Source organism: Cobetia sp. UIB-001 (assembly GCF_044789135.1).
GTDB lineage: Bacteria > Pseudomonadota > Gammaproteobacteria > Pseudomonadales > Halomonadaceae > Cobetia > Cobetia amphilecti.
On record NZ_CP058244.1, the window covers coordinates 3,971,871 to 4,029,541 of the forward strand.

The 57,671-nt window shown below is 58.9% G+C and carries 48 protein-coding genes, 4 tRNA genes and 6 rRNA genes (1 of these 58 only partly in view); 1 reads left to right on the plus strand and 57 read right to left on the minus strand.

The window, feature by feature from the left end; translation table 11 throughout:
* Positions 1–537 carry the 5' portion of a single-stranded DNA-binding protein gene (gene ssb / locus HA399_RS16425; RefSeq protein WP_131432841.1) on the minus strand. It extends 120 nt beyond the left edge of the window, so the window shows 537 of its 657 coding nt (coding positions 1–537); its start codon is at positions 535–537; the stop codon falls past the left edge of the window.
* 87 nt (positions 538–624) lie between these two features.
* Positions 625–2,040: an MFS transporter gene (locus HA399_RS16430; protein ID WP_404325532.1), complete on the minus strand. Its 1,416-nt coding sequence runs from the start codon at positions 2,038–2,040 to the stop codon at positions 625–627.
* A gap of 207 nt (positions 2,041–2,247) precedes the next feature.
* On the opposite strand from HA399_RS16430, the gene uvrA reads away from it, so the two are divergent.
* Positions 2,248–5,127 carry an excinuclease ABC subunit UvrA gene (uvrA, locus tag HA399_RS16435; RefSeq protein WP_404325533.1) on the plus strand — a complete coding sequence of 960 codons (2,880 nt, stop codon included), beginning with the start codon at positions 2,248–2,250 and terminating at the stop codon, positions 5,125–5,127.
* A 184-nt stretch (positions 5,128–5,311) separates the two neighbouring features.
* Here the strand turns inward: uvrA and rplQ are convergent, their stop codons facing one another.
* The 55 genes from rplQ to HA399_RS16710 form a co-directional block, all read right to left on the minus strand.
* Positions 5,312–5,698, minus strand: a complete 387-nt coding sequence (gene rplQ / locus HA399_RS16440; RefSeq protein ID WP_043334820.1) for a 50S ribosomal protein L17 — start codon at positions 5,696–5,698, stop codon at positions 5,312–5,314.
* 46 nt (positions 5,699–5,744) lie between these two features.
* Positions 5,745–6,743, minus strand: coding sequence for a DNA-directed RNA polymerase subunit alpha (locus HA399_RS16445; protein ID WP_043334822.1), 999 nt, complete (start codon positions 6,741–6,743; stop codon positions 5,745–5,747).
* A 74-nt stretch (positions 6,744–6,817) separates the two neighbouring features.
* Positions 6,818–7,438 (minus strand): 30S ribosomal protein S4, encoded by a 621-nt coding sequence (rpsD, locus tag HA399_RS16450; RefSeq protein WP_043334824.1) that lies wholly within the window; start codon positions 7,436–7,438, stop codon positions 6,818–6,820.
* A gap of 12 nt (positions 7,439–7,450) precedes the next feature.
* A complete protein-coding gene (gene rpsK, locus HA399_RS16455) occupies positions 7,451–7,834 on the minus strand; it encodes a 30S ribosomal protein S11 (protein WP_043334827.1) in 384 nt (127 codons plus the stop codon).
* A gap of 30 nt (positions 7,835–7,864) precedes the next feature.
* The gene (gene rpsM, locus HA399_RS16460; protein ID WP_024950672.1) at positions 7,865–8,221 is read right to left on the minus strand and encodes a 30S ribosomal protein S13; all 357 of its coding nucleotides are present in this window, start codon (positions 8,219–8,221) and stop codon (positions 7,865–7,867) included.
* A 131-nt stretch (positions 8,222–8,352) separates the two neighbouring features.
* Positions 8,353–8,466: a 50S ribosomal protein L36 gene (gene rpmJ / locus HA399_RS16465; RefSeq protein WP_077373351.1), complete on the minus strand. Its 114-nt coding sequence runs from the start codon at positions 8,464–8,466 to the stop codon at positions 8,353–8,355.
* 34 nt (positions 8,467–8,500) lie between these two features.
* Positions 8,501–9,835, minus strand: coding sequence for a preprotein translocase subunit SecY (gene secY, locus HA399_RS16470; protein WP_043334831.1), 1,335 nt, complete (start codon positions 9,833–9,835; stop codon positions 8,501–8,503).
* Positions 9,836–10,270, minus strand: coding sequence for a 50S ribosomal protein L15 (gene rplO / locus HA399_RS16475; protein WP_043334834.1), 435 nt, complete (start codon positions 10,268–10,270; stop codon positions 9,836–9,838).
* Between the two features lie 3 nt (positions 10,271–10,273).
* Positions 10,274–10,456: a 50S ribosomal protein L30 gene (gene rpmD, locus HA399_RS16480; RefSeq protein ID WP_024950669.1), complete on the minus strand. Its 183-nt coding sequence runs from the start codon at positions 10,454–10,456 to the stop codon at positions 10,274–10,276.
* A 6-nt stretch (positions 10,457–10,462) separates the two neighbouring features.
* Positions 10,463–10,963, minus strand: a complete 501-nt coding sequence (gene rpsE / locus HA399_RS16485; protein ID WP_054556902.1) for a 30S ribosomal protein S5 — start codon at positions 10,961–10,963, stop codon at positions 10,463–10,465.
* A gap of 11 nt (positions 10,964–10,974) precedes the next feature.
* The gene (gene rplR, locus HA399_RS16490) at positions 10,975–11,325 is read right to left on the minus strand and encodes a 50S ribosomal protein L18 (protein WP_024950667.1); all 351 of its coding nucleotides are present in this window, start codon (positions 11,323–11,325) and stop codon (positions 10,975–10,977) included.
* A gap of 9 nt (positions 11,326–11,334) precedes the next feature.
* Positions 11,335–11,865, minus strand: coding sequence for a 50S ribosomal protein L6 (gene rplF / locus HA399_RS16495; protein WP_043334838.1), 531 nt, complete (start codon positions 11,863–11,865; stop codon positions 11,335–11,337).
* Positions 11,866–11,874: 9 nt separating this feature from the next.
* Complete coding sequence (gene rpsH, locus HA399_RS16500) at positions 11,875–12,267, minus strand: 30S ribosomal protein S8 (protein ID WP_043334840.1); 393 nt, start codon at positions 12,265–12,267, stop codon at positions 11,875–11,877.
* Between the two features lie 32 nt (positions 12,268–12,299).
* Positions 12,300–12,605: a 30S ribosomal protein S14 gene (gene rpsN / locus HA399_RS16505; RefSeq protein WP_043334842.1), complete on the minus strand. Its 306-nt coding sequence runs from the start codon at positions 12,603–12,605 to the stop codon at positions 12,300–12,302.
* Positions 12,606–12,614: 9 nt separating this feature from the next.
* The gene (gene rplE, locus HA399_RS16510) at positions 12,615–13,154 is read right to left on the minus strand and encodes a 50S ribosomal protein L5 (RefSeq protein ID WP_043334844.1); all 540 of its coding nucleotides are present in this window, start codon (positions 13,152–13,154) and stop codon (positions 12,615–12,617) included.
* A 17-nt stretch (positions 13,155–13,171) separates the two neighbouring features.
* On the minus strand, positions 13,172–13,489 hold the full coding sequence (gene rplX, locus HA399_RS16515) for a 50S ribosomal protein L24 (RefSeq protein ID WP_043334846.1): 318 nt from the start codon (positions 13,487–13,489) through the stop codon (positions 13,172–13,174).
* Between the two features lie 15 nt (positions 13,490–13,504).
* Positions 13,505–13,876: a 50S ribosomal protein L14 gene (rplN, locus tag HA399_RS16520; protein ID WP_043334850.1), complete on the minus strand. Its 372-nt coding sequence runs from the start codon at positions 13,874–13,876 to the stop codon at positions 13,505–13,507.
* A gap of 50 nt (positions 13,877–13,926) precedes the next feature.
* The gene (gene rpsQ, locus HA399_RS16525) at positions 13,927–14,187 is read right to left on the minus strand and encodes a 30S ribosomal protein S17 (RefSeq protein WP_043334852.1); all 261 of its coding nucleotides are present in this window, start codon (positions 14,185–14,187) and stop codon (positions 13,927–13,929) included.
* Position 14,188: 1 nt separating this feature from the next.
* On the minus strand, positions 14,189–14,380 hold the full coding sequence (gene rpmC, locus HA399_RS16530) for a 50S ribosomal protein L29 (RefSeq protein ID WP_024950659.1): 192 nt from the start codon (positions 14,378–14,380) through the stop codon (positions 14,189–14,191).
* On the minus strand, positions 14,380–14,793 hold the full coding sequence (rplP, locus tag HA399_RS16535) for a 50S ribosomal protein L16 (RefSeq protein WP_043334854.1): 414 nt from the start codon (positions 14,791–14,793) through the stop codon (positions 14,380–14,382). Before rplP ends, rpmC begins: the two co-directional genes overlap by 1 nt.
* An 11-nt stretch (positions 14,794–14,804) precedes the next feature.
* Positions 14,805–15,497 (minus strand): 30S ribosomal protein S3, encoded by a 693-nt coding sequence (gene rpsC / locus HA399_RS16540; protein WP_043334856.1) that lies wholly within the window; start codon positions 15,495–15,497, stop codon positions 14,805–14,807.
* Between the two features lie 10 nt (positions 15,498–15,507).
* Positions 15,508–15,840 (minus strand): 50S ribosomal protein L22, encoded by a 333-nt coding sequence (rplV, locus tag HA399_RS16545; RefSeq protein ID WP_043334859.1) that lies wholly within the window; start codon positions 15,838–15,840, stop codon positions 15,508–15,510.
* A 19-nt stretch (positions 15,841–15,859) separates the two neighbouring features.
* Positions 15,860–16,135 (minus strand): 30S ribosomal protein S19, encoded by a 276-nt coding sequence (gene rpsS / locus HA399_RS16550; RefSeq protein ID WP_024950655.1) that lies wholly within the window; start codon positions 16,133–16,135, stop codon positions 15,860–15,862.
* Between the two features lie 22 nt (positions 16,136–16,157).
* On the minus strand, positions 16,158–16,985 hold the full coding sequence (gene rplB / locus HA399_RS16555) for a 50S ribosomal protein L2 (protein WP_043334862.1): 828 nt from the start codon (positions 16,983–16,985) through the stop codon (positions 16,158–16,160).
* 16 nt (positions 16,986–17,001) lie between these two features.
* Positions 17,002–17,298 carry a 50S ribosomal protein L23 gene (rplW, locus tag HA399_RS16560; protein ID WP_043334865.1) on the minus strand — a complete coding sequence of 99 codons (297 nt, stop codon included), beginning with the start codon at positions 17,296–17,298 and terminating at the stop codon, positions 17,002–17,004.
* Positions 17,295–17,900, minus strand: a complete 606-nt coding sequence (gene rplD / locus HA399_RS16565) for a 50S ribosomal protein L4 (RefSeq protein ID WP_054556901.1) — start codon at positions 17,898–17,900, stop codon at positions 17,295–17,297. Before rplD ends, rplW begins: the two co-directional genes overlap by 4 nt.
* Before the next feature lie 13 nt (positions 17,901–17,913).
* Positions 17,914–18,552 carry a 50S ribosomal protein L3 gene (gene rplC, locus HA399_RS16570; RefSeq protein WP_024950651.1) on the minus strand — a complete coding sequence of 213 codons (639 nt, stop codon included), beginning with the start codon at positions 18,550–18,552 and terminating at the stop codon, positions 17,914–17,916.
* A 146-nt stretch (positions 18,553–18,698) separates the two neighbouring features.
* Positions 18,699–19,010, minus strand: coding sequence for a 30S ribosomal protein S10 (gene rpsJ, locus HA399_RS16575; protein WP_024950650.1), 312 nt, complete (start codon positions 19,008–19,010; stop codon positions 18,699–18,701).
* Positions 19,011–19,157: 147 nt separating this feature from the next.
* Positions 19,158–20,351, minus strand: coding sequence for an elongation factor Tu (gene tuf, locus HA399_RS16580; RefSeq protein WP_043334873.1), 1,194 nt, complete (start codon positions 20,349–20,351; stop codon positions 19,158–19,160).
* Positions 20,352–20,380: 29 nt separating this feature from the next.
* Positions 20,381–22,498 carry an elongation factor G gene (gene fusA / locus HA399_RS16585; protein ID WP_043334876.1) on the minus strand — a complete coding sequence of 706 codons (2,118 nt, stop codon included), beginning with the start codon at positions 22,496–22,498 and terminating at the stop codon, positions 20,381–20,383.
* Positions 22,499–22,516: 18 nt separating this feature from the next.
* Positions 22,517–22,987, minus strand: a complete 471-nt coding sequence (rpsG, locus tag HA399_RS16590; RefSeq protein ID WP_043334878.1) for a 30S ribosomal protein S7 — start codon at positions 22,985–22,987, stop codon at positions 22,517–22,519.
* A gap of 101 nt (positions 22,988–23,088) precedes the next feature.
* Entirely contained in the window at positions 23,089–23,463 is a 375-nt protein-coding gene (gene rpsL / locus HA399_RS16595; protein ID WP_043334880.1) for a 30S ribosomal protein S12, read from the minus strand.
* 137 nt (positions 23,464–23,600) lie between these two features.
* On the minus strand, positions 23,601–27,842 hold the full coding sequence (gene rpoC / locus HA399_RS16600; protein WP_043334882.1) for a DNA-directed RNA polymerase subunit beta': 4,242 nt from the start codon (positions 27,840–27,842) through the stop codon (positions 23,601–23,603).
* Between the two features lie 88 nt (positions 27,843–27,930).
* Positions 27,931–32,007, minus strand: coding sequence for a DNA-directed RNA polymerase subunit beta (gene rpoB, locus HA399_RS16605; protein ID WP_043334884.1), 4,077 nt, complete (start codon positions 32,005–32,007; stop codon positions 27,931–27,933).
* 206 nt (positions 32,008–32,213) lie between these two features.
* Positions 32,214–32,582, minus strand: a complete 369-nt coding sequence (gene rplL, locus HA399_RS16610) for a 50S ribosomal protein L7/L12 (RefSeq protein ID WP_166020047.1) — start codon at positions 32,580–32,582, stop codon at positions 32,214–32,216.
* 92 nt (positions 32,583–32,674) lie between these two features.
* Positions 32,675–33,181, minus strand: a complete 507-nt coding sequence (gene rplJ / locus HA399_RS16615) for a 50S ribosomal protein L10 (protein ID WP_043334888.1) — start codon at positions 33,179–33,181, stop codon at positions 32,675–32,677.
* Between the two features lie 261 nt (positions 33,182–33,442).
* Positions 33,443–34,135, minus strand: coding sequence for a 50S ribosomal protein L1 (gene rplA, locus HA399_RS16620; RefSeq protein ID WP_054556897.1), 693 nt, complete (start codon positions 34,133–34,135; stop codon positions 33,443–33,445).
* A gap of 2 nt (positions 34,136–34,137) precedes the next feature.
* Positions 34,138–34,569, minus strand: a complete 432-nt coding sequence (rplK, locus tag HA399_RS16625) for a 50S ribosomal protein L11 (protein WP_043334893.1) — start codon at positions 34,567–34,569, stop codon at positions 34,138–34,140.
* Positions 34,570–34,689: 120 nt separating this feature from the next.
* A complete protein-coding gene (gene nusG / locus HA399_RS16630; RefSeq protein WP_043334895.1) occupies positions 34,690–35,223 on the minus strand; it encodes a transcription termination/antitermination protein NusG in 534 nt (177 codons plus the stop codon).
* A 10-nt stretch (positions 35,224–35,233) separates the two neighbouring features.
* Positions 35,234–35,602, minus strand: a complete 369-nt coding sequence (secE, locus tag HA399_RS16635) for a preprotein translocase subunit SecE (protein WP_043334897.1) — start codon at positions 35,600–35,602, stop codon at positions 35,234–35,236.
* 77 nt (positions 35,603–35,679) lie between these two features.
* A tRNA-Trp gene (locus tag HA399_RS16640) sits at positions 35,680–35,755 on the minus strand.
* A gap of 163 nt (positions 35,756–35,918) precedes the next feature.
* Positions 35,919–35,993, minus strand: a tRNA-Thr gene (locus HA399_RS16645).
* A 35-nt stretch (positions 35,994–36,028) separates the two neighbouring features.
* A tRNA-Gly gene (locus HA399_RS16650) sits at positions 36,029–36,102 on the minus strand.
* Positions 36,103–36,148: 46 nt separating this feature from the next.
* Positions 36,149–36,232 (minus strand) — tRNA-Tyr (locus HA399_RS16655).
* Between the two features lie 109 nt (positions 36,233–36,341).
* Positions 36,342–37,181: a type III pantothenate kinase gene (locus HA399_RS16660; RefSeq protein WP_054556896.1), complete on the minus strand. Its 840-nt coding sequence runs from the start codon at positions 37,179–37,181 to the stop codon at positions 36,342–36,344.
* Complete coding sequence (locus HA399_RS16665) at positions 37,178–38,158, minus strand: biotin--[acetyl-CoA-carboxylase] ligase (protein WP_043334904.1); 981 nt, start codon at positions 38,156–38,158, stop codon at positions 37,178–37,180. The genes HA399_RS16660 and HA399_RS16665 overlap by 4 nt, the downstream gene beginning before the upstream one ends.
* Positions 38,159–38,249: 91 nt before the next feature.
* On the minus strand, positions 38,250–41,183 hold the full coding sequence (locus HA399_RS16670) for a DUF2339 domain-containing protein (RefSeq protein WP_404325538.1): 2,934 nt from the start codon (positions 41,181–41,183) through the stop codon (positions 38,250–38,252).
* A gap of 180 nt (positions 41,184–41,363) precedes the next feature.
* Positions 41,364–41,479 (minus strand): 5S ribosomal RNA (gene rrf, locus HA399_RS16675).
* Positions 41,480–41,615: 136 nt separating this feature from the next.
* Positions 41,616–44,501 (minus strand): 23S ribosomal RNA (locus HA399_RS16680).
* Between the two features lie 244 nt (positions 44,502–44,745).
* Positions 44,746–46,286, minus strand: a 16S ribosomal RNA gene (locus HA399_RS16685).
* A gap of 974 nt (positions 46,287–47,260) precedes the next feature.
* A 5S ribosomal RNA gene (gene rrf, locus HA399_RS16690) occupies positions 47,261–47,376 on the minus strand.
* A 137-nt stretch (positions 47,377–47,513) separates the two neighbouring features.
* Positions 47,514–50,399, minus strand: a 23S ribosomal RNA gene (locus tag HA399_RS16695).
* Positions 50,400–50,643: 244 nt separating this feature from the next.
* A 16S ribosomal RNA gene (locus HA399_RS16700) occupies positions 50,644–52,184 on the minus strand.
* Together the 16S, 23S and 5S rRNA genes form the textbook arrangement of a ribosomal RNA operon.
* A 495-nt stretch (positions 52,185–52,679) precedes the next feature.
* Complete coding sequence (locus HA399_RS16705) at positions 52,680–55,622, minus strand: FAD-binding and (Fe-S)-binding domain-containing protein (protein WP_404325540.1); 2,943 nt, start codon at positions 55,620–55,622, stop codon at positions 52,680–52,682.
* Positions 55,623–55,684: 62 nt separating this feature from the next.
* The gene (locus HA399_RS16710; RefSeq protein WP_404325542.1) at positions 55,685–57,391 is read right to left on the minus strand and encodes an L-lactate permease; all 1,707 of its coding nucleotides are present in this window, start codon (positions 57,389–57,391) and stop codon (positions 55,685–55,687) included.
* Positions 57,392–57,671: the final 280 nt, after the last annotated feature.

The following is a 57,671-nucleotide window of genomic DNA, read 5'->3' on the forward strand; positions in this document are numbered from 1 at the left end:
AGGGGCCGGCTGCTGACCACCGAACTGACCGCCTTGCTGAGGGGCCGGCTGCTGACCACCGAACTGGCCACCTTGCTGCGGGGCCGGCTGCTGACCACCGAACTGGCCACCCTGCTGGGGGGCTGCGGCCGGTTGCTGGCCGCCCTGCTGAGGCGCCTGCTGCGGGCGACCACCAGCGAAGTTGCCGCCGCCACCTTCACCACGCGTATCCAGCATCTGCATGTCGTTGGCCACGATTTCGGTGCTGTAACGGTCATTGCCGTTCTGATCCTGCCACTTGCGCGTCTGCAGGCGACCTTCGATATACAGGCGTGAGCCTTTCTTGACGTATTGCTGGGCCACTTCAGCCAGCTTGTTGAACATCACCACACGGTGCCATTCGGTACGTTCCTGACGCTGACCGCTCTGGCGATCATTCCAGGTGTCCGTCGTCGCGAGGTTCAGGTTGCACACCGCACTACCGGACGGGGTGAAGCGAACTTCCGGGTCTTGACCGAGATTACCGATCAGAATGACCTTGTTTACGCCACGAGCCATGAAGATTACTCCTGCAAATAGACCGGCGCGCCATGGGCACCGGAGAAGGTATCGAGTGCATCGGCAATGTGTTGCCGATGTCAGGGTTCAGCTGGCAGGCACTTCCGCGCCTGCCGGAGTTTCGTCATCACGCTGGCGAGTGAAGCGGGCCAGCGCCTTGTCATCCAGTGTATCGCGTGTGACCTTGAGATAAGCGACCCGTTCCTCACGCACCACGAGCGCCTCTTCCACGCCGGCGATCGCCAGCAGGCGTGTCTGCAGCTCGACGGCCGACAATTGCGCGGCCTCGGGTGACAGGCCGATCACTTCACTGCCCAGATGTCGCGGCGGTTGCATGCCCCACACCACGGCCAGCCACAGAATGGCGACCAGCCCCATGGCGAAGAACACGCCGCTCAGACCGAAATGCCCGGTCAACCAGCCGCCCCCGACACCGCCCACGAAGGCGCCCAGGAACTGACTGGTGGAATAGACCCCCATCGCCGTGCCCTTGGCACCGGCCGGGGCCAGTTTGGAGATCATCGACGGCAAGGTCGCCTCAAGCAGATTGAAGGCGACGAAGAACAGCCACAGCAGGCCGAGGAACATCGCAAGCCCCGCATGCTCGATGCCATCGACTCCCAGCAGCAGCAAGCTTGTCGCGATGGTCGCGACGGCCCCCAGGAAGACGGGCTTCATGCGCCGATACTTCTCGGCCACGATGACCAGCGGCAGCATGGCGACAAAGGCCAGCCCCATCAATGGCAGGTAGATCCAGCCATGATGCGCCGGGGCGATGCCGAAATTGACCAGCTGCTGGGGAATGGCCACGAAGCAGGCGGTCAGGATCATGTGCAGCGCAAAGATCGACACATCCATGCGCAACAATGCGGAATTCGCGAGGATACCCTTGAGCTGGCGCCTATCAAGCCCCACATCCTGATGTTGACGCTTGGGCGCAGCTGGCACCAGCTTCCAGAGCACGAACAGGCTCGCGACGGCCATCACGGCGGTCAACCAGAAGACTCCCGACAAGCCGAAGGCATCTGCGGCCAGTGGCCCTGCGACCATCGCCAGTGCAAAGGCGACCCCGATCGACATGCCGATGGAGGCCATCGCCATGGTGCGAACCTCCTCCCGGGTCTGATCGGCCAGCAGTGCCATGATCGCTCCCGCCACGGCGCCGCTGCCCTGCAGACAGCGCCCGAGGATGATCATCTCGATGCTGTCGGCCGTCGCCGCGACCAGCGAGCCCAGAATGAACAACCCGAGCCCGAAGCCGATCACGGCCTTGCGCCCCAGTCGGTCTGACAGCCAGCCGAACGGAATCTGCAGCAATGCCTGGGTCAGCCCGTAGCCACCCAGCGCCACACCGACCAGTGTCGGCGTCGCTCCGGCGAGGTCACGGGTATAGAGCGCCAGCACCGGCAACACCATGAACAGCCCCAGCATGCGAGTCGCATAGAGGCTGGCAAGGCCGACGATGGCGCGGCGTTCCGGCGCGAGCAGTCGAGAGGTTTTCATGGGCGGCGGCGGGCTCCGGAGCATGACAGTCAAGAAGAGGGAGGCCGACCACGTGGGTCGCCGAGATGTGACGTCCAACGGTGGTCGCCCACCAATGGACTGCATATTCTAAGGCCCGCTTGGCGGCTTTGAAAGCATGCAGCCTTTGCCGGGTGTTTCACCCGCGCCTTATAATCGTTGCTTTTATCGACGCAGCCCGAGGTGGCAATGGACAGGATTCAGGTGAGGGGTGCGCGCACCCACAACCTCAAGAACATCGATGTCGAACTGCCGCGTGACAAGCTGATCGTGGTGACCGGACTTTCCGGTTCCGGCAAGTCATCACTTGCCTTTGACACTCTCTATGCCGAGGGACAGCGGCGCTACGTCGAATCACTGTCCACCTACGCACGTCAGTTCCTGTCGATGATGGAAAAGCCGGACATCGACCATATCGAAGGTCTGTCACCGGCGATTTCCATCGAACAGAAATCGACCTCGCACAACCCGCGCTCCACCGTCGGTACCATTACCGAGATCTACGATTACCTGCGCCTGCTGTATGCACGCGCCGGTACGCCGCGCTGCCCTGACCACGCGATCGACCTGGAAGCCCAGACCATCTCGCAGATGGTCGATCAGGCGCTCGCCCTGCCGGAAGGCAGCAAGCTGATGCTGCTGGCACCGGTGGTCAGTGGCCGCAAGGGTGAGCACCTCCAGCTGCTGTCAGAGCTGCGCGCCCAGGGCTTCGTGCGGGCACGCATCGACGGCGTGATCGTCGAGCTGGATGACCTCAAGCCGCTGGAGAAGAACAAGAAGCATGACATCGACGTCGTCGTCGATCGCTTCAAGGTGCGCGAAGACCTCAAGCAGCGCCTGGCCGAATCCTTCGAGACCGCGCTGAATCTGGCCGACGGCAGCGCACGCCTGCACTTCATGGATGGCGAACAGGAAGACCTCGTCTTCTCCTCGCGCTTCGCCTGCCCGGTGTGTGGCTATGCGCTGGCCGAGCTGGAACCGCGCCTGTTCTCCTTCAACAACCCGGCGGGCGCCTGCCCGACCTGTGACGGCCTCGGCGTGAAGCAGTATTTCGATCCCGAGAAGCTGATCAGCCATCCTGAGCTGTCACTGGCCGAAGGCGTCATCAAGGGCTGGGACCGTCGCAGCGTCTACTACTTCAGCCAGCTGCAGGCCGTTGCCGAGCATTACGGCTTCGCGCTGGAAGCGGCCTGGGAGTCGCTCAGCGATGAAGCGCGTGACGCCGTGCTCAATGGCAGTGGCCGCGAGGACATCGCCTTCAGCTACGTGAATGACCGTGGCCGCAAGGTGACCCGCGAGCACCCCTTCGAGGGCGTGCTGCCCAACATGGAGCGCCGTTACCGCGAGACAGAATCCAACATGGTGCGCGAGGACCTCGCCCGCTATCTGGCGGTCCAGCCGTGCCCGAGCTGCGACGGCTCGCGCCTGCGTCGTGAAGCGCGCAACGTCTATGTCGATGACCGCACGCTCTCTGAGGTCGTGCGTCAGCCGATCGGTGAAGCGTGGGAAGAGTTCGGCAAGCTGAGTCTGCCGGGACGCAAGGGCGAGATCGCCGCCAAGATCGTGCATGAGATCCAGGCGCGCCTCGAATTTCTCGTCAATGTGGGCCTCGACTATCTGACCCTGGAGCGCAGCGCCGACACCCTGTCCGGCGGTGAGGCGCAGCGTATCCGTCTCGCCAGCCAGATCGGTGCCGGACTGGTCGGGGTGATGTACATCCTCGATGAGCCGTCCATCGGCCTGCATCAGCGCGACAATGATCGCCTGCTCAAGACGCTGATCCATCTGCGCGACCTGGGCAACACCGTGATCGTGGTCGAGCATGATGAGGACGCGATTCGCGCCGCCGACCACGTGCTGGATATCGGCCCGGGCGCCGGCGTGCATGGTGGCGAGATCGTCGCCCAGGGCACGCCGGAGCAGATCGAGGCCACGCCGGGCTCATTGACCGGGCAATACCTGAGTGGCGAGCGCGAGATCGCCGTGCCGCCCTACCGCCTTCTGGCCAACCCTGACAAGGTGCTGCGCCTGACCGGCGCCACCGGCAACAACCTGCAGGATGTGACGCTGACGCTGCCGACAGGCCTGCTGACGTGCATCACCGGGGTCTCGGGCTCGGGCAAGTCGACGCTGATCAATGCCACCCTGATGCCGCTGGCGGCGCGTGAGCTCAATCGGGCCACCACCCTGACGCCCGCGCCCTACGGCACCATCGAAGGGCTGGACCTGTTCGACAAGATGGTGGATATCGACCAGAGCCCCATCGGGCGGACGCCGCGCTCCAATCCGGCGACCTATACCGGCATCTTCACGCCGATCCGCGAGCTGTTCTCCGGCACCCAGGAAGCGCGTGCCCGCGGCTACAAGCCGGGCCGCTTCAGCTTCAACGTCAAGGGCGGCCGCTGCGAGGCCTGTCAGGGCGACGGCCTGATCAAGGTCGAGATGCACTTCCTGCCCGACATGTACGTGCCCTGCGATGTCTGCAAGGGCAAGCGCTACAACCGCGAGACGCTTGAAGTGCAGTACAAGGGCAAGAGCATCCACGAAGTGCTGGAGATGACCATCGAGGAGGCGCTGGAGTTCTTCTCGCCGGTTCCGGCCATCGCCCGCCGCCTGCAGACGCTGATGGATGTCGGCCTCTCCTACGTCCGCCTCGGCCAGAGTGCGACCACGCTGTCCGGCGGTGAAGCCCAGCGCGTCAAGCTGGCGCGCGAGCTGGCCAAGCGCGATACCGGCAAGACGCTCTATATTCTCGATGAGCCGACCACCGGTCTGCACTTCGAGGATATTCGCCAGCTGCTGGTCGTGTTGCACCGCCTGCGCGATCACGGCAACACCGTGGTCGTGATCGAGCACAACCTGGATGTGATCAAGACCGCCGACTGGCTGATCGACCTCGGTCCGGAGGGCGGCTCAGGCGGCGGCCAGATCATCGCCGAAGGCACACCAGAGCAACTGGCCACGCAGGAGGTCTCGCATACCGGTCGCTTCCTGGCCCCACTGCTGGAGCGCCAGAAAGCCACCAGTGGCACCGCGAGCAGCAAGAAGAAGGCCGAGACCAGCAGCTAGGCGTCGGCTCACGCCCCTTCCGCTCCTCTGGTTCACCTCGCCCCAGCACATTCTCAACACACCCCGGGGCGAGGTGAACCTTTCGGCAAATGACACGGGCGTGTCACGCAGCCAACTGCCAGGCATAAAAAAAAGGCCAACCCGTGAGGGTTGGCCTTTTCTTGTGGACGAAGCAAGCCGAAGCTTACTCTTCGCCCGCTGCCTCGGAGGCAACCGGGCGATCGACCAGCTCGACGAATGCCATCGGGGCATTGTCACCGGCGCGATAGCCGCACTTCAGGATGCGCAGGTAACCGCCCGGACGGGAGGTGTAGCGCGGGCCGAGCTCATTGAAGAGCTTGCCGACCGCTTCCTTGGAGCGCGTGCGAGAGAACGCCAAACGGCGGTTCGCAACGGTGTCCTGCTTGGCCAGGGTGATCAGCGGCTCGATATGACGACGCAGTTCCTTGGCTTTCGGCAGGGTAGTCTTGATGACTTCGTGCTCTACCAGAGAGATGCACATGTTCTTGAACATGGCTTCACGGTGAGAGCTGGTACGGTTCAGGTGACGACCACTCTTACGATGACGCATGGTTGTGATTCCTTACCAGTCTGGGGCTTGAGCCGACCGGGCTTCCTTAAGCGGAAGCCTTGTCGTCCTTCAGGCTTGCGGGCGGCCAGTTTTCCAACCGCATGCCGAGGGACAGACCACGCGCGGACAGCACGTCCTTGATTTCATTCAAGGACTTCTTGCCGAGATTCGGGGTCTTCAGCAGCTCAACTTCGGTGCGCTGAATGAGATCACCGATGTAATAGATATTCTCGGCCTTGAGACAGTTCGCACTGCGAACAGTCAGCTCAAGATCGTCTACGGGACGGAGAAGGATCGGATCGATTTGATCTTCCTCTTCTTCGACTTCCTGTTCCTTGTCTGCTTCCAGATCAACGAAGGCGGCCAGCTGCTCCTGCAGGATAGTTGCGGAGCGGCGGATCGCTTCTTCCGGATCCAGTGTGCCGTCGGTTTCCAGGTCGATCACCAGCTTGTCGAGGTTGGTGCGCTGTTCAACACGCGCAGCCTCGACGGCATAGGAGACCCGACGAACCGGGGTAAAGGTCGCATCCAGCTGGAGGCGGCCAATGGCACGTGATTCGTCATCAGCAGAGATGCGAGCATCTGCCGCTTCGTAGCCGCGGCCACGAGCGATCTTGAGCTGCATCTTCAGCTCGCCACCATCATTGAGGTGAGCGATGACGTGATCCGGATTCACGATTTCGAGATCGTGGTCGCCAGCGATGTCGCCAGCAGTCACGATACCCGGGCCCTTCTTGTTCAGCGCCAGCACAGCTTCGTCGCGACCATGCATCTTGATGGCCACGTCCTTGAGGTTCAGCAGGATTTCGATTACATCCTCCTGCACCCCTTCAATGGCGCTGTACTCGTGCAGAACGCCTTCGATCTCAGCTTCCACGACGGCACAGCCGGGCATGGAAGAAAGCAGGATGCGACGCAGAGCATTCCCCAGGGTGTGGCCGAAACCACGCTCGAAGGGTTCGAGGACGATTCGCGCGTGATGGGCGCTGACTTCCTCGACCTTGATATCGCGAGGACGGAGAAACTCTGTCACTGAGCGCTGCATAAGAACACCTTTAAGGCTGCCAAACGGATAATCTGGGTACTCCAGCCGGGCCGACGAATCGGCCCGGCGTTACATTACTTGGAGTACAGCTCGACGATCAGGTTTTCGTTGATATCGGCAGACAGGTCGCCACGCTCGGGGACAGCCTTGAAAGTGCCTTCCATCTTCTTGGAGTCGACGTCGACCCAGGAGACATCACCGCGGTTGGCAGCGAGTGCCAGAGACTGCTGGATGCGAGCCTGGTTCTTGGCCTTCTCACGAACGGTGACCACATCGCCAGCCTTCACTTTGAAGGAAGCAACGTTGACGGTACGGCCGTTCACGGCGATCGCCTTGTGGCTGACCAGCTGACGTGCCTCGGAACGCGTGGAGCCGAAGCCCATGCGGTAGACGACGTTGTCGAGACGAGTCTCGAGGAGCTGGAGCAGAACCTCACCGGTCGCACCCTTGAGGCGAGCGGCTTCTTTGTAGTAGTTGCGGAATTGCTTTTCCAGCACGCCGTACATGCGACGTACCTTCTGCTTTTCACGCAGCTGCAGGCCGTAGTCTGAAAGACGCTGACGGCGCTGGCCATGAACACCCGGGGGTTGTTCGGATTTGCACTTCTTCTCGAACGGAGTCACGCCACTCTTCAGGAAGAGGTCGGTGCCTTCACGACGAGACAGTTTGCACTTCGGTCCAATATAACGAGCCATGAGTCTGTCTCCTTAAACGCGGCGTTTCTTCGGCGGACGGCACCCATTATGCGGGATGGGGGTCACGTCGGTGATGCTTTGCACGCGGAAGCCTGCGGCATTGAGAGCACGCACGGCGGACTCACGACCCGGACCCGGGCCCTTGACCAGCACGTCGACGTTCTTCACACCATATTCGGCTGCAGCGGTCGCTGCACGTTCACTTGCGACTTGCGCAGCGAACGGGGTGCTCTTGCGAGAACCACGAAAACCCGAACCACCGGCAGTTGCCCAGGAAAGAGCATTGCCCTGGCGGTCTGTGATCGTCACGATAGTGTTGTTAAAAGAGGCGTGGATATGCGCGATGGCATCCACTACCTGCTTTTTAACCTTCTTGCGCTTACTCGGGTTAGCCATTAGATGTTTCCTGTCTAAACGCCAGTTCGTTTACTTGCGAATCGGTTTACGCGGACCTTTGCGTGTACGTGCGTTGGTCTTGGTGCGCTGACCGCGCAACGGAAGACCACGACGATGGCGCAGGCCACGATAGCAACCGAGGTCCATGAGACGCTTGATGTTCAGCGTGATCTCACGACGCAGGTCGCCTTCGACGGTGTACTTACCCACCTCGGCACGAACCAGGTCCAGTTGTTCAACAGACAGATCAGCGATCTTGACGCTCGGTTCTAAACCGAGAGCGGCGCAGATCTGCTGTGCACGCGTACGGCCAATCCCGAAGATATAAGTCAGCGAGATCGCCGCGTGCTTGTTGTCCGGGATATTGACGCCAGCAATACGGGCCATCAGTTTTCTCCGAAAGGTTAGCGGCGGATTTTACATCCACAAAGGGCGCAATAGCATACCCCTTGATCCCATTGGGAACAAGGGGGTATGCCAGCACCCGAGCTTGTATTCAGCTAAGCGGGTCGAGGGAATTAACCCTGACGCTGCTTGTGGCGGGGCTCAGTGCAGATGACCCGCACTGCGCCACGACGCCGAATGATCTTGCAGTTACGGCAAATTTTCTTGACGGAAGCTCGAACTTTCATCGTTCTCTCCAGTTTGCTAACAGGGGCTGCGCAATCAGCGCATCATGCCACCGCTGCCATAGCCTTTGAGGTTGGCCTTCTTCATCACCGACGCATACTGATTTGACATCAGATGCGACTGCACCTGGGCCATGAAGTCCATGACCACCACGACCACGATGAGCAGAGAGGTGCCGCCGAAATAGAACGGAACCTGCCATGCAACAACGAGGAATTGAGGCATCAGGGAGACTAGGGTGATGTAGAGGGCGCCGAACAGCGTCAGGCGAGTCATCACCTTATCGATGTAACGGGCGGTCTGTTCGCCTGGGCGAATACCCGGCAGAAACGCTCCTGACTTCTTGAGGTTGTCAGCAACATCCTTCGGATTGAAGACCAGCGCCGTGTAGAAGAAGCAGAAGAATACTACAGCGGCAGCGAAAAGCAAGATATACAGTGGCTGACCCGGCCCGAGAGCCTGAGATGCCGTCTGCAACCATTGCATGCTTTCACTCTGGCCAAACCATTGACCCATCGACGCAGGGAACAGCAGGATGCTTGACGCGAAGATCGGCGGGATGACCCCGGCCATGTTGACCTTCATCGGCAAGTAGCTGCTCTGACCTGCATACATCTTGTTGCCAACCTGACGGCGCGGATAGTTCACCGTGATGCGGCGTTGGCCGCGTTCGATGAACACCACGAAGGCAACGGTAATGACTGCGAGCAGCGTCAGCGCCAGCAGCGGAAGCACATTCCAGGCACCATCATTGCGCGCCAGTTCGAAAGACTGGCCGATGGCACTCGGCAGCCCGGCGACAATACCAGCAAAGATGATCAGTGAGATCCCGTTGCCGATACCCTTCTCGGTGATCTGCTCTCCCAGCCACATCAGGAACACTGCACCAGCCACGAACGTACTCACGGCGGTGAAGTAGAAGCTGAAGTCAGCGGAATAGGCGACACCGTTTCCGACCAGTCCGACTGCCATGCCGATCGATTGGACCAGGGCCAGTACTACCGTGCCGTAGCGCGTGTACTGGCTGATCTTGCGACGGCCGGCCTCGCCTTCCTTTTTCAACTGCTCAAGCTGAGGCGAGACCACCGTCAGGAGCTGCATGATGATCGACGCGGATATGTAGGGCATGATGCCCAGCGCGAAGATACTCATTCGCTCCAGTGCACCACCGGAGAACATGTTGAACATGCTCAGGATGGTGCCCTGGTTTTCCCTGAACAAGGCAGCAAGCTGGTCAGGATTGATACCGGGAACGGGGATGTGTGCACCGATTCGGTACACCACGATGGCGATGAACACGAAGCGCAAACGCGCCCAGAGTTCGCTCAACCCACTTCCCTGCATCGCCGGTACGTTTCCTGACTTAGCCATTTAGTCCTCTACCTTGCCACCGGCAGCTTCGATCGCAGCACGGGCACCTTTGGTGACCTTAATGCCGCGAACCGTGACTGCCTTGTCCAGTTCGCCGGAGAGCATGACCTTCGCGAACTTCGTGGAATCACGAAGCACGTTGGCCTTCTTCAGCGTTTCGAGGTCGACGATCTCGCCGTCTACCAGTGCCAGTTCGCTCAGGCGCACTTCTTCGGAAATCAGAGACTTCGCGGAAGTGAAACCAAACTTCGGCAGGCGACGCTGCATAGGCATCTGACCGCCTTCGAAGCCCGGCTTGACGCTGCCACCGGAACGGGACTTCTGGCCCTTGTGGCCACGACCGCCGGTCTTACCAAGACCGGAGCCGATACCACGACCGACACGCTTTGCAGCGTGCTTGGAGCCCGGGGCCGGACTCAGGGTATTCAATTTCATGGATTACTCTCCCTCAACACGGACAAGGTAGTGAACCTTGTTGATCATGCCGCGTACCGCGGGGGTGTCTTCCAGCTCGACAGTGTGACCGATGCGGCGCAGGCCAAGACCTTTCATAGTGGCCTTGTGCTTTTCGAGGACGCCGATGGTGCTGCGGATCTGGGTTACCGTGATCTTAGCTGCCATGGTGCCTTACCCCGCAATCTTGTCGACAGACAGGCCACGCTTGGCGGCGATGTCTTCCGGAGATTTCATGGCAGCGAGACCGTTGATGGTCGCGCGCACCACGTTGACCGGATTGGTGGAACCGTAGCACTTGGCCAGGACGTCATGGACGCCTGCCAGTTCGAGCACGGAACGCATCGCACCGCCGGCAATGATGCCGGTACCTTCGGACGCTGGCTGCATGTAGATCTTGGATGCGCCGTGACGAGCCTTCACCGGGTACTGCAGGGTGTGGCCCTTCAGGTCAACCTTGATCATGTTGCGACGAGCTTGGTCCATTGCCTTCTGGATCGCGACCGGCACTTCACGTGCCTTGCCACGGCCGAAGCCAACACGACCATTGCCGTCACCAACGACAGTCAGAGCGGTGAAACCGAAGATACGGCCGCCCTTGACTACCTTGGCGACGCGGTTGATCTGCACGAGCTTCTCTTGCAGGTCACCGCCCTTCTGTTCGATATTCGCCATCGTAAAACCCTTTAGAATTCCAGGCCGCCTTCACGTGCGGCATCGGCCAGGGCCTTCACGCGACCGTGGTACTTGTACCCGGAGCGATCGAAAGCCACTTGCTTGATACCCGCTTCCTTCGCGCGCTCGGCAATCAGAGCACCCACCTTGGCGGCGGAGTCCGAGTTACCGGTAGAACCTTCGCGCAGGCTCTTGTCGAGCGTGGATGCGGTGGCCAGGACCTGGCCGCCATCCGGCGAGATGATCTGCGCGTAGATGTGACGCGGGGTGCGGTTCACGCACAGGCGAAACACGCCCAGCTCGCGGATTTTCGCACGAGCGCGGCGGGCACGACGGAGACGAGATTCTTTCTTCGCGTTCATAACCCTGCCTTACTTCTTCTTGGCTTCTTTACGACGGACGACTTCGTCGCTGTACCGAATACCTTTGCCCTTGTAGGGCTCCGGCGGACGGAATGCGCGAATCTCTGCGGCGACCTGACCCAAAGCCTGCTTGTCAGCAGACGTGAGGACGATCTGAGTGTTCTTCGGCGTTTCAGCCGTAACACTTGCCGGCAGTTCATAGTCGACCGGGTGTGAGAAGCCCAGTGTCAGGTTGATTGTCTGGCCTTTGGCCTGGGCACGATAACCCACACCATTGATTTCCAGAGACTTTGTGAAGCCTACGGAAACACCAGACACCATGTTGTTGACCAGAGCACGAGTGGTACCAACCATTGCCCAGTTCTTGGCGGTCTCGGACGGAGCGAAGGTCATTTGACCTTCTTCCATAGAGATGACCACGTCCTGGTGGACGGTCAGTTCCAGCTGGCCTTTGCTGCCCTTCACGGTCAGCTTGTCGCCGTCGAGCTTTGCCTCGACGCCGTTCGGCAATTTAACCGGATACTTGGCTACGCGGGACATTCCAAACTCCTAGAATACGGTGCAGAGGACTTCGCCGCCGACACCAGCTTGACGGGCCGCACGATCGGTCATCACGCCCCGGGAGGTGGAAACGATCGCAATACCCAGGCCATCTGCGACTTTCGGAAGCTCACCCTTGCCTTTGTACTGGCGCAGGGACGGCTTGGAAATACGCTTGATGCTCTCGATAACCGACTTGCCTTCGAAGTACTTGAGGGTCACGGTCAGTTCCGGCTTGGCGCCTTCTGCGACGGCAAACTCGGAAATATAACCCTCTTCCTTCAATACGCGGGCCACTTCAACCTTGAGCTTGGAAGACGGCATGGTAACCGTCTCCTTGGTGGCCATCTGCGCATTGCGGATACGAGTGAACATATCCGCCAGAGTGTCTTGCATGCTCATTTACGTTGCGCTCCTGAATTCTTGCAGTGGTGTTACCAGCTGGACTTGGTCAGACCAGGCACGTCACCACGCATAGCGGCTTCACGCAGCTTGTTGCGGCTCAGGCCGAACTTGTTGTAGTAGCCGTGCGGACGGCCAGTGATACGGCAGCGGTTACGCTGACGGACCGGGCTGGCATCACGCGGCAGCTGCTGCAGCTTCAGCTGTGCGTCGAAGCGCTCTTCTTCAGAAGCGTTGACGTCGTTGATGATGGTCTTCAGTGCGTCGCGTTTGGCGGCGTACTTAGCGACCAGCTTGGTGCGCTTGAGCTCGCGCTCAACCATGCTTTTCTTTGCCATGATCCACCCTTATTTCTTGAACGGGAAGTTCAGCGCGCCCAGCAACGCACGACCTTCATCATCGGTGTTGGCGCTAGTGGTGATGGTGATGTCCAGGCCACGAATCCGGTCGATCTTATCATACTCGATCTCCGGGAAGATGATCTGCTCACGCACACCCATGGAGTAGTTTCCACGGCCATCGAAGGACTTCGGGTTCAGACCACGGAAGTCACGAACGCGCGGGATAGCCACGTTCACGAGACGGTCCAGGAAGTCCCACATACGATCGCTGCGCAGGGTCACCTTAACACCGATCGGCCATCCTTCGCGGACTTTGAAGCCAGCGATGGACTTGCGTGCCTTGGTGACGATGGGCTTCTGACCAGAAAGCATCTGGAGATCGGCAAACGCGTTGTCGATCAGCTTCTTGTCAGCGGTGGCTTCACCGATACCCATGTTCAGGGTCACCTTGGTGATGCGGGGAACCTGCATCACATTGGCGTAGCCGAACTGCTCTTTAAGCTGGGCGGCCACTTCGTTCTGATAACGTTCTTTCAAGTTCGCCATGTTGTACCCGACTCGCGTTAGGCGTCGATCAGCTTCTGAGTCGACTTAAAGATGCGTACCTTAGTACCGTCTTCCTGTACCTGGATTCCGACACGATCCGCCTTGCCGGTCTCCTGGTTGAAGATGGCCACGTTGGACGCGTGAATCGGAGCCTCGCGCTCGACGATACCCCCCTGGGTGCCCAGCATCGGGTTGGGCTTGGTGTGACGCTTGATCATATTCACACCGGACACGAGCAGACGCTCACCTTTCAGCACCTTGCTGATGGTACCGCGCTTGCCCTTGTCCTTCCCGGCGATGACGATGACTTCATCGTCACGTTTGATCTTTTGCATATCCGCTTCCGCTCCTTACAGCACTTCGGGCGCCAGGGAAATGATCTTCATGAACTTCTCACTGCGAAGTTCACGGGTAACCGGGCCGAAGATACGGGTACCGATCGGCTGTTCGTTGGTGTTGTTCAACAGAACGGCCGCATTACCGTCGAAGCGGATCACGGAACCGTCATTACGACGGACACCGGCTTTGGTACGAACGACCACTGCCTTCATGACCTGGCCTTTCTTGACCTTGCCACGCGGGATAGCTTCTTTGACGGTGACCTTGATGATGTCTCCAACACGAGCGTAACGGCGGTGTGAACCACCCAGCACCTTGATGCATTGCACCCGGCGCGCGCCACTGTTGTCGGCGACATCCAGCATTGTCTGAGTCTGAATCATCGGTTTTCTCCAAACCTAATCTGACTGCCTGGTGGGAACTGGCCTAGGGATTAACCCTTGGCCTGTTCAACCACCTCGACCAGGGTCCAGGCTTTCTTCTTGGACAGCGGACGAGTCTCGGCGATAGAGACGGTGTCACCGATCCGAGCCTGATTCGCCTCATCATGGGCGTGCAGCTTGGTGGAGCGTCTCAGGTACTTGCCATAGATCGGGTGACGCTCACGGCGCTCGACCATGACAACGATGGATTTTTCCATCTTGTCACTCACCACCTTGCCGGTGAGTGTGCGTGCTTTAGTTTCTTCGGCCATTTTACTCACCTGACTTCTGGTTGAGCACAGTCTTAACCTGAGCAATTTGGCGACGAGTCTGCTTGAGCAGGTGAACCTGGCTCAGCTGGCCTGTTGCCTTCTGCATGCGCAGATTGAATTGCTCGCGCAGCAGTTCGAACAACTGCTCCTGGAGCGCCTCGACTGACTTTTCACGGAGTTCTTGGGCTTTCATCACATCACCGTCCGCTTAACAAAGGTGGTGGAGATCGGCATCTTCATAGCGGCCAGGCTAAATGCTTCACGGGCCAGCTCTTCGGATACACCTTCGATCTCGTAGAGGACCTTGCCGGGCTGGATCTGAGCGACCCAGTACTCGACAGAACCCTTACCTTTACCCATACGAACTTCCAACGGCTTGTTGGAGATCGGCTTGTCTGGGAAGACACGGATCCAGATCTTACCGCCACGCTTGACGTGACGAGTGATGGCACGACGGCCAGCTTCGATCTGACGAGCGGTGATACGACCACGGCCGGTGGCTTTCAGGCCAAACTCACCAAAGCTTACCTTGCTTCCGCGATGCGCCAGGCCACGGTTGCGACCTTTCTGCATCTTGCGGAATTTCATACGCTTGGGCTGTAACATCGATTACCCCCTTACTTGCCTTTCTTCTTGGGTGCGGACGCGGGCTGCTTCGCCTTGGCTCGCACCTCTTCGATGCCACCGAGGATCTCGCCTTTGAAGATCCAGACCTTGACACCAATGATGCCGTAGGTGGTGTGAGCTTCGAAGGTGGAGTAATCAATGTCAGCACGCAGGGTGTGAAGCGGAACGCGGCCTTCGCGGTACCATTCGGTACGGGCGATTTCGGCACCGCCGAGACGACCAGAGAGCTGAATCTTGATGCCCTTGGCGCCCAGACGCATTGCGTTCTGCACAGCACGCTTCATCGCACGACGGAACATGACACGACGCTCGAGCTGACCTGCCACATTGGCAGCAACCAGCTTGGCATCGAGTTCCGGCTTGCGAATCTCCTCGATGTTGATGTGGACGGGAACGCCCATCATCTCGGAAACTTCACGACGAAGGCGGTCGACATCTTCACCTTTCTTACCGATCACGATACCCGGGCGGGCGGTGTGAATGGTAATACGGGCGTTGTTTGCCGGACGCTCGATGCTGATGCGGCTCACGGAAGCGCTTTTCAGACGCTCTTCCAGGAATCCACGCACCTGCAGATCGTTGTTCAGTTTGTCGGCATAGGTAGCGCCTTCGGCGTACCAGACAGAGGTATGATCCTTGACAATACCCAGTCGGAAACCTGTCGGATTAACTTTCTGACCCATTGGTCGTCTCCTACTTCTCGGCTACCTTGACGGTGATATGACAAGTGCGCTTCAAGATACGATCCGCACGGCCTTTGGCACGTGGCTGGATGCGCTTGAGCGTCATGCCCTCGTCGACACAGATAGTCGAGACGCGAAGCTCGTCAATGTCCATGCCGTTGTTTTCTTCCGCATTCGCGATCGCGGACTGCAGAACCTTGCGAACAATCTTCGCGGCCTTCTTCGGTGAGAAAGCGAGCAGATTCAGCGCCTCGGCGACCGGCTTACCGCGCACCTGGTCAGCCACCAAACGGGCCTTCTGGGCGGATAAACGAGCGCCGCGCAGCTTAGCAGCTACTTCCATCTCTTAAATCCTCTCTGGCTTACCGTTTGGCTTTTTTATCTGCAGCGTGCCCGCGGTATGTGCGGGTGGCAGCAAACTCGCCGAGCTTGTGACCGACCATTTCCTCAGAAACGAGAACCGGGACATGCTGGCGACCGTTATGGACGGCAATGGTGAGCCCGACCATGTTCGGCAGGATCATGGAACGACGCGACCAGGTCTTGATCGGTTTGCGGTCGTTCTTTTCCACTGCTGTCTCAACCTTCTTCAGCAGATGAAGGTCAATAAAAGGACCTTTCTTCAGTGAACGTGGCACAGCCGTTACCCCTCAATATCTGTTACTTGGCCTTGCGGCGACGGACGATAAGCTTATCGGTGCGCTTGTTCTTGCGAGTCTTGTGACCCTTGGTCGGGACGCCCCACGGGCTGACCGGGTGACGGCCACCAGAGGTACGACCTTCACCACCACCATGCGGGTGATCGACCGGGTTCATCGCGACACCGCGAACAGTCGGGCGCACGCCTCTCCAACGCTTAGCACCGGCCTTGCCCAGTTGACGGAGGCTGTGCTCGGAGTTGCCCACTTCGCCGAGAGTTGCACGGCATTCGGACAGCACCTTACGCATCTCGCCAGAGCGCAGACGCAGCGTGGTGTAGTTACCGTCACGTGCCACGACCTGGGCACTGGTACCTGCACTACGAGCGATCTGGGCGCCCTTGCCTGGCTTCAGCTCTACACAGTGAACGGTGGAACCCACCGGGACATTGCGCAGCGGCAGAGCGTTGCCTTTCTTGATCGGTGCGTTAACACCAGACTCGAGACGATCGCCAGCAGAGACACCTTTCGGTGCAATGATGTAGCGACGTTCGCCGTCAAGGTACTTCACCAGCGCGATGTTCGCGCTACGGTTCGGATCGTACTCCAGACGCTCAACGATGGCCGGAATGCCATCCTTGTTGCGCTTGAAATCGACCAGACGGTAATGGTGACGATGACCACCGCCGATGTGGCGAGTAGTGATGCGACCATTATTGTTACGACCACCGGACTTTGACTGCTTTTCAAGCAGCGGAGCGTACGCGCGACCTTTGAAAAGTTCGTCATTGACGACCTTTACCAGGTGGCGGCGACCGGCGGAGGTAGGTTTTGTCTTAACAATTGCCATGTTCCGTACTCCTGCCTTACTCGGCGCCAGAGAAGTCTTCGATGGTCTCGCCGGCGGCCAGAGTTACATAGGCCTTGCGATAACCAGCGCGACGACCAACACCGCGAGCGGTGCGCTTGGTCTTGCCTTTCATGTTCAGAACCTGAACACGATCGACTTTCTTACCAAACAGCGCTTCGACGGCTTTCTTGATTTCGGGCTTTGTCGCGTCGCTGGCAACCTTGAACACGTACTGGTTGTTCTCGGCAGCGACCGCGGCCTTCTCGGTCATGTGAGGACCAAGCAGGACCTTGAATACGCGTTCCTGATTCATCCCAGGTTCTCCTCGAACTTGCGCAGGGCAGCGACAGTCATCAGCACCTTGTCGTAACCGACGAGGCTGACCGGGTCAGCGCCAGCGACATTGACGACGTCAACATACGGGATGTTGCGCGCGGCCAGGTACAGGTTGACGTCCTGCTCTTCAGTGACGATCAGCGCTTTCTCAAGGCCCAGTTCCTGGAGCTTGGCGATCAGCAGCTTGGTCTTCGGAGCTTCGACGCTGATAGCGTCGACCGCGACCAGGCGATCCTGACGAACCAGCTCGGACAGGATGGAACGCATGGCAGCGCGATACATCTTGCGGTTGACCTTGTGCGAGTGGTCCTGAGGACGCGCTGCAAAGGTCACACCGCCAGAACGCCACAGCGGGGAACGGATGGTACCGGCACGTGCACGACCAGTACCTTTCTGACGCCACGGCTTCTTGCCACCGCCGGACACGTCAGAACGGGTCTTCTGAGCCACGGTACCTTGACGTGCACCAGCCAGATAGGCGGTGACGACCTGGTGAACCAGAGCCTCGTTGAAGTCCTTACCAAAGGTGGCATCGGAGACGTCTACTGCGCCGCCTGCACCTGCAAGATTAAGATTCATCGGTTAATTCCCCTCAGCGAGCTTTCACAGCGGAACGCACGATCACTTCGCCGCCCGGAGCACCTGGAACGGCACCCTTGACCAGCAGAAGATTGCGTTCAGCGTCGACGCGGACCACTTCCAGGCTCTGGACGGTGGAACGGACGTTGCCCATCTGGCCAGCCATCTTCTTACCTTTGAAGACGCGGCCCGGGGTCTGACAGTTACCGATGGAACCCGGCGCGCGGTGCGACAGTGAGTTACCGTGGGTAGCGTCTTGGGTGCGGAAGTTCCAGCGCTTAACTGCGCCCTGGAAACCTTTACCCTTGGAGGTGCCGGTCACGTCAATCTTTTGACCAGCTTCAAAGAGGGATACGGTGAGTTCGCCGCCCACTGCAGGAGCTTCGTCGCCTTCGTTCAGGCGGAATTCCATCAGGGTACGGCCAGCCTCAACACCCGCCTTGGCATACTGACCAGCAGTTGCCTTGGTGAGGTGCTTGGCTTTACGAGAGCCAGTTGTCACCTGAATAGCATTGTAGCCGTCAGTCTCGAGAGACTTGATGGTCACGATGCGGTTCGGCTCAACTTCAATCACGGTAACCGGCACAGAGGCGCCAGCTTCGGTGAAGACACGGGTCATCCCGGCCTTCTTACCGACTAAACCGATAGACATGTTCAGTCTCCTTTAGTGTACGGGGCTGTCACCCGCTATGGCTGCCCTTTCCAGAGCATTCCACTAGCACATTGTATGACGCCATCCCGGCGTGGCGGCTGCTGCTCTATCAGTGAGAGCGCTGGGCCGCAGTGACTAGTGAGGTATCAGTCAACCTTGATCTGGACGTCCACACCGGCAGCCAGGTCAAGCTTCATCAGCGCGTCGACAGTCTTCTCTGTCGGCTCGACGATGTCGAGAACGCGCTTGTGGGTACGAATCTCATACTGGTCACGCGCGTCCTTGTTGACGTGCGGAGAGACCAGGATGGTGTAACGCTCGCGACGGGTCGGCAGCGGGATCGGGCCACGAACCTGAGCACCGGTACGCTTTGCAGTTTCAACGATCTCTGCAGAGGACTGGTCGATCAGACGGTGGTCGAATGCTTTCAACCGGATGCGAATCTTCTGGTTTTGCATTGCCCAAAACTCCAATGGATGTCGACGGCGTAGGCCGTCACCCACGCATTCAAAGGATGCGCATTATAGGCAGACTGACATCAGGTGTCAAACATGCGAGAAAAGGGGGCCCATCAGGGCCCCCTTCTGTGTCAGGTAAGGAGAACCTTACTCGACGATTTTGGCCACGACGCCAGCGCCGACGGTACGACCGCCTTCACGGATAGCGAAACGCAGACCATCTTCCATGGCGATCGGAGCGATCAGAGACACGACCATCTGGACGTTGTCGCCCGGCATGACCATCTCGACGCCTTCCGGCAGCTCACAGGTACCAGTGATGTCAGTGGTACGGAAGTAGAACTGCGGACGATAGCCTTTGAAGAACGGAGTGTGACGACCGCCTTCTTCCTTGGACAGGACGTAGACTTCGGCTTCGAACTTGGTGTGCGGCTTGATGGAGCCCGGCTTGGCCAGAACCTGGCCACGCTCGACGTCATCACGCTTGGTGCCGCGCAGCAGGGCGCCGACGTTTTCGCCAGCACGACCTTCGTCCAGCAGCTTGCGGAACATCTCGACACCGGTAACGGTAGTCTTGGTGGTGTCACGCACGCCGATGATCTCGATCTCTTCGCCAGTCTTGACCAGACCACGCTCGATACGGCCAGTGACGACGGTACCGCGGCCAGAGATGGAGAAGACGTCTTCGATCGGCATCAGGAACGGCTGGTCGATAGCACGCTCCGGCTCCGGGATGTACGCATCCAGGGCCTTGATCAGGTTGGCAACGGCGGTAGTACCCATGCCGTTGTCGTCCTTGCCTTCCAGAGCCATCAGGGCAGAGCCGATGATGATCGGAGTGTCGTCGCCCGGGAAGTCGTACTCGCTCAGGAGTTCACGAACTTCCATCTCGACCAGCTCGAGCAGTTCTTCGTCATCGACCATGTCAGCCTTGTTCAGGAAGACAACGATGAACGGAACGCCGACCTGACGGGACAGCAGGATGTGCTCGCGAGTCTGCGGCATCGGGCCGTCAGCAGCGGAACAGACCAGGATAGCGCCGTCCATCTGGGCAGCACCGGTGATCATGTTCTTGACGTAGTCGGCGTGACCCGGGCAGTCGACGTGCGCGTAGTGACGCACTTCGGACTGATATTCCACGTGAGCGGTGGAGATGGTGATACCACGCTCACGCTCTTCCGGGGCGTTATCGATGGAGTCAAACGCACGCGCGTCACCACCGAAGACTTCTGCAGAGACGCGAGTCAGAGCCGCAGTCAGAGTGGTCTTGCCGTGATCGACGTGACCAATGGTGCCGACGTTGACGTGCGGCTTCGAACGCTCAAATTTTTCCTTAGCCACTGCTATAACCTCTTTCGTTAGCTAATCGGTTACTTCTGATTGATGACGGCTTCGACGATGCTGTTCGGTGCTTCGTCGTATTTCGCAAACTCCATGGAGTAGCTTGCGCGGCCCTGGGTCTGTGAGCGCAGGTCGGTCGCATAACCGAACATCTCACCCAGCGGCACCAGTGCATTGATGATCTTGCCAGTGGAAGAATCATCCATGCCCTGAACGAGGCCACGACGACGGTTCAGGTCGCCCATGACGTCACCCATGAAATCTTCAGGCGTGACGACTTCGACTTTCATGAGCGGCTCAAGCAGCACTGCACCCGCTTTCGGGGCACCGGCCTTGATCGCCATGGAAGAGGCGACCTTGAACGCAGTCTCGTTGGAGTCGACGTCGTGGTAGGAACCATCGAACAGCGTGACCTTGACGTCGATCATCGGATAACCGGCGATGACACCATTCTTGAGCTGCTCAGCGGCGCCCTTCTCGACGGCCGGCACGTATTCCTTCGGAACCGCACCACCGACGATCTCGGACTCGAACTTGAAGGTCATTTCTTCGTCATCGCCCTTGTCCTCTGCAGTGAGAGGCTCAATGCGAAGCCAGACGTGACCGAACTGACCACGACCGCCGGACTGACGAACGAACTTGCCTTCCTGCTCGACCTTGGTACGGATGGTCTCACGGTAAGCCACCTGCGGCTTGCCGATGTTCGCCTCGACATTGAACTCGCGACGCATACGGTCGACGAGGATGTCCAGGTGAAGCTCACCCATACCGGAGATGATGGTCTGACCGGACTCTTCGTCGGTCTCGACGCGGAAGGACGGATCTTCCTGGGCCAGCTTGCCCAGTGCAACACCCATCTTTTCCTGGTCGGCCTTGGACTTCGGCTCGACAGCGACGGAGATGACCGGCTCAGGGAATTCCATGCGCTCAAGCACGATCTTGTGATCCGGGTCACACAGGGTGTCACCGGTGGTCACGTCTTTCAGACCGATACATGCGGCGATATCGCCAGCATAGACTTCCTTGATCTCCTCACGAGAGTTGGAGTGCATCTGGACGATACGACCGACACGCTCCTTCTTGCTCTTGACGGAGTTGAAGACGCCATCACCAGACTTCAGCACGCCCGAGTAGACGCGGATGAAGGTCAGGGTACCAACGAACGGATCGGTCGCGATCTTGAACGCCAGCGCCGCGAACGGAGCCTTGTCGTCAGCTTCGCGGGTCTCGATGGTACCGTCCTTGTCGTCAAGCTCACCTTCGATGGCCTTGACTTCAAGCGGAGACGGCATGTATTCGATGACCGCATCCAGAACCGCCTGGACACCCTTGTTCTTGAAGGCAGAACCACAGGTCACGAGGCAGATTTCGTTGGCCAGGGTACGCTGACGCAGCGCAGCCTTGACTTCTTCCTCGGACAGCTCGCCTTCTTCAAGGTACTTGTCCATCAGCTCTTCGGACGCTTCAGCAGCAGACTCGAGCATGTGTTCACGCCATTCGGCAGCTGTATCTTGCAGCTCGGCCGGAATGTCGATCAGCTCGTAGTTCATGCCGTGATTGTCTTCGTCCCAGACAATGGCCTTCATCTTGATCAGGTCGATGACGCCCTTGAACTCGTCTTCCGCACCCCAGTTGATCTGGATCGGGACGGCGTTCGCGCCCAGGCGCTTGCGCACCTGCTCGACGACCATGAAGAAGTCCGCGCCAGCGCGGTCCATCTTGTTGACGAAGATCATGCGCGGAACTTCGTAACGGTTGGCCTGACGCCAGACAGTCTCTGTCTGCGGCTGGACACCGGAAGAACCACACAGCACCACGACCGCGCCATCGAGAACACGCAGTGAACGCTCGACTTCAACAGTGAAGTCAACGTGCCCCGGAGTATCGATGATGTTGATACGGTGCTCGTCGAACTGCTTGCTCATGCCCTGCCAGAAGCAGGTGGTCGCCGCAGAGGTGATCGTGATGCCACGTTCCTGTTCCTGCTCCATCCAGTCCATGGTGGCAGCACCATCGTGGACTTCGCCGACCTTGTGAGACAGGCCGGTATAGAACAGGACGCGCTCGGTAGTGGTAGTCTTACCGGCGTCGACGTGGGCACAGATACCGATGTTGCGGTAACGCTTAAGTGGAGTCTTGCGTGCCACGGTGAGTATCCCCGTTGTTTAGAAGCGGTAGTGGGAGAAGGCCTTGTTGGCTTCTGCCATGCGGTGCACGTCTTCACGCTTCTTCACAGCAGAACCCTTGCCTTCAGCGGCATCCAGGATCTCGCCAGAGAGGCGCTGCACCATGGTCTTTTCGCCGCGCTTGCGCGCAGCGTCCACCAGCCAACGCATGGCCAGTGCCTGACGACGGGAAGGACGAACTTCAACCGGCACCTGGTAGGTTGCACCACCAACACGACGGGACTTCACTTCGACCATCGGCTGGATGGCTTCCAGCGCCTTGTCGAAGAGGTCCAGCGGCTCGTCATTGGAGCGTTCGGCAACACGATCGAGAGCACCGTAAACGATGCGCTCAGCTGCAGACTTCTTGCCGCTGATCATCAGGTGGTTCATGAACTTGGCCAGGCGCTCGCTTCCGAACTTCGGATCCGGCAGGATTTCGCGCTTAGCTGCTACACGTCTTCTAGGCATGATAAGCCCTCAGTAGAAGGGTCCTTCAGGTAAACCCGGGACGCCTCGCGTTGGACGCGACGCCCGACCTTACTCTTATCAGACCGATATTAAACTTTGAATTACGCCTTCGGACGCTTGGCGCCGTACTTGGAACGGCCCTGCTTACGGTTCTGCACGCCAGAGGTATCCAGTGCACCACGAACGGTATGGTAACGGACACCCGGCAAATCCTTCACACGACCGCCACGGATCAGAACAACAGAGTGTTCCTGAAGGTTGTGACCTTCACCGCCGATGTATGAAGTGACTTCGAAGCCGTTGGTCAGGCGAACACGGCAAACCTTACGGAGTGCGGAGTTCGGCTTCTTCGGGGTAGTAGTGTATACACGGGTACACACGCCACGCTTCTGCGGACATGCCTGCAGCGCAGGGACGTCGCTCTTGGACGCCTGACGCTTGCGCGGCTTGCGCACGAGCTGGTTAACGGTTGCCATTTGCTTGCTCCAATGGGTTGTACTGCCTTCCAACAACAGGGCAGGATGCACCTGCCCTACTGTTAAAGGCTGCATATTCTAGGGCTTGGGCCACAAGGGCGTCAACCCCGCCGTCAGAGACGGCGGGGTGCAAGACCTCAGAGGTCGTCGTCGTCCGCGTCGAGGGCAGTGAGCTGAGCGCCCAATTCCTGCTCGACGTCCTGTGCCGACGGGGCCGGTGCGAGCGGCAGGCCATCGCGACGGCGGCGACGCTCGTCGTGATAGGCCAGGCCAGTACCCGCCGGAATCAGGCGACCGACCACGACATTCTCCTTCAGACCACGGAGATAATCGCGCTTGCCGGTGACAGATGCCTCGGTCAGAACTCGCGTGGTTTCCTGGAAGGACGCCGCGGAGATGAACGATTCAGTTGCCAGGCTCGCCTTGGTGATACCGAGCAGGATGCGATCGAACTTGGCCGGGAACTTGCCGTCGGCCTCGAGACGCATGTTTTCTTCGACGACGCGGGCGTATTCCACCTGGTCGCCTGTGATGAAGGTGGAATCGCCAGAATCGGTGATCTCGACCTTGCGCAGCATCTGACGCACGATGACTTCGATGTGCTTGTCGTTGATGCCGACACCCTGGAGGCGATAGACCTCCTGGACTTCGGTGGTGATGTACTTGGTCATTTCCGCGACGCCGAGCAGACGCAGGATATCGTGCGGGTTGCTCGGGCCATCGGAGATGACTTCACCCTTCTCGACCGTTTCACCTTCGAAGACGCTGATCTGGCGCCATTTCGGGATCAACAGCTCGAACGGATCACCTTCCACCGGCGTGATGGTCAGACGACGCTTGCCTTTGGTTTCCTTGCCGAAGGTCACGGTGCCGGAGATCTCGGCCAGGATGGCCGGCTCTTTCGGACGACGTGCTTCGAACAGGTCGGCAACACGCGGCAGACCACCGGTGATGTCCTTGTTACCGGACGCTTCCATCGGGATGCGTGCGATGACGTCACCCACGCCGACGGCCGCGCCATTCTCGGCGGACACCACGGCATTGCCCGGCAGTAGGTACTGGACCGGCGTGTTGGAGCCCGGCAGTGTCACGTGCTTGCCGCTACCGTCTACCAACATGATCATCGGACGCTTGTCACGGGCCGCGGACGGACGTGAAGCACTTTCGATGACCTCGATGGAGGACAGACCGGTCATTTCGTCAGTGGTACGGTTGATGGTCTGGCCATCTTCCATGTCCGTGAACTGCACCTGACCCGCGACTTCCGCGACGATCGGGTGAGTGTGCGGATCCCACTTGGCGACGGACTGACCAGAGGCCACCGGATCGCCGTCACGCACGGACAGCTCAGCACCGTACGGGAGCTTGTAGAATTCGCGCTCACGGCCGTGGTCATCCGCCACTGCCAGTGCGCTGGAACGCGAGACGACAATCAGCTTGCCATCGGCACGTTCGACCGACTTGATGTTGTGCAGACGCACGCTGCCGCCATGCTTGACCTGGACACTGTCCACGGCGGAGGCACGCGAAGCGGCACCACCGATGTGGAAGGTACGCATGGTCAGCTGGGTACCCGGCTCACCGATGGACTGTGCCGCGATGACACCGATGGCTTCACCGACGTTGACCTGATGGCCACGCGCCAGGTCACGACCGTAACAGGCCGAGCAGACACCGTGCACGGTTTCACAACCGATGGTGGTACGCACGATGATCTCATCGACGCCCATGGTATCGAGCTGTGCACACCAGGCTTCGTCGAGCAGCGTGCCGCGTGCGATCAGGACCTCATCAGAGACCGGATCGATCACGTCCTGCGCCACGACACGACCCAGCACGCGCTGGGACAGCGGGACGATGATGTCGCCGCCTTCGATGACCGGGTGCAGAATCAGACCTTCCTGAGTGCCGCAATCCGCTTCGGTGATGACCAGATCCTGGGCAACATCGACCAGACGACGGGTCAGGTAACCGGAGTTGGCGGTCTTCAGTGCCGTATCCGCCAGACCCTTACGGGCACCGTGCGTGGAGATGAAGTACTGGAGTACGTTCAGACCTTCACGGAAGTTGGCGGTGATCGGCGTCTCGATGATCGAGCCATCCGGCTTGGCCATCAGGCCACGCATACCAGCCAGCTGACGAATCTGTGCGGCGGAACCACGCGCACCGGAGTCGGCCATGATGAAGACGCTGTTGAAGGAGTCCTGCTCCATCGGCTTGCCGTCTTCGTCATTGACCACTTCGCCTTTCCAGTTGACGACGGTCTCTTTCGAGATACCTGCCATCATCTCCTTGGCGACACGGTCGTTGGCACGCGCCCAGATATCGATGACCTTGTTGTACTTCTCGCCCGCGGTCACGAGACCGGAGGAGAACTGGTCTTCGATCTCTTTCACTTCGTCTTCGGCCGCGTCGATGATGACCTTCTTCGCGTCCGGGATGACGAAGTCGTTGACGCCGATGGAGGCGCCGGACCAGGTCGCGAGACGGAAGCCGGTGTACATCAGCTGGTCAGCGAAGATGACGGTGTCCTTCAGACCGACACGACGGTACGCCTCGTTGATCAGACCGGAGATGGCTTTCTTCTTCATCACCTGGTTGATCAGCTCGAACGGCATGCCCTTCGGCAGAATGCGGAACAGCAGTGCGCGACCGATGGTGGTGTCGTGCAGGGACGTCTTCTCGTACAGCTCGCCGGACTCTTCGTCCTTGAGCGTCTCGGTCAGACGGACCTTGACCATCGCGTGCAGGTGAGCGCTGTGCGTACCGAAGGCACGCTCGACTTCACCCAGGTTCGCGAAGGCCATGCCCTCACCCTTGGCACCGATCTTCTCGCGGGTCATGTAGTACAGACCCAGCACGACGTCCTGGGACGGCACGATGATCGGCTCGCCGTTGGCCGGCGACAGCACGTTGTTGGTCGACATCATCAACGCACGCGCTTCCAGCTGGGCTTCCAGCGTCAGCGGTACGTGGACAGCCATCTGGTCACCATCAAAGTCGGCGTTGTACGCAGCGCAGACCAGCGGGTGCAGTTGGATGGCCTTGCCTTCGATCAGCAGCGGCTCGAACGCCTGGATACCCAGACGGTGCAGAGTCGGGGCACGGTTCAGCAGCACCGGGTGCTCGCGGATGACGTCGGCGAGGAAATCCCAGACTTCCGGGGCTTCGCGCTCGACCATCTTCTTGGCGGCCTTGATGGTGCTGGCGTGACCGGAGGCCTGCAGCTTGGCGTAGATGAACGGCTTGAACAGCTCAAGCGCCATCTTCTTCGGCAGACCACACTGGTGCAGACGCAGGGTCGGGCCGACGGTGATGACGGAACGACCGGAATAGTCGACGCGCTTGCCCAGCAGGTTCTGACGGAAACGACCCTGCTTGCCCTTGATCATGTCGGCCAGCGACTTCAGCGGACGCTTGTTGGAACCGGTGATGGCGCGACCGCGACGACCGTTGTCGAGCAGAGCATCCACGGATTCCTGCAGCATGCGCTTCTCGTTGCGCACGATGATGTCCGGCGCATTGAGGTCGAGCAGACGCTTGAGGCGGTTGTTGCGGTTGATCACACGACGATACAGATCGTTCAGATCCGAGGTCGCGAAGCGGCCGCCGTCCAGCGGCACCAGCGGACGCAGGTCCGGCGGCAGCACTGGCAGCACTTCCATGATCATCCAGCCCGGCTTGTTGCCGGAATAGTAGAAGGCTTCCAGCAGCTTGAGGCGCTTGGACAGCTTCTTGATCTTGGTCTCGGAGTTGGTCTGCGGAATCTCTTCACGCAGGCGCTCGACCTCTTCTTCCAGCTCGATGTCCTCGAGCAGCGCCTTGATGGCTTCGGCACCCATGCGGGCGTCGAAATCATCACCGAATTCTTCTAGCGCTTCGAAGTACTGCTCATCGTTGAGCAGATGACCCTTCTCGAGGGTCGTCATGCCCGGGTCGATGACCACGAAGCTTTCGAAGTACAGCACGCGCTCGATATCACGCAGAGTCATGTCGAGCAGCATGCCGATACGGGACGGCAGGGACTTCAGGAACCAGATATGCGCGACCGGGCTCGCCAGTTCGATGTGAGCCATACGCTCACGACGCACTGCCGCCTTGGTCACTTCAACGCCACACTTCTCACAGATGATGCCGCGATGCTTCATCCGCTTGTACTTGCCACACAGGCACTCGTAGTCCTTCACCGGGCCAAAGATCTTGGCACAGAAAAGACCATCACGTTCCGGCTTGAATGTCCGGTAGTTGATGGTTTCAGGCTTCTTCACTTCACCAAAAGACCACGAGCGAATCATGTCCGGAGACGCCAGGGTAATCTTGATGGCGTCGAATTCTTCGGACTGCGCCTGCGATTTGAGAACTTTCACCAAATCTTTCATGGGTCGCTCCGTTGCGGAGTTGTCATGGGCAAAGCCTGGCTGCTGACACCAGGCTTTGCGGACCGTCAATACTTGTGGCTTTTCGGCGTCAGCCTTCCAGCTCCATGTCGATACCCAGCGAGCGGATTTCCTTCACCAGCACGTTGAAGGATTCGGGCATGCCCGCCTGCATGGTGTGATCGCCATCTACGATGCTCTTGTACATCTTGGTACGGCCTTCCACGTCATCGGACTTGACCGTGAGCATCTCCTGGAGGGTGTAGGCAGCGCCGTACGCCTCGAGGGCCCAGACCTCCATCTCACCGAAGCGCTGACCACCAAACTGCGCCTTACCACCCAGCGGCTGCTGCGTGACAAGGGAGTAGGAGCCGGTCGAACGCGCATGCATCTTGTCATCCACCAGGTGGTTGAGCTTGAGCATGTACATGTAACCGACGGTCACCTTGCGATCGAACTTCTCGCCGGTGCGGCCATCGTAGAGGTCCATCTGTCCGGAATCAGGGATACCGGCCAGCGTGAGCAACTGCTTGATCTCGTGTTCCTTGGCGCCATCGAAGACCGGCGTTGCCATCGGCACGCCCTTCTTCAGGTTGTGCGCCATGGTGATGATTTCATCATCGCTGAGCACGGAGAGGTCTTCCTGGCGACCGCCGACGGTGTTGTACACCTTGTCGAGGAATTCGCGGATCTGCTTGACCTGCTCGGCACGCTCTTCGCGCAGCATGTGCTCGATCTTCACGCCCAGACCACGCGCGGCCATGCCGAGGTGGGTCTCGAGGATCTGACCGACGTTCATGCGCGACGGTACACCCAGCGGGTTCAGCACGACGTCAACCGACTCGCCATTGCCATCGAACGGCATGTCTTCGACCGGCATGATCGCGGAGATGACACCCTTGTTACCGTGACGACCGGCCATCTTGTCACCCGGCTGGATACGACGCTTCACGGCGACGTACACCTTGACGATCTTGAGCACGCCCGGTGCCAGATCATCACCCTGGGTGAGCTTGCGCTTCTTGTCTTCGAAGCGCTCGTCCATCTCGCGACGACGGATCTCGAGCTGCTCATCGGCCTGAGCCAGCAGTTCGTTGAGAGACTCGTCCTGCAGACGCAGCTTGAACCACTCCTGGCGCGGCAGTGCTTCCAGGTAGTCATCGGTCAGCACGTCGCCCTTCTTGAGCTTCGGACCACCGTTGACGGCCTGACCGACCAGGTTGCGCTGCATACGCTCGAAGGTCGCCTCTTCCGCGATGCGGTAGGTTTCCTGCAGATCCTTGCGGACCTCGGCCAGCTGCATCTGCTCGATGGAGAGCGCACGCTGATCCTTCTCGACGCCGTCACGGGTGAAGACCTGAACGTCGATGACGGTAGCCTTCATGCCGGTCGGGGCACGCAGAGAGGTGTCCTTAACGTCGGACGCCTTCTCGCCGAAGATGGCACGCAACAGCTTCTCTTCCGGCGTCAGCTGGGTCTCGCCCTTCGGCGTGACCTTGCCGACCAGGATGTCGCCCGGATTCAGCTCGGCACCGATGTAGACGACACCGGACTCATCCAGCTTGGAGAGTGCGGATTCGCCGACATTCGGGATATCGGAAGTGATTTCTTCCGGCCCGAGCTTGGTGTCACGCGCGACACAGGTCAGTTCCTGGATGTGGATGGTGGTGAAGCGATCTTCCTGCACCACACGCTCCGAGAACAGGATGGAATCCTCGAAGTTGAAGCCGTTCCAGGGCATGAACGCCAGACGCATATTCTGACCCAGGGCCAGATCACCCATGTCGACGGACGGGCCGTCGGCCAGGATGTCGCCGATGGCGACTTCGTCGCCAGGACGCACGATCGGGCGCTGGTTCTGACAGGTATTCTGGTTCGAGCGTACGTACTTGGTCAGGTTGTAGATATCAACGCCGGCCTCACCGCCGATGATCTCTTCTTCCCGCACACGTACGACGATGCGCTTGGCATCGACGGAATCGATGACACCGCCACGACGTGCCACGGCGCAGACGCCGGAGTCACGCGCCACGAAGCGCTCCATGCCGGTACCGACCAGCGGCTTGTCAGCCTTAAGAGTCGGAACGGCCTGACGCTGCATGTTCGCACCCATCAAGGCGCGGTTGGCATCATCGTGCTCGAGGAACGGGATCAGTGCGGCAGCGACAGAGACGACCTGACGCGGAGACACGTCCATCATGGTGACCTTTTCCGGCGCCATGAAGGTGGTCTCGCCACGGTGACGAACCTGAACCAGGTCGTCGACCAGACGGCCGTTCTCGTCGACGGTCGCGGAGGCCTGGGCGATGATGAAATCGCCTTCCTCGATCGCGGACAGATCGACGACATCGTCGGTGACCTGACAATCCACGACCTTGCGGTACGGCGTCTCGAGGAAGCCATAGCTGTTGGTCTTGGAGTAGGTCGCCAGCGAGTTGATCAGACCGATGTTCGGGCCTTCCGGCGTTTCGATCGGGCACAGACGGCCGTAGTGCGTGGCGTGAACGTCACGAACTTCGAAGCCGGCGCGCTCACGGGTCAGACCACCCGGGCCAAGCGCGGAGACACGGCGCTTGTGCGTCACTTCGGACAGCGGGTTGTTCTGATCCATGAACTGGGAGAGCTGGCTGGAACCGAAGAATTCCTTCACCGCCGCCGCAACCGGCTTGGCGTTGATGAGATCCTGCGGCATCAGGCCTTCGCTCTCGGCCATGGACAGACGCTCCTTGACCGCACGCTCGACGCGGACCAGGCCGACACGGAACTGGTTTTCCGCCATTTCGCCCACAGAGCGAATACGACGGTTGCCCAGGTGGTCGATGTCATCGACATCGCCATTGCCGTTACGGATGCTGATCAGCTCCTTCATGACGGTCAGGATATCGTCCTGATCGAGCACGCCGCTGCCGGTATCGCTTTCGCGACGCAGGCGACGGTTGAACTTCATGCGGCCCACGCCCGACAGATCGTAGCGGTCTTCGCTGAAGAACAGGTTCTGGAACAGTGACTCTGCTGCATCCTTGGTGGGCGGCTCGCCCGGACGCATCATGCGGTAGATCTCGACCAATGCCTCGAGCTGGTTACGCGTGGTATCCAGTTTCAGGGTATCGGACACGAACGGACCGCAATCCAGGTCGTTGGTATAGATGACTTCGAACTGGGTGATCTTGGCCTGAGCCATCTTCTCCAGCAGTTCCGGAGTGATCTCGCTGTTGCTTTCGCAGACCAGCTCACCAGTGGCCGGATCGATCTGATCCTTGGCCAGCACCTTGCCGTACAGGTAGTCCATCGGCACTTCGAGACGCTCGAGGCCGGAGGCTTCCATCTGACGGACGTGCTTCTGTGTAATACGACGACCTTCCTCCACGATCACGCTACCGTCGGCATCCTTGATGTCGAAGGCGGCGGTCTCGCCACGCAGACGTGCCGGCACCAGCTCAACGGAGAAGCCGCTGCGCTCGATGTGGTACATCGTGGTGTCGAAGAATGTACCGAGAATCTCTTCGCTGGTCATGCCCATGGCACGCAGCAGAACGGAAGCCGGCAGCTTGCGACGACGGTCGATACGGACGTAGACGTTGTCCTTCGGATCAAACTCGAAGTCCAACCAGGAACCGCGGTAAGGAATCACACGTGCGGAGTACAGCAGCTTGCCGGACGAGTGGCTCTTGCCCTTGTCGTGGTCGAAGAACACACCCGGCGAGCGGTGCAGCTGTGACACGATGACACGTTCGGTACCATTGATGACGAAGGTACCGTTCTCTGTCATCAGGGGGATTTCCCCCATGTAGACTTCCTGCTCCTTGATGTCCTTGATCGCCTTGTTCGACGATTCCTTGTCATAGATCATCAGGCGCACTTTCACGCGCAGCGGTGCAGAGTAAGTGACTCCGCGCAGCTGACATTCCTTGACGTCGAACGCCGGCGTACCGAAGCGGTAGCTGACATACTCGAGCGCTGCGTTGCCAGAGAAGCTGGCAATCGGGAACACGGACTTGAAGGCAGCGTGAAGGCCGACTTCCAGGCGCTGTTCTGGCGCCCTGTCCTGCTGGAGAAAGTCGTGGTAGGAATCAAGCTGGATGGCCAGCAGGTAAGGCACATCCATCACTTGGGGCAGTTTGCCAAAATCCTTGCGGATGCGTTTTTTCTCAGTGTATGAGTAAGCCATCTGTATTCCCCAGCTTGTTCACCTTGGGTGACCGATGCGTGGTCGGCTCATACCTGATGGCGCGGCGATGTCCATCAGGCGCGGACGGCAAGCCTCCCTTGCGGGCTGGCTCGCCGTCATAATTCGTCTTGCAACAGAAAAAGGCTGGTGGCGGAGTCCGCCACCAGCCAGGAAGCTTACGCAGCGTGCGCAGCCTGGAACACGAGTTACTTGAGTTCCACGGACGCGCCTGCTTCTTCCAGCTTCTTCTTAGCTGCTTCTGCGTCTTCCTTGCTCACGCCTTCTTTCAGGGTGGCCGGAGCGCCGTCAACAGCTGCCTTGGCTTCTTTCAGGCCCAGGCCAGTCAGTTCACGAACAGCCTTGATGACGTTGACTTTCTTGTCACCAGCAGCAGTCAGAACGATGTCGAACTCGGTCTGTTCTTCAGCGGCTTCACCAGCAGCGGCCGGGCCAGCGACGACGGCGGCAGCGGCGGAAACGCCGAACTTCTCTTCCATTGCTTCGATCAGCTCAGCCACTTCCATGACGGTCATGTCAGCGACGGCGTTGATGATGTCTTCTTTGGTCAGTGCCATTTTAGCAATCCTAAACTTTGCGGAGCAAAGATGCTCGGTCAAACGGAAATCGATTCAGGCTGCACGAGACAGCCAGGAGGTCAAAGCGCTGCTTACGCGGCGGCTTCGGCTTCCTTCTGATCGCGCAGTGCTGCGATAGTACGGACCAGCTTGCCTGCAGAAGCTTCCTTCATGACAGACAGCAGCTTGGACAGTGCTTCATCGCGGGTCGGCAGAGATGCCAGACGGTCGATATTCGCCGCCGGGATGAACTCGCCTTCGTAGGCCAATGCCTTGACTTCGAACGCCTCGACCTTCTTGGCAAATTCCTTGAACAGACGAGCGCCAGCGCCCGGGTGTTCCATGGAAAATGCAAGCAGAGTCGGGCCGACGAAGGACTCGTTCAGCACCTCATAAGAGGTACCGGACAGCGCACGACGAGCCAGAGTGTTGCGAACAACACGCAGCTGGACGCCCGCTTCGCGGCACTGTTTGCGCAATTCGGTCATTGCACCAACAGTTACACCACGAGAGTCGGCAGCGACTACGGAGAGAGCACCCTTGGCGGTTTCGCTGACCTCAGCAACAATTGCCTTCTTGTCTTCGAGACCTAAAGCCACGGTGTTGACTCCATTTCGTGCCGGGGAACGAATTCCCCAGTGGTTTACCATCTCTCTCACCAGAACTGCGCGGGAGAGTCTTGGAGGATGGCTGCCACCAGCAGGGCTGGGACACCATCTGCGCAGGCTACGCGCAATGCAAGCATCGCGGCGCGATTAAGCCGGCCCCGTCACCGAGGTGACAAGGCCAGCGCCTGCGGTCTTTGACGGCGCCCCGCGGCTGAGCACGGGGACCGCAAAGTGAAACATTCTGAGACTGCCTTACGCGTACTTGGCGTGATCGACAGTCAGACCCGGGCCCATGGTGCTGGACAGGGTGATCTTCTTCAGGTAGATACCCTTGGAAGTGCTCGGCTTCAGCTTCTTGACTTCGGCCACCAGGGCGTCAATGTTACCCTGAATGGAGTCAGCACTGAAGTCGATCTTGCCGATACCGGCGTGAATGATGCCGTTCTTGTCAGTACGGAAACGCACCTGACCAGCCTTGGCATTCTTCACGGCAGTCGCGACGTCAGGCGTCACGGTACCGACTTTCGGGTTCGGCATCAGGCCGCGCGGACCGAGGATCTGGCCCAGCTGACCGACAACGCGCATGGCATCCGGAGAAGCGATGACGACGTCGAAGTCCATCACGCCTTTCTTGACCTGTTCTGCCAGGTCGTCCATGCCGATCACGTCTGCACCGGCTTCCTTCGCTGCTTCAGCGTTGGCGCCCTGGGTGAAGACAGCGACGCGCACTTCGTTACCGGTGCCATTCGGCATCACGGTAGCGCCGCGAACGACCTGATCGGATTTACGCGGGTCAACACCCAGGTTCAGAGAGACTTCGATGGTCTCCTTGAACTTGACGGTGGACAGCTCGGACAGCAGAGCAACAGCTTCTTCGACGCTGTAGACCTTGCCGGATTCAACTTTCGCGTTGATCGCCTGGGCGCGCTTTGAAATCTTGGCCATGATCAAAGACCCTCCACGTTCAGGCCCATGCTACGGGCAGTACCGGCGATGGTGCGAACAGCAGCGTCCAGATTGGAAGCTGTCAGATCCGGTTCCTTGGTGGTCGCGATCTCTTCGAGCTGAGCGCGAGTCACGGTACCGACCTTCTTCTTGTTCGGCTCGCCAGAACCGGACTTCAGACCAGCCGCTTTCAGCAGCAGGACGGCCGCAGGCGGCGTCTTGGTGACGAAAGTGAAGCTACGGTCGGAGTAGACAGTGATGACCACGGGAGTCGGGAGACCCGGCTCGACGTTCTGGGTAGCGGCGTTGAACGCTTTACAGAACTCCATGATGTTGACACCGTGCTGACCGAGGGCAGGACCCACGGGCGGGCTCGGGTTAGCTTTACCGGCTGCAACCTGCAGCTTGATGTAAGCCTGTACTTTCTTGGCCATGATAGGACTCCAGTATGGGTGGTAGCGCCTTGCGGCTCCCCGTAAAACCGGGCCGCCTCAGGCGACCCGTCGTGTTGCCGTGATGCTCGTATTCAAACAGGTGAGATGATGATCCTGAGATCAGTCCTTCTCGACCTGGGAGAACTCGAGCTCCACCGGCGTAGCACGCCCGAAGATCAGTACGCTGACCTGCAGACGGCTCTTTTCGTAATTCACTTCTTCGACTACGCCATTGAAGTCCGCGAACGGACCATCAGTGACACGCACCGTTTCACCCGGCTCGAAGAGAGTCTTCGGACGCGGCTTGTCGGTGCCATCCTGAACGCGACGCAGCATGGCGTCGGCTTCTTTCTGGGTAATCGCTGCCGGCTTCTCCGGGGTTCCGCCAATGAAACCCATGACGCGCGGGGTTTCATTCACCAGGTGCCAGGACTGATCATTCATGTCCATCTCGACCAGCACGTAGCCCGGGTAGAACTTGCGCTCGCTCTTGCGGCGCTTGCCGTCACGCATTTCGACGATTTCTTCGACCGGCACGAGAATCTCACCGAAGTGATCTTCCATGGCGTAAAGCTTCACACGCTCGTTGAGCGAACGCATGACCTGCTTTTCGAAACCGGAATAGGCGTGTATGACATACCAACGCTTGGACATGGAAACTCCGTTAACTGACGATGCCGGACATCAGCCAGCCGAGGGTGGTATCGATGAGCCATAGCAACAGGCCCACGATAAGCACGGCACCCAGCACGATGGCAGTTGTCTGGACAGTTTCCTGTCGGGTCGGCCAAACGACGCGCTGGATCTCGCGGCGCGCACTACTTGCCAGCTCGACAACATCACGGCCTTTGTTGGTCGTGATCGCCAGAGCAGCCGCTGCAACACCAAGCACGACGACGCCAAGCACGCGATAAAGCAGCGCTTGGTCAGCAAAATAGGCGTTGCCAGCAACAGCCAGCACAAGAAGAATGACAACGACCGACCACTTGAACCCGTCGTGGCGCGCTTCCTGCACCTCGGCGTTCTGTTTCATCAAAGAGACTCCTCAAGGGTGCAGCGATCGCTAGAATCGAGAATCGGTAAGAAGTCGAATACCATCCTGGGGAAGGATGGCAGGCCAGGAGGGAATCGAACCCCCAACCTGCGGTTTTGGAGACCGCTGCTCTGCCAATTGAGCTACTGGCCTGTAACACTTGCGTGTTCCAGAGACTAAAAACAAGGCTGAATGAACAGCGGGCGCCATCATAGCTGAGACAACCCAAACTGACAAGCCTTATCTTTGACCGCGACCTGGGAGGTCGTCGGAAACGAAAAAGACGAGCCAAACTGCGACTCGCCTTTCCGTTGTATGGAGCTCGTGGGCGGATTTGAACCGCCGACCTCACCCTTACCAAGGGTGTGCTCTACCCCTGAGCTACACGAGCAAAACCTTTGCGCAATCTCGACTGGCGAGATGAACTGGAGCGGGCAGCGGGAATCGAACCCGCGTCATCAGCTTGGAAGGCTGAGGTTCTACCATTAAACTATGCCCGCTTTCCAACTCTTGCTGCCCTGATGCACGCGGCATCATAAGCGAATCTGGTGGTGGGGGAAGGATTCGAACCTTCGAAGCTTTCGCGGCAGATTTACAGTCTGCTCCCTTTGGCCACTCGGGAACCCCACCATCTGTGACGACGAATCTTACGCCGCTTGGGATACGCTGTCAAGTGCTTGATTTCATTCTACTTCAAGCGCTTGAGGGAATGTATCGCCTCAGAACGGGACGTAGTATGTCAAAGCATCTGGGTGAGCGCAAGCCCTGAGCGAAGTTTTTCTAGATCAGGCACTCGCGGCTGGTCGGGCGCACCTGACAGGCGCCCTGCCCGCTCGGCAGCGGTCAATGGATACAGCGCCTCCAGGCCGGCATACACCATGTCTGGCCACAGCGCATGCGGCACCCGCAGACCGCGCGCCACCACCCGCGCGTCACCGCCGGTCAGCAGTAGCGGCAAGGCTACCCCTTCACGATCGCAGACCTCGGCATAGAGACGATTGACCGCACTGACGGCCGCCATGTAGATGCCGTGATTGACGGCCTCTACCGTATTGCGACCCGGCGCGAGCAGCGTATCCACCTCGGTATCCGGGTCGATGGCCACATTGCGCGTACCCAGCTTGAGGCTTTCCTTCATCAGACGCAGCCCCGGGAGAATATAGCCCCCCAGATGCTTGCCACCCGGCAGCACGAAATCCACCGTGATCGCGCTACCGCAATCGACGCTGCAACAGCCCCCGGTGAGATGATGGCCGGCGAGTGCGCCCAACCAGCGATCGACGCCCAGGCGTTGCGGCTCTTCATAGCCGCAGGTAACGCCCAGCGCCTCCCGCGTCGAGTGTGCGACATGCACGACGCCGACCTGCTTGCGCAGCAACTCCACCGTCTCATCCAGCACCTGCTTGCGCGCCACACTGGAGATACGCACGGCCGTGACGACATCCAGGTCAGGAATGTCCGCGCCCGGCCGCCACTCCTCTCGCGTCCAGACGGCGCCGCGCGAGCGGATCTCGCTGGAAACGGTGTCCTTTAGACGCCATTTTGACAAGGTGTTGCCGATATCAAGATCCAGAATCATGAGACGGCGCGCAGACTGATCTCGCCACCGGCGAGAGTGATGGTTTCGCCATTCATGCGCACCTCGAGATTTCCATTGATATCGACACCTTCTGCCACGGCCTCTTCTCGTCTGTCTCCGCGCAAAATCACCACATCACGCCCCTTGAAGGCATTGCGCTCATTCCAGCGCGCCTGCCATCCGGCAAAGCCCTGCGACTCGAACTCGGGCAACAGTGCCAGCAATGACTCCATCAGACGCGCGGCATAGCGATTGCGTGAAGCACCGGGAATGATGTCACGTACCGCAGCCACCGGTTGAGTGATCGCCTCGCGTCGGGAGGCCGGCAACTCGATGTTCATGCCGATTCCGATGACGACATCACAGGGACCGGACACATCCCCCGTCACCTCGACCAGGATGCCGGCGATCTTGGGTTGATCCTTCTGTATCTGAAGCAGGACATCGTTGGGCCACTTGAGGCGCGCGGGCAGGCCATCGGCCTCGAGCACCTCCGCCACCGCCACGCCGATCGCCAGACTCAGGCCTTCAAGCGATGCGGCCCCTGATTCGAAGCGCCAGCCAAGCGAGAAGACCAGGCTGCGCCCCCAGGGAGTCTCCCACTCACGCCCACGACGGCCACGCCCAGCCGATTGCACCTCCGCCAGACAGACCTCGGCATGGCCGGCTCCCTGACGAAAGCGCTCGCGGATGAAGGTATTGGTCGAGTCCACCGACTCCTCGACGAACAGGCGCGTCAGGTGTTTGCGAGTCTCGCGTGGCAGTGCCTCGATGATCTGTTGACCATCGAGCAACTCGATGGGGTTGGCCAGTCGATAGCCAAGCCCCTTGATGGCTTCCAGCGGAATGTCGAGCGCCTCAAGTTTCTTGAGCTGCTTCCAGACCGCCGTACGCGACACCCCGAGCTCTTCGCCCAGGGCCTCTCCGGAGTGGTAGCCACCATCTCCAAGCAGACGAATGAGATCACGGATGGTCATGCGGAGGCCTGTCCCTGTGCAAAAGCGCACATTCTATCGGATTCATGGGCTTGCGAGCCAAGAACAACGACCAAAGATAACGCTCTTTTCGTCAATTCCGCTCCCCGGCACGCATTCCCGCCCCCGCCAGGCGATTGAACAAGGCGGAAAGCAGCATCAGGACACTGCCCAGTCCCAGCCATGAACCTACTCGCCACAGCCCCTCAAGGGTGGCGGTATCCCATACCCCCACCTTGATCACGGTGAGGATCAGAATGCCCTGTCCGATACGCTGCCAGTGTTGCTGCCCCACCTTGGCACCACTCACGACCAGCGCCGCCGCGACGACCAGCATCAGCACACTGTAAGCATATAGCTCCGCCTGCTCGATGCCCTGCCATAGCCCCAGCTCAGCGCCATGCCAGCAGTGACGCAAGTTGAGCGCCAACCACAATCCGGCTGACAACAGACCGAGCACTTCGCTCAGCCCGCGCATTCGTGAGCGTGACGCGGCACTTCCCGCATCCGATGCGCGTCTGGATGTCATGCGCCAGAGCATAGCGGCCCCGAGTGCAGGCAGGCCGTATGCCGGCAGAAGCCAATTGACCAGCGGCCAGCTCCCGACATCCCCCGGGTGCCAGAGCGGATTGAAGATGCCCAGCACGCCGGCACTCCAGAAAATCACGGCCGCTCCACCGACCACTAGTGCCAGCACGCGATAGAGCTGCGTCCCTGCCCGCGCCTCAGCGTCGCCTCCACGAGCACGCCAGGCATAGCTTGCCGCCACCCCGGCCAGCGCCAACACCTGCAGGGAAAGCTCCGCCAGGGTGAGGCTGCCCTCGAAGGGCTTTCCACCGGTCAACACATAACGGATTTCCATCACCACCGTCGCGACGGCAAGCTGGACAACGGCACCTTCCAGCCAGCGCTGTGTCCGCGGGCGGTGGCGCATGCCGAGACTGGTCATGGCAACACAGGCCAATACCGGCAGCAGTATCTGCAGTGGCCAGTGCGCGATATCGGCATAGTCGTCATGCGCCATGCCATACATCAAGCGAGCCACGACACCCCACGCCAGCAAGCGTGACAGCTCAGCAAACACGGAGCGCGCCGCGGTATGCCCCTCGCGATACCAACGCCATTCACAAGCGGTCAAAGCCAACAGCTGCAGCGCCAGCGCCAGGGTCAGCGATGGCCCCTCCAGCACTGCCACCAAAGCAAGGAATATCCCGGCCTGCGCCGGCAGCCACAGTCCTGCGGCAAGCTGAGCGCCTTCACGCGCCTGGAAGCGCATGGCACCTGCCCAGCACACCAGCCCCCAGATCAATGGCGGCAGCCCTGTATTGATCAGCCTCCCTGCATCGCTCGCCCATGGCATGACGTCCTGCCAGAGCACCAGGGCCCACGCCAGCAGCGGCACCATGGTCGCCAATGCCCACCAACAGGCTGCAAGCGGCCCCTCTGCTCCTTCACCCGCTTCATGACGTGGTCGCCAACTCGCCAGCGACAACAGGCCGGCACTCAGTATCAGCGGGCTGATCATCGCGCTGCTCGACAGCGATGCCGTCAGGGCAAGCCCCCACACCAGCAACCAGAGTCCGTTGCCAACAACCACCATCGACCACAGCACCGCATGGCGGCGACTTGACCAGGCAATCACCAGCATCGGCATGAGACTAGCCAGCCACCCCTGTTGCCACTGGGACACACCGGAGCCGGCCATATCAGAAGGCGCCACCAATGAGTCAAAGGAGACGCCATGCACAAGACTGCCCAGCCAGGGCAGCCAGAGTCCCAGCACGACGCTCACTGAGACAAGGCCTCCGGCGAGCCAGTGCCGACGCAGCTCAAGATATGCGCGCCAGGGCAACCAGGTCGCAAGTGAGGTCTTCGCCTGTCGCTCATCCTTTTCTGCGGCGCCCGTGGATGGCTTCCACACCCGCTCCGACAGATACCCCAACGCCAGCACGGCCAGCCAGACACCACCCACCCAGGGCAACAGCTCCACCAGCAGTGTCGTGCCAGAGGTGATACCGAAGGGCATCAACAGCAACCACCAGGCGAGCGCTCCCACCAGACCGCCCCAATACAGCCAGCTCACCGCGACCTGGCGGTACAGCACACGACACGCTGCCGCGATCACACCCGCATGCCCCAGCAACAGCAAGGTCGAGGCTTCCTGCCACTGCTGGTGAATGGGCAGCGCCAAGGGCAGAGTATATCCGCCCAACATGCCCAATGCTGCCAGCCACGGCCCATGATGCCGCGCACGCTCCAGCATCCACAGGCTCAAGGCTGCCAGCAGTACGAAGGTGACCGGCATGGACACCAGCGAAAGCAGAAAGTGACCAGCCAGCAGGCTCGCCGCGAGCACCAGACTGCCGGCACCGCTGACGGCGCCGGTCAAACTCGATGACTGGGACGTACGCAGTCTCAGCCACTCGGCCAATACCGTCATGCTCAGGCCGAACCCGAGACCCAGCGCCAGCCGTACCCCCGACCCCAGCAAGCCCTGCTCAAGGGAATACCCGACGAGCAGGATGCCTGCCATCACCAGAGACAAGGCACCCACAAGAATCATCCAGTGTTCCTGAAGGACCGTCAGCAGACGTGACATGCCCCCCGGCAGCACCTCTGATGCCTTTCTTGCAGGGTCTGCGCCCTGCCCCTTCTCGCCTGAACGACTGGAGGCAGCGCCATGCAACAAGCGCTGAAGTAGCCGGTAGGACAGTGAGTGGCCGCCACTGGATGATGCAGTGGTCCGCGAGTCGCTGATCGATGGCGTTGCACCGGATGCTGCCAGCCCCTCCCGGGGCGGCACTTCGGTAGACGATTTGTCCACACCCCCTTCTTGCAAGGGAGTGTGCATAACCGGAGCGCCATGAGCAGGAAGCTCGCGAGCAAGCCTGGCCTCCATATCGCGCAGTCGCTGCTCCAGCGCCTTGATGCGCAGCATGCTGAGCCACCCCATCAAGGAACCGCCCAGTACCAGCAACGCCATCATGACGCCCACCAACATCAGCTCATCCATCGCCCAGCCCGTCATCGAAGAGTCGTGCTCAGAGACTACGGCATTTTGCCTGGCACCTCATGCTGTCAGTCTCTCAGCACCGTATTTGCACATTGAACGCAAAAAGCCCGACTCCTGGGGGAGCCGGGCTTTCTTTTCCTGCGCACAAAGAGAACCGCCCCTGCAGCAAGGCTACAGGGGCGGTTCAGTATAAGTGCCTGACGATGACCTACTCTCACATGGAGAAACTCCACACTACCATCGGCGCTAAGCGGTTTCACTTCCGAGTTCGGCATGGGATCGGGTGGTTCACGCTCGCTATGGTCGTCAGGCGAAACGGTGGCATCTTGCGATGCCTGAGTCTCGAGGCTTTTGGCCTCGCGACTCGCAATATGAATCATGCTGACCGATATGTCTCGATCCTGTCGCAATCCCGGCGTTTGCCTTAGCAAACCCCTTGGGTGTTATATGGTCAAGCCTCACGGGCAATTAGTACTGGTTAGCTCAACACATTGCTGTGCTTCCACACCCAGCCTATCAACCTTGTAGTCTTCAAGGGCCCTTCAGGAGGCGCAAGGCCTCAGGGAAGTCTCATCTTGAAGGGGGCTTCCCGCTTAGATGCTTTCAGCGGTTATCCCGTCCGAACGTAGCTACCGGGCAATGCCATTGGCATGACAACCCGAACACCAGAGGTTCGTCCACTCCGGTCCTCTCGTACTAGGAGCAGCTCTTCTCAAACTTCCGACGCCCACGGCAGATAGGGACCGAACTGTCTCACGACGTTCTAAACCCAGCTCGCGTACCACTTTAAATGGCGAACAGCCATACCCTTGGGACCGACTTCAGCCCCAGGATGTGATGAGCCGACATCGAGGTGCCAAACACCGCCGTCGATGTGAACTCTTGGGCGGTATCAGCCTGTTATCCCCGGAGTACCTTTTATCCGTTGAGCGATGGCCCTTCCATACAGAACCACCGGATCACTAGAACCTACTTTCGTACCTGCTCGACGTGTCTGTCTCGCAGTCAAGCACCCTTATGCTCTTGCACTCAATGCACGATTTCCAACCGTGCTGAGGGTACCTTCGTGCTCCTCCGTTACTCTTTAGGAGGAGACCGCCCCAGTCAAACTACCCACCATACACTGTCCTCGATCCGGATAACGGACCTGAGTTAGAACGCCAATGATGTCAGGCTGGTATTTCAAGGTTGGCTCCACCGCATCTGGCGACGTGGTTTCAAAGCCTCCCAGCTATCCTACACAGACAACATCAGCATCCAGTGTAAAGCTATAGTAAAGGTTCACGGGGTCTTTCCGTCTAGCCGCGGGTACACAGCATCTTCACTGCGATTTCAATTTCACTGAGTCTCGGGTGGAGACAGCGTGGCCATCATTACGCCATTCGTGCAGGTCGGAACTTACCCGACAAGGAATTTCGCTACCTTAGGACCGTTATAGTTACGGCCGCCGTTTACCGGGGCTTCGATCAAGAGCTTCGCGTGAGCTAACCCCATCAATTAACCTTCCGGCACCGGGCAGGCGTCACACCCTATACGTCCGCTTGCGCGTTTGCAGAGTGCTGTGTTTTTAATAAACAGTTGCAGCCACCTGGTATCTTCGACCGGTAAGAGCTTACGGAGCAAGTCCTTCACTCGAACCGGTGCACCTTCTCCCGAAGTTACGGTGCCATTTTGCCTAGTTCCTTCACCCGAGTTCTCTCAAGCGCCTTGGTATTCTCTACCTGACCACCTGTGTCGGTTTGGGGTACGGTCGCATGTGATCTGAAGCTTAGAGGCTTTTCCTGGAAGCGTGGCATCGATGACTTCCTGACCGTGGTCAGTTCGTCTCGCATCTCGACCTCAGAGGAACCGGATTTGCCTGATTCCTCGGCCTACATGCTTTCACCAGGACAACCAACGCCTGGCTCACCTAGCCTTCTTCGTCCCCCCATCGCAACCACATCCGGTACGGGAATATTAACCCGTTTCCCATCGACTACGCGTTTCCGCCTCGCCTTAGGGGCCGACTCACTCTGCTCCGATTAACGTAGAACAGAAAACCTTGGTCTTCCGGCGGGGGAGTTTTTCACTCCCCTTATCGTTACTCATGTCAGCATTCGCACTCGTGATACCTCCAGCAGACTTCTCAATCCACCTTCATTGGCTTACACGACGCTCCTCTACCGCTCATCCAGAGGATGAACCCGTAGCTTCGGTACCTGATTTAGCCCCGTTATATCTTCCGCGCAGGCCGACTCGACTAGTGAGCTATTACGCTTTCTTTAAAGGATGGCTGCTTCTAAGCCAACCTCCTAGCTGTCTGAGCCTTCCCACATCGTTTCCCACTTAATCAGGATTTTGGGACCTTAGCTGACGGTCTGGGTTGTTTCCCTTTTCACAACGGACGTTAGCACCCGCTGTGTGTCTCCCACGCTGCACTCACTGGTATTCGGAGTTTGCCTCGGGTTGGTAAGTCGGGATGACCCCCTAGCCGAAACAGTGCTCTACCCCCAGCGGTGATACGTGAGGCGCTACCTAAATAGCTTTCGAGGAGAACCAGCTATCTCCGGGCTTGATTAGCCTTTCACTCCGATCCACAGCTCATCCCAGCATTTTTCAACATACTTGGGTTCGGGCCTCCAATTGATGTTACTCAATCTTCACCCTGGCCATGGATAGATCGCCCGGTTTCGGGTCTATACCCTGCGACTGGTCGCCCAGTTAAGACTCGGTTTCCCTACGCCTCCCCTATACGGTTAAGCTCGCCACAGAATATAAGTCGCTGACCCATTATACAAAAGGTACGCGGTCACACCACGAAGGTGCTCCCACTGCTTGTACGCATACGGTTTCAGGATCTATTTCACTCCCCTCGCCGGGGTTCTTTTCGCCTTTCCCTCACGGTACTGGTTCACTATCGGTCAGCCAGGAGTATTTAGCCTTGGAGGATGGTCCCCCCATGTTCAGTCAAGGTTTCTCGTGCCCCGACCTACTCGATTTCACGTGACTCAGACTTCGACTACGGGACTATCACCCTGTATCGTCAAGCTTCCCAGCTTGTTCGTCTGTCAGTTGTCACGCTTAAGGGCTGGTCCCCGTTCGCTCGCCGCTACTTGGGGAATCTCGGTTGATTTCTTTTCCTCCGGGTACTTAGATGTTTCAGTTCCCCGGGTTTGCCTCTATAGGTTATGTATTGGCCTATAGATACTCACCTGATGGTGAGTGGGTTTCCCCATTCGGAAATCGTTGGGTCGCAGGGTATTTGCCACCTCGCCAACGCTTATCGCAGGCTATCACGTCCTTCATCGCCTCTGGCTGCCAAGGCATCCACCGTATGCGCTTAATCGCTTGACCATATAACCCCAAGGGGTCTGTCAAGGATTACGAATCTGTCGGACCTCTCCGACATATCGTTTGATAGACATGCACTTGGCGCACACATCTATCGTCAGCATGATTCACATTGTTAAAGAGCGGCTGTTCAGAGAACAGTGAGAAGCGCGCTCTATGATGAGCACGCTTGCCACTGCCGGCTAAGCCAGCAATAAGATCAGGTAATTCGTTGTGAGCACTTGCCGCGAGCAGTAGACAGTGTCGATAAGGAGGTGATCCAGCCCCAGGTTCCCCTAGGGCTACCTTGTTACGACTTCACCCCAGTCATGAACCACACCGTGGTGATCGCCCTCCCGAAGGTTAGGCTAACCACTTCTGGTGCAGTCCACTCCCATGGTGTGACGGGCGGTGTGTACAAGGCCCGGGAACGTATTCACCGTGGCATTCTGATCCACGATTACTAGCGATTCCGACTTCATGGAGTCGAGTTGCAGACTCCAATCCGGACTGAGGCAAGCTTTATGGGATTGGCTCCACTTCGCAGTATTGCAACCCTTTGTACTTGCCATTGTAGCACGTGTGTAGCCCTACCCGTAAGGGCCATGATGACTTGACGTCGTCCCCACCTTCCTCCGGTTTGTCACCGGCAGTCTCCTTAGAGTTCCCGACATTACTCGCTGGCAAATAAGGATAGGGGTTGCGCTCGTTACGGGACTTAACCCAACATTTCACAACACGAGCTGACGACAGCCATGCAGCACCTGTCTCAGAGTTCCCGAAGGCACCAATCCATCTCTGGAAAGTCCTCTGGATGTCAAGGGTAGGTAAGGTTCTTCGCGTTGCATCGAATTAAACCACATGCTCCACCGCTTGTGCGGGCCCCCGTCAATTCATTTGAGTTTTAACCTTGCGGCCGTACTCCCCAGGCGGTCAACTTATTGCGTTAGCTGCGCCACTAAGTCCTCAAGGGACCCAACGGCTAGTTGACATCGTTTACGGCGTGGACTACCAGGGTATCTAATCCTGTTTGCTACCCACGCTTTCGCACCTCAGTGTCAGTGTCAGTCCAGAAGGCCGCCTTCGCCACTGGTATTCCTCCCGATCTCTACGCATTTCACCGCTACACCGGGAATTCTACCTTCCTCTCCTGCACTCTAGCCAAGCAGTTCCAGATGCCGTTCCCAGGTTGAGCCCGGGGCTTTCACACCTGGCTGACTTAGCCACCTACGCGCGCTTTACGCCCAGTAATTCCGATTAACGCTTGCACCCTCCGTATTACCGCGGCTGCTGGCACGGAGTTAGCCGGTGCTTCTTCTGCGAGTGATGTCTTTCCTCGGGAGTATTAGTCCCAAGGCGTTCTTCCTCGCTGAAAGTGCTTTACAACCCGAAGGCCTTCTTCACACACGCGGCATGGCTGGATCAGGCTTTCGCCCATTGTCCAATATTCCCCACTGCTGCCTCCCGTAGGAGTCTGGGCCGTGTCTCAGTCCCAGTGTGGCTGATCATCCTCTCAGACCAGCTACGGATCGTCGCCTTGGTGAGCCATTACCTCACCAACAAGCTAATCCGACATGGGCTCATCCGATAGCGCAAGGTCCGAAGATCCCCTGCTTTCTCCCGTAGGACGTATGCGGTATTAGCCTGAGTTTCCCCAGGTTGTCCCCCACTATCGGGCAGATTCCCATGCATTACTCACCCGTCCGCCGCTCGACGCCTCCTAGCAAGCTAGGATCGTTTCCGCTCGACTTGCATGTGTTAAGCCTGCCGCCAGCGTTCAATCTGAGCCATGATCAAACTCTTCAGTTGAAAGCTTGATAGTCTGTTAAGCAGACCAAACTTGGTTCAGAGTCAAACTTCTCGTGAGAGGCTTGCTCCGATATTTGGTGACCTTGTCACCACTCATCGGCAAGCGCTCACACGAATTACCTGATCAAATTTTTAAAGAGCGTCGCTGTTAAGCAAGGAGGCATATTCTACTTGGAACGCTTGAGAAGTCAAGCACTTGATGATGAGTCAGTCGACTGCCTCTAAGCATCATCAAGCGGTGAGGAGCGTTGCTCGATCACCTGTTCCGTAAGGAGTGCGGCGTATTCTAGCGAATCGCCCGGGATTGTCAATCGATGAATTCGAAGCGGACTTCAAAAACCTCAAGTAAAACAATCACCTGCAAACCTCGTTCACCGCTGGTAACGCCATGCGTCCCCGGCAGCGGATGCGTACTTTACGCACGAACCGCCGTGAGGGCAAGGGCTTTTTGAAGATCAGGCCAGATTTCGCCTTCACACCCCTGATTCTGGCACCTGGAGCAATCCAGCCAGCCGATCTCTGGCAACAAGACTCGTCTTTAGCACCCTTTTCTTCACCTGGCGGCGCACGCAAAAAACCCAGTCTTGCGCATAAAAAATATCCCGAATGACGCCACTCCCGGCCCAGACATGATGGAAATGAGCATCCCTCTGATGAACTCCGACGCTGACAGGTTCATGCGAGTTGCTTCTAGCCGCACAAAAATACGCCCCCACAGCAAAAGCTGCAGGGGCGAAGCTTGGAAAAACCAGGGATAAAGAAAGAGCGCACATCATTTTCCATCAATGGCAGAACCATCACAGCACGATGATGAGCCAAAGACTTTCTTCTTGCGCAGCCTGGGAGGGCTTTTCTCTCGCACCACTTTTCCATGCACGTCTTTCTGCTCACGGCTTTTCTTTCGCCCACTGCTTTTCCTGCGCACAAAGAGAACCGCCCCTGTAGCAAGGCTACAGGGGCGGTTCGGTATAAGTGCCTGACGATGACCTACTCTCACATGGAGAAACTCCACACTACCATCGGCGCTAAGCGGTTTCACTTCCGAGTTCGGCATGGGATCGGGTGGTTCACGCTCGCTATGGTCGTCAGGCGAAACGGTGGCATCTTGCGATGCCTGAGTCTCGAGGCTTTTGGCCTCGCGACTCGCAATATGAATCATGCTGACCGATATGTCTCGATCCTGTCGCAATCCCGGCGGTTTGCCTACGCAAACCCCTTGGGTGTTATATGGTCAAGCCTCACGGGCAATTAGTACTGGTTAGCTCAACACATTGCTGTGCTTCCACACCCAGCCTATCAACCTTGTAGTCTTCAAGGGCCCTTCAGGAGGCGCAAGGCCTCAGGGAAGTCTCATCTTGAAGGGGGCTTCCCGCTTAGATGCTTTCAGCGGTTATCCCGTCCGAACGTAGCTACCGGGCAATGCCATTGGCATGACAACCCGAACACCAGAGGTTCGTCCACTCCGGTCCTCTCGTACTAGGAGCAGCTCTTCTCAAACTTCCGACGCCCACGGCAGATAGGGACCGAACTGTCTCACGACGTTCTAAACCCAGCTCGCGTACCACTTTAAATGGCGAACAGCCATACCCTTGGGACCGACTTCAGCCCCAGGATGTGATGAGCCGACATCGAGGTGCCAAACACCGCCGTCGATGTGAACTCTTGGGCGGTATCAGCCTGTTATCCCCGGAGTACCTTTTATCCGTTGAGCGATGGCCCTTCCATACAGAACCACCGGATCACTAGAACCTACTTTCGTACCTGCTCGACGTGTCTGTCTCGCAGTCAAGCACCCTTATGCTCTTGCACTCAATGCACGATTTCCAACCGTGCTGAGGGTACCTTCGTGCTCCTCCGTTACTCTTTAGGAGGAGACCGCCCCAGTCAAACTACCCACCATACACTGTCCTCGATCCGGATAACGGACCTGAGTTAGAACGCCAATGATGTCAGGCTGGTATTTCAAGGTTGGCTCCACCGCATCTGGCGACGTGGTTTCAAAGCCTCCCAGCTATCCTACACAGACAACATCAGCATCCAGTGTAAAGCTATAGTAAAGGTTCACGGGGTCTTTCCGTCTAGCCGCGGGTACACAGCATCTTCACTGCGATTTCAATTTCACTGAGTCTCGGGTGGAGACAGCGTGGCCATCATTACGCCATTCGTGCAGGTCGGAACTTACCCGACAAGGAATTTCGCTACCTTAGGACCGTTATAGTTACGGCCGCCGTTTACCGGGGCTTCGATCAAGAGCTTCGCGTGAGCTAACCCCATCAATTAACCTTCCGGCACCGGGCAGGCGTCACACCCTATACGTCCGCTTGCGCGTTTGCAGAGTGCTGTGTTTTTAATAAACAGTTGCAGCCACCTGGTATCTTCGACCGGTAAGAGCTTACGGAGCAAGTCCTTCACTCGAACCGGTGCACCTTCTCCCGAAGTTACGGTGCCATTTTGCCTAGTTCCTTCACCCGAGTTCTCTCAAGCGCCTTGGTATTCTCTACCTGACCACCTGTGTCGGTTTGGGGTACGGTCGCATGTGATCTGAAGCTTAGAGGCTTTTCCTGGAAGCGTGGCATCGATGACTTCCTGACCGTGGTCAGTTCGTCTCGCATCTCGACCTCAGAGGAACCGGATTTGCCTGATTCCTCGGCCTACATGCTTTCACCAGGACAACCAACGCCTGGCTCACCTAGCCTTCTTCGTCCCCCCATCGCAACCACATCCGGTACGGGAATATTAACCCGTTTCCCATCGACTACGCGTTTCCGCCTCGCCTTAGGGGCCGACTCACTCTGCTCCGATTAACGTAGAACAGAAAACCTTGGTCTTCCGGCGGGGGAGTTTTTCACTCCCCTTATCGTTACTCATGTCAGCATTCGCACTCGTGATACCTCCAGCAGACTTCTCAATCCACCTTCATTGGCTTACACGACGCTCCTCTACCGCTCATCCAGAGGATGAACCCGTAGCTTCGGTACCTGATTTAGCCCCGTTATATCTTCCGCGCAGGCCGACTCGACTAGTGAGCTATTACGCTTTCTTTAAAGGATGGCTGCTTCTAAGCCAACCTCCTAGCTGTCTGAGCCTTCCCACATCGTTTCCCACTTAATCAGGATTTTGGGACCTTAGCTGACGGTCTGGGTTGTTTCCCTTTTCACAACGGACGTTAGCACCCGCTGTGTGTCTCCCACGCTGCACTCACTGGTATTCGGAGTTTGCCTCGGGTTGGTAAGTCGGGATGACCCCCTAGCCGAAACAGTGCTCTACCCCCAGCGGTGATACGTGAGGCGCTACCTAAATAGCTTTCGAGGAGAACCAGCTATCTCCGGGCTTGATTAGCCTTTCACTCCGATCCACAGCTCATCCCAGCATTTTTCAACATACTTGGGTTCGGGCCTCCAATTGATGTTACTCAATCTTCACCCTGGCCATGGATAGATCGCCCGGTTTCGGGTCTATACCCTGCGACTGGTCGCCCAGTTAAGACTCGGTTTCCCTACGCCTCCCCTATACGGTTAAGCTCGCCACAGAATATAAGTCGCTGACCCATTATACAAAAGGTACGCGGTCACACCACGAAGGTGCTCCCACTGCTTGTACGCATACGGTTTCAGGATCTATTTCACTCCCCTCGCCGGGGTTCTTTTCGCCTTTCCCTCACGGTACTGGTTCACTATCGGTCAGCCAGGAGTATTTAGCCTTGGAGGATGGTCCCCCCATGTTCAGTCAAGGTTTCTCGTGCCCCGACCTACTCGATTTCACGTGACTCAGACTTCGACTACGGGACTATCACCCTGTATCGTCAAGCTTCCCAGCTTGTTCGTCTGTCAGTTGTCACGCTTAAGGGCTGGTCCCCGTTCGCTCGCCGCTACTTGGGGAATCTCGGTTGATTTCTTTTCCTCCGGGTACTTAGATGTTTCAGTTCCCCGGGTTTGCCTCTATAGGTTATGTATTGGCCTATAGATACTCACCTGATGGTGAGTGGGTTTCCCCATTCGGAAATCGTTGGGTCGCAGGGTATTTGCCACCTCGCCAACGCTTATCGCAGGCTATCACGTCCTTCATCGCCTCTGGCTGCCAAGGCATCCACCGTATGCGCTTAATCGCTTGACCATATAACCCCAAGGGGTCTGTCAAGGATTACGAATCTGTCGGACCTCTCCGACATATCGTTTGATAGACATGCACTTGGCGCACACATCTATCGTCAGCATGATTCACATTGTTAAAGAGCGGCTGTTCAGAGAACAGTGAGAAGCGCGCTCTATGATGAGCACGCTTGCCACTGCCGGCTAAGCCAGCAATAAGATCAGGTAATTCGTTGTGAGCACTTGCCGCGAGCAGTAGACAGTGTCGATAAGGAGGTGATCCAGCCCCAGGTTCCCCTAGGGCTACCTTGTTACGACTTCACCCCAGTCATGAACCACACCGTGGTGATCGCCCTCCCGAAGGTTAGGCTAACCACTTCTGGTGCAGTCCACTCCCATGGTGTGACGGGCGGTGTGTACAAGGCCCGGGAACGTATTCACCGTGGCATTCTGATCCACGATTACTAGCGATTCCGACTTCATGGAGTCGAGTTGCAGACTCCAATCCGGACTGAGGCAAGCTTTATGGGATTGGCTCCACTTCGCAGTATTGCAACCCTTTGTACTTGCCATTGTAGCACGTGTGTAGCCCTACCCGTAAGGGCCATGATGACTTGACGTCGTCCCCACCTTCCTCCGGTTTGTCACCGGCAGTCTCCTTAGAGTTCCCGACATTACTCGCTGGCAAATAAGGATAGGGGTTGCGCTCGTTACGGGACTTAACCCAACATTTCACAACACGAGCTGACGACAGCCATGCAGCACCTGTCTCAGAGTTCCCGAAGGCACCAATCCATCTCTGGAAAGTCCTCTGGATGTCAAGGGTAGGTAAGGTTCTTCGCGTTGCATCGAATTAAACCACATGCTCCACCGCTTGTGCGGGCCCCCGTCAATTCATTTGAGTTTTAACCTTGCGGCCGTACTCCCCAGGCGGTCAACTTATTGCGTTAGCTGCGCCACTAAGTCCTCAAGGGACCCAACGGCTAGTTGACATCGTTTACGGCGTGGACTACCAGGGTATCTAATCCTGTTTGCTACCCACGCTTTCGCACCTCAGTGTCAGTGTCAGTCCAGAAGGCCGCCTTCGCCACTGGTATTCCTCCCGATCTCTACGCATTTCACCGCTACACCGGGAATTCTACCTTCCTCTCCTGCACTCTAGCCAAGCAGTTCCAGATGCCGTTCCCAGGTTGAGCCCGGGGCTTTCACACCTGGCTGACTTAGCCACCTACGCGCGCTTTACGCCCAGTAATTCCGATTAACGCTTGCACCCTCCGTATTACCGCGGCTGCTGGCACGGAGTTAGCCGGTGCTTCTTCTGCGAGTGATGTCTTTCCTCGGGAGTATTAGTCCCAAGGCGTTCTTCCTCGCTGAAAGTGCTTTACAACCCGAAGGCCTTCTTCACACACGCGGCATGGCTGGATCAGGCTTTCGCCCATTGTCCAATATTCCCCACTGCTGCCTCCCGTAGGAGTCTGGGCCGTGTCTCAGTCCCAGTGTGGCTGATCATCCTCTCAGACCAGCTACGGATCGTCGCCTTGGTGAGCCATTACCTCACCAACAAGCTAATCCGACATGGGCTCATCCGATAGCGCAAGGTCCGAAGATCCCCTGCTTTCTCCCGTAGGACGTATGCGGTATTAGCCTGAGTTTCCCCAGGTTGTCCCCCACTATCGGGCAGATTCCCATGCATTACTCACCCGTCCGCCGCTCGACGCCTCCTAGCAAGCTAGGATCGTTTCCGCTCGACTTGCATGTGTTAAGCCTGCCGCCAGCGTTCAATCTGAGCCATGATCAAACTCTTCAGTTGAAAGCTTGATAGTCTGTTAAGCAGACCAAACTTGGTTCAGAGTCAAACTTCTCGTGAGAGGCTTGCTCCGATATTTGGTGACCTTGTCACCACTCATCGGCAAGCGCTCACACGAATTACCTGATCAAATTTTTAAAGAGCGTCGCTGTTAAGCGAGGAGGCATATTCTACCCGGAACGCTTGAGAAGTCAAGCACTTGATGATGAGTCAGTCGACTGCCTCTAAGCATCATCAAGCGGTGAGGAGCGTTGCTCGATCACCTGTTCCGTAAGGAGTGCGGCGCATTCTAGCGAATCGCCCGGGATTGTCAATCGATGATATCGAAGCGGACTTCAAAAAACATCAAGAAAAACAATCACCTGCAAACCTCATTCACCGCTGGTAACGCCATGCGTCCCCGGCAGCGGATGCGTACTTTACGCACGAACCGCCGTGAGGGCAAGGGCTTTTTCAAGAGATTGTCATCAGGGTGTCATGCATGTCGAACACCTCCCATCACCTTGGTGCCGATGCTCTATCGACCAGACCGAGAATCGATTGATAGCTGAGCCCGGAGTGCTCACTCAGCCCTATCTCGCAGGTGCGCGAATTGGAAACCCCGTAGTCGCAATCGGCCACTACCTCCTTCAGTCCCTTCAATGCCGAGGCATTGAGCTCCGGTGTACTGAAGCCCTTGTCGCCGGCGAAGCCGCAGCAGGTGATCTCTTCCGGCACGACGACTTCACTGGCGCACTGCCGCGCCAGCGCCACGAATTGCTCTGCCAGCCCCATGCGGACACTGGAGCAGGTGACATGCACCGCGACTTTCGCCTTGAGCGGTGTGATCGAGAGATAGGGCAATAGATAGTCGAGCACCAGCTGCACCGGCTCGACCAGAGTCAGCGACACCTCGAGATGCTCGCGCGCATAGGCCTGAGCCTGTGCCAGGCACGGACTGGTATCACAGAAGATCGGCAGCCGTCCGCCGTCACTCGCCTCCACCAGCGCCGCTGCCAACTCGGCGGCCTTGGCATCTCCCGCCTCGAACTGCCCCTTGGACTGGAAGGCCATGCCACAGCACAGCGCCTCCACCCCTTTCGGCAACACGACCTCGAAGCCTGCCTTGTCCATCAAGGCCAGCGCCATCTCCGTGACACTGCGCGGATCGCGATCATCAGCAGCGACCCCGAAGACACGCGTGGCGCAGGACGGGAAGTAGACGACATGCCCATTGGGCGCTGCACTGCGCCCCAGTGGCTGTGCGAGATGCTTGAGATAATCACGCGGAGCGGCGGCCGGCATGCTGGGAGTCCATTGCTGCACCCTGTCGCCGGACATCTTGCGAGCGGCCCGGGTCAGGCGGCGCATGTTGCGCGTGCCGACGGCGCCATGCAGCCCATCCGCCAGCCTGAGCACGCCACGCATGCCACTGGCGACCCGTGTGAAGTGCTCACCGGCCCAATGCGCCACCTTCATCTTGCCTGGATGATCGGCACCGGCGCTCTCCTCATGACGCAGCCCCCGGATCAGATCACCGGTATTGATGCCGACCGGACACTGGGTCGCGCACAGGCCATCGCCCGCACAGGTCTCCATGCCCTGATAGGCGTATTCCCGCCTGAGCACTGCCAGCTGGTCGCGCTGTGCATCATCCGGTGCCTCGAGCGCAGCCAGGCGTGCGATCTCCCGCCGGATGACGATGCGCTGGCGCGGCGTCAGGCTCAGGTTCTTCGACGGGCAGACCGACTCACAGAAGCCGCACTCGATGCAGCGGTCCACCAGCGGGTCCGCCGCCGGCAATGGCTTGAGGTTTTCCAGATGCAGGCGAGGGTTGCGCGTCAGGATCACTTCCGGATTGAGCAGGTTGTCCGGATCGAAGGCCTCCTTGATACGCCACATCAGGGCATAGGCATCCTTGCCCCACTCAAGCTCTACATAAGGCGCCATGTTGCGACCGGTGCCATGCTCGGCCTTGAGCGAGCCACCATATTCCTGCCCCACCAGCTGCGCGACGTCATCCATCAGCGCCTGATAGCGCGCCACCTCGCCTTCGCGCTCGAAGCCCTGCGGGAAGACGAAGTGAAGATTGCCCTCCAGCGCATGGCCAAACAGGATCGCCTGGGAGTAACCATGCCGCTGGAAGACCTCCGTCAGTGCACCGACGCCTTCCGCCAGCCGCTCGATGGGGAAGGCGACATCCTCGATGATCACGGTGGTCCCCAGATCACGCACTGCACCGACCGCCGGGAACAGTCCCTTGCGGATCTTCCAGTACAGCGCATAACGCTGCGCATCCTGGGTGAAGGCCCACGACTCGCAGGTCTCGATGCCTTCCAGCACGCGGGCAACCTCGGCCATGCGCGCCTCCAGCTCCTGATGATGCGCACCCCGCACATCCACCAGCAGCGCGACCGCCTCTTCCGGCAGGGTGCGCAACACGTCCGGCATGCCCGGTGCGTCCTCCACGGAGCGCAACGCCGCGCGGTCCATCAGCTCCACCGCCGCGACCGGTGCCGTCTTCAGCAGCATGGTGGCGCGACAGGCCGCATCGATGTTCGGGTAGTACACCAGCGCCGCCGCATTGTGTGGCACCTCGATCACGGTGCGATAGGTAATGGAGGCGATGAAGCCCAGCGTGCCTTCCGAACCGATCATCAGATGCTTGAGGATCTCGAGACCATCGGCATAGTCGACCAGCGCATTGAGGCTATAGCCGGTGGTGTTCTTGAGCCGGTACTTGTGGCGGATGCGCTCGGCCAGCTCAGGGTCGGCGCGCACACTGGCCGCCATGCGCTCCAGCTCCGCCAGCAGACCACCATGACTGGCGCGAAAGGCCTGCACGCTCTCCGGCGACGCCGTATCCAGGCAGGTGCCATCGGCGAGAATGACGCGCAGGTCCTCGACGGTGCGATAACTGTTGTGTGCCGTGCCGCAGCACATACCGGACGCATTGTTGGCCGCGATACCGCCGATCATGCAGCTGTTGATCGAAGCCGGGTCCGGGCCGATCTTGCGTCCGAAGGGGGCCAGCAGCTGATTGGCACGCGCCCCGATCACCCCCGGCTGCAGGCAGATACGGCTGCCCTGCTCCAGCACCTGCGCCCCTCGCCACTCACCACCCAGCTGGATGAGCACCGAATCCGTCAGCGCCTGGCCGGACAGCGACGTCCCCGCCGCACGGAAGGTCACCGGCAGCTTGCGCGCCCGGCACTCGCGCAACACATGCCCCAGCTCCTGCTCGTCATGCACCCGCACCACCAGCTGCGGCACCAGCCGATAGAAGCTGGCATCCGTGCCGTAGGCCAGGGTGCGCAGCGGATCATGGATCAGGCGCTCACCGGGAATGTGCTGCGCCAACGCCTCGCGCAGGGCGTCATAGGCAGCAGCACGCGCCTGGGGTGAGGGATGCCCGCCCATGGCAGGGTGAGCAGTGGAGTCAGGGGCAGCAGCGGCGGTCATGGCCAGTCTCTTTATCAGTCAGTCAGGATGTCTTTCAGGGTATCAGTCAACACGGATCACGCTTACGGCAGCAGCGGATCACTCAGACCCACCAGGTGGAACGCCAGCATGCCCAGCACGCCGGAGGCCAATAGATAGTAGGCGGTCGGAATCGCCGTCATGCGCAGGGTACGACCCTCACGCCCCAGCAGACCGACGGTCGCCGAGGCCGCCACGACGTTGTGGATGGCGATCATGTTGCCGGCCGCGGCCCCGACCGCCTGCAGCGCCACCATCAGCGCTCCCGACAGCCCGAGCTGGGCGGCGACGTTGAACTGGAACTGGGACAGCATCATGTTGGAAACCGTATTGGAGCCGGCGATGAAGGCGCCCAGCGCGCCGATGCCCGAGGCGAACAACGGGTAGGCCTGACCAAGGCTATCTGCCACCACGTCCGCCATCACCACCGGCATGGACGCCAGGTCGTTCAGGTTGACGCCGGAGTTGATCAGGATGCGCACCATCGGAATGGTGAACACCAGCACGAAGCCGGCGCCGACCAGTGTGCGCCAGGATTCGCTGGCCGCCGCCACCAGCTGGCGAGAGGCCATGCGATGCAGCAGCAGCGTGATCAGGGCCACGAAGACCATGATGCCGCCAGGCAGATAGAGCGGCTGTATCGCGCCGGAGATACCGCTGGCACCCAGCAGGTCAGTGGCACTGAATTGCACGCTGACCAGCCAGCTCTTGAAGTCACTCGATACGCGTGAGGCGACCAGCAGCAGCGCGATCAGCCCATAGGGCAACCACGCCAGCCACAGAGGCAGCGGCTTTCTGCCCGCCGCCGCGGCCTCGACATCATCACGCTCCAGCGTCAGGTCACCCAGCCAATGCTTGGGCCACTCGGCCTCGGGCGGAAAATCCCAGCTGTCTTTCGGCAGTAGAAATCCGGCACGCGCCGCTGGCACCACGAGGATCAAGCCGACCAGAGCGCCGATCAGTGACGGGAATTCCGGGCCGAGGAAGATACCCGCCGCCACGTAGGGCAGCGTGAAGCACAGGCCGGCGAACAGCGCGAACGGCGCAATCGACAGTCCTTCGCTCCAGCTTTTCTTCGCGCCGAAGAAGCGCGTCATCATCACGGTCATGAACAACGGCATCAGCAGGCCGACGATGCCATGCACGATGGCGACCTCCGAGGTGATCAGCTGCATGAAGGCCTCCCAGCTGGAATGGTTCGCCAGCAGCTGCTCACTGAGATTGGTCTTGTCGAGGCCCGCATTCACGCCGATCACGATCGGCGTGCCCACCGCCCCGAATGATACCGGCGTCGACTGGATCATCATGCCCACCATCACCGCCCCCAGCGCCGGGAAGCCGATGGCGACCAGCAACGGCGCCGCGATGGCCGCAGGCGTACCAAAGCCGGAAGCCCCCTCGATGAAGCTGCCGAACAGCCAGGCGATGATAATGGCCTGTACGCGACGGTCGGGACTGACGGTGGTGAAGGCGCCGCGGATCACCGCGATCGCCCCGGAATGCTTGAGTGTATTGAGCAGGAAGATGGCGCCGAAGATGATCCACAGCACCGAGACGGTCACCATCAGCCCCTGCAGCGTGGAGGCCAGAATGCGCGTCAGCGACATCTGCCACACGAAATAGCCGATGGCAGCGGTGACGAGAAAGACCAATGGCATGGCGCGACGCGCGGGCCATTGCAGACCGACGAGCAGGATGCCCGCCAGCAGGATAGGGGTGAAGGCCAGCAAGGCCAGCAGTGGCTCGGACATGACGGAAACTCCGCAGGCGAATTGTTGTGATTGTTGTCTGGCACGGCAGTGAAGGACTCGGGGGTTGGCGCACCCTTTGGGTCAGGCCTTCCGATAAATTGGTCATACCAATTTACCTTACTGTGCTTCGGCATAATCTAGGCGTCGCATTGAAAGGGGTCAAACATCATGTGGTGCAAGGCATCTAGACATTGGTCAAAGCAGCCTCATTGGGTAAAATTGGTCTTACCAATTTCTGATAGCACTCGTCTCCCACGCGAGGCGTGGTTATCACACATAT

What these genes read in the sequence shown, in the direction of transcription:
- HA399_RS16430 (WP_404325532.1), bottom strand. Translation starts at nt 2,040, where the DNA reads ATGAAAACCTCTCGACTGCTCGCGCCGGAACGCCGCGCCATCGTCGGC.
- uvrA (WP_404325533.1), top strand. Translation starts at nt 2,248, where the DNA reads ATGGACAGGATTCAGGTGAGGGGTGCGCGCACCCACAACCTCAAGAAC.
- rplQ (WP_043334820.1), bottom strand. Translation starts at nt 5,698, where the DNA reads ATGCGTCATCGTAAGAGTGGTCGTCACCTGAACCGTACCAGCTCTCAC.
- HA399_RS16445 (WP_043334822.1), bottom strand. Translation starts at nt 6,743, where the DNA reads ATGCAGCGCTCAGTGACAGAGTTTCTCCGTCCTCGCGATATCAAGGTC.
- rpsD (WP_043334824.1), bottom strand. Translation starts at nt 7,438, where the DNA reads ATGGCTCGTTATATTGGACCGAAGTGCAAACTGTCTCGTCGTGAAGGC.
- rpsK (WP_043334827.1), bottom strand. Translation starts at nt 7,834, where the DNA reads ATGGCTAACCCGAGTAAGCGCAAGAAGGTTAAAAAGCAGGTAGTGGAT.
- rpsM (WP_024950672.1), bottom strand. Translation starts at nt 8,221, where the DNA reads ATGGCCCGTATTGCTGGCGTCAATATCCCGGACAACAAGCACGCGGCG.
- rpmJ (WP_077373351.1), bottom strand. Translation starts at nt 8,466, where the DNA reads ATGAAAGTTCGAGCTTCCGTCAAGAAAATTTGCCGTAACTGCAAGATC.
- secY (WP_043334831.1), bottom strand. Translation starts at nt 9,835, where the DNA reads ATGGCTAAGTCAGGAAACGTACCGGCGATGCAGGGAAGTGGGTTGAGC.
- rplO (WP_043334834.1), bottom strand. Translation starts at nt 10,270, where the DNA reads ATGAAATTGAATACCCTGAGTCCGGCCCCGGGCTCCAAGCACGCTGCA.
- rpmD (WP_024950669.1), bottom strand. Translation starts at nt 10,456, where the DNA reads ATGGCAGCTAAGATCACGGTAACCCAGATCCGCAGCACCATCGGCGTC.
- rpsE (WP_054556902.1), bottom strand. Translation starts at nt 10,963, where the DNA reads ATGGCGAATATCGAACAGAAGGGCGGTGACCTGCAAGAGAAGCTCGTG.
- rplR (WP_024950667.1), bottom strand. Translation starts at nt 11,325, where the DNA reads ATGAACGCGAAGAAAGAATCTCGTCTCCGTCGTGCCCGCCGCGCTCGT.
- rplF (WP_043334838.1), bottom strand. Translation starts at nt 11,865, where the DNA reads ATGTCCCGCGTAGCCAAGTATCCGGTTAAATTGCCGAACGGCGTCGAG.
- rpsH (WP_043334840.1), bottom strand. Translation starts at nt 12,267, where the DNA reads ATGAGCATGCAAGACACTCTGGCGGATATGTTCACTCGTATCCGCAAT.
- rpsN (WP_043334842.1), bottom strand. Translation starts at nt 12,605, where the DNA reads ATGGCAAAGAAAAGCATGGTTGAGCGCGAGCTCAAGCGCACCAAGCTG.
- rplE (WP_043334844.1), bottom strand. Translation starts at nt 13,154, where the DNA reads ATGGCGAACTTGAAAGAACGTTATCAGAACGAAGTGGCCGCCCAGCTT.
- rplX (WP_043334846.1), bottom strand. Translation starts at nt 13,489, where the DNA reads ATGCAAAAGATCAAACGTGACGATGAAGTCATCGTCATCGCCGGGAAG.
- rplN (WP_043334850.1), bottom strand. Translation starts at nt 13,876, where the DNA reads ATGATTCAGACTCAGACAATGCTGGATGTCGCCGACAACAGTGGCGCG.
- rpsQ (WP_043334852.1), bottom strand. Translation starts at nt 14,187, where the DNA reads ATGGCCGAAGAAACTAAAGCACGCACACTCACCGGCAAGGTGGTGAGT.
- rpmC (WP_024950659.1), bottom strand. Translation starts at nt 14,380, where the DNA reads ATGAAAGCCCAAGAACTCCGTGAAAAGTCAGTCGAGGCGCTCCAGGAG.
- rplP (WP_043334854.1), bottom strand. Translation starts at nt 14,793, where the DNA reads ATGTTACAGCCCAAGCGTATGAAATTCCGCAAGATGCAGAAAGGTCGC.
- rpsC (WP_043334856.1), bottom strand. Translation starts at nt 15,497, where the DNA reads ATGGGTCAGAAAGTTAATCCGACAGGTTTCCGACTGGGTATTGTCAAG.
- rplV (WP_043334859.1), bottom strand. Translation starts at nt 15,840, where the DNA reads ATGGAAGTAGCTGCTAAGCTGCGCGGCGCTCGTTTATCCGCCCAGAAG.
- rplB (WP_043334862.1), bottom strand. Translation starts at nt 16,985, where the DNA reads ATGGCAATTGTTAAGACAAAACCTACCTCCGCCGGTCGCCGCCACCTG.
- rplW (WP_043334865.1), bottom strand. Translation starts at nt 17,298, where the DNA reads ATGAATCAGGAACGCGTATTCAAGGTCCTGCTTGGTCCTCACATGACC.
- rplD (WP_054556901.1), bottom strand. Translation starts at nt 17,900, where the DNA reads ATGAATCTTAATCTTGCAGGTGCAGGCGGCGCAGTAGACGTCTCCGAT.
- rplC (WP_024950651.1), bottom strand. Translation starts at nt 18,552, where the DNA reads ATGTCTATCGGTTTAGTCGGTAAGAAGGCCGGGATGACCCGTGTCTTC.
- rpsJ (WP_024950650.1), bottom strand. Translation starts at nt 19,010, where the DNA reads ATGCAAAACCAGAAGATTCGCATCCGGTTGAAAGCATTCGACCACCGT.
- rpsG (WP_043334878.1), bottom strand. Translation starts at nt 22,987, where the DNA reads ATGCCTAGAAGACGTGTAGCAGCTAAGCGCGAAATCCTGCCGGATCCG.
- rpsL (WP_043334880.1), bottom strand. Translation starts at nt 23,463, where the DNA reads ATGGCAACCGTTAACCAGCTCGTGCGCAAGCCGCGCAAGCGTCAGGCG.
- rpoC (WP_043334882.1), bottom strand. Translation starts at nt 27,842, where the DNA reads ATGAAAGATTTGGTGAAAGTTCTCAAATCGCAGGCGCAGTCCGAAGAA.
- rpoB (WP_043334884.1), bottom strand. Translation starts at nt 32,007, where the DNA reads ATGGCTTACTCATACACTGAGAAAAAACGCATCCGCAAGGATTTTGGC.
- rplL (WP_166020047.1), bottom strand. Translation starts at nt 32,582, where the DNA reads ATGGCACTGACCAAAGAAGACATCATCAACGCCGTCGCTGACATGACC.
- rplA (WP_054556897.1), bottom strand. Translation starts at nt 34,135, where the DNA reads ATGGCCAAGATTTCAAAGCGCGCCCAGGCGATCAACGCGAAAGTTGAA.
- rplK (WP_043334893.1), bottom strand. Translation starts at nt 34,569, where the DNA reads ATGGCCAAGAAAGTACAGGCTTACATCAAGCTGCAGGTTGCAGCCGGT.
- nusG (WP_043334895.1), bottom strand. Translation starts at nt 35,223, where the DNA reads ATGTCCAAGCGTTGGTATGTCATACACGCCTATTCCGGTTTCGAAAAG.
- secE (WP_043334897.1), bottom strand. Translation starts at nt 35,602, where the DNA reads ATGAAACAGAACGCCGAGGTGCAGGAAGCGCGCCACGACGGGTTCAAG.
- HA399_RS16660 (WP_054556896.1), bottom strand. Translation starts at nt 37,181, where the DNA reads ATGATTCTGGATCTTGATATCGGCAACACCTTGTCAAAATGGCGTCTA.
- HA399_RS16665 (WP_043334904.1), bottom strand. Translation starts at nt 38,158, where the DNA reads ATGACCATCCGTGATCTCATTCGTCTGCTTGGAGATGGTGGCTACCAC.
- HA399_RS16670 (WP_404325538.1), bottom strand. Translation starts at nt 41,183, where the DNA reads ATGACGGGCTGGGCGATGGATGAGCTGATGTTGGTGGGCGTCATGATG.
- HA399_RS16705 (WP_404325540.1), bottom strand. Translation starts at nt 55,622, where the DNA reads ATGACCGCCGCTGCTGCCCCTGACTCCACTGCTCACCCTGCCATGGGC.
- HA399_RS16710 (WP_404325542.1), bottom strand. Translation starts at nt 57,391, where the DNA reads ATGTCCGAGCCACTGCTGGCCTTGCTGGCCTTCACCCCTATCCTGCTG.